Origin of the sequence: Bradyrhizobium vignae, assembly GCF_004114425.1 — a bacterium.
GTDB classification, from domain to species: Bacteria; Pseudomonadota; Alphaproteobacteria; order Rhizobiales; family Xanthobacteraceae; genus Bradyrhizobium; species Bradyrhizobium vignae.
Map to the genome: position 1 here is coordinate 1 of NZ_RDQF01000021.1, position 56,477 is coordinate 56,477.

A 56,477-nucleotide genomic window follows, 5' to 3' on the forward strand; every position below is an offset into this window, starting at 1 on the left:
TGATATCCGCGTCCTTGAGCGCATCGGCGCTGACGGTGGCACCGGCGGCGGTGAACTCGGAATCCGGCAGGCCCGACTTGATACCGGCACCCGGCTCGACAGCAACCTCGGCGCCCAGCGCCTTGAACTTCTTCACCGTATCGGGCGAAGCAGCGACCCGCGGCTCGAGCGGATCGATTTCCTTGGCAACGGCGATCTTCATAGCTCCTCCGGCGGCGCGGGACAGCGCACGCGCAAACTAAGCGTTACTCCCGCGGCGTTCGATACCGGTTCTGGGACCGGTTTGTATGCAAGTTTTCTGAGCAGCAGCTGCCGTTGGCGTGTGCAGCTGCCGAAGACGGGTCAGGTGAGGAAGATCGCCATCAGGATCACGATGAGCGCGACCGAAGCCGTGCCGTACTTCACCAGCTTGATGAAGCCCTCATAGGTCTGCTCGTGCGAAACGTAGTCGTTGCCGTCGGCGGTGCTGTACGCAACTTCGCTATGATCTGCCATGGATGTCCCCAGTCGAAAGTCGAATTCTTCGGCTGGGATACCTTAAACCGTCGGACAGGGCAACGGCACGGAGGGGCGGTTTTCCAGCAAATAGGCTCATTTGGAATCCCGATTATCGCGGATCCAAAGCGCTCGCTTGCCTTTGCTGAACCGCGGTTCAACGGATACCCGGCGCCGCCCCTGCCCTGAATTCGGGCACCCTCTCCTCAGCCCATTGCCTCCAGCTCGTCGATCATGCCGGCGATGACCGAGAGACCGCCATCCCAGAACTTGGGGTCCTTGGCGTCCAACCCGAACGGGCGCAGCAGCTCGGAATAGTGCTTGGTGCCGCCGGCGGCGAGCATGTCGAGATAGCGCTCCGCAAAGCCTTCGGCCGCGTTCTCGTAGACCGCATAAAGCGAGTTCACGAGACAGTCGCCGAAGGCGTAGGCGTAGACGTAGAATGGTGAGTGGATGAAGTGCGGGATGTACATCCAGTAGTTCTCGTAGCCCGCCTTGATCTCGATCGCCGGACCGAGGCTCTCCCCCTGCACCGACAGCCAGATCTCGCCGAGCCGGGTCGCGGTGAGCTCGCCGTTCTTGCGCTCGGTGTGGACCGCACGCTCGAAGGAATAGAACGCGATCTGCCGCACCACGGTGTTGATCATGTCCTCGACCTTGCCGGCGAGCAGCGCCTGTCGCTGCTTTGCGTTCCTGGTCTGGGCAAGGAGACGCTTGAAGGTGAGCATCTCGCCGAACACGCTCGCAGTTTCGGCCAGCGTCAGTGGCGTCGGCGCCATCAGCGCGCCGTTCTTTGCCGCCAGCACCTGATGGACGCCATGGCCGAGCTCGTGGGCGAGCGTCATCACGTCGCGCGGCTTGCCCTGGTAGTTCATCAGCACGTAGGGGTGTGCCGACGGCGTGGTGGGATGCGAGAACGCCCCCGGCACCTTGCCCGGCCGCACCGGCGCGTCAATCCAGCGGTCCGTGAAGAAGCGCTCGGCGATATCGGCCATCTCAGACGAGAAGCCGCGATAGGCCGTCAGCACCATGCTTCGCGCCTCCGGCCAGGCGATAACGTCGGTCGCCGCGAACGGCAGCGGCGCGTTGCGGTCCCAATAGGCCAGCCGCTTCTTGCCGAACCACTTCGCCTTGAGCGCGTAATAGCGATGCGACAGCTTTGGATAGGCTGCGCGCACCGAGGCGACCAGCGCGTCGACGACCTCGCGCTCGACGCGGTTGTTCAGATGGCGGGAATCCGCGACGTCCTTGAAACCGCGCCAGCGGTCGGAGATGTCCTTGTCCTTGGCAAGCGTGTTGGTGATCAGCGCAAAGGTGCGTTCATTGGCCTTGAAGGTTTTCGCCAGCGCCTCCGCCGCGCTCTTGCGCTTTAAGCCGTCGCGGTCCTGCAGCAGATTGAGCGTCGGCTCGATCGCGAGCTCCTTGGAGCCGACCTTGAAGCGCAGGCCCGAGATGGTCTGATCGAACAGCCGGTTGAAGGCGGAATAGCCGGTCTGTGCCTTCTCCAGGAAGAGCTGCTCGAGCTTGTCATCGAGCTGGTAGGGCTTTTCCTTGCGCAGATCCTCGATCCAGGGACGATAGTGCGCGAGCTCGGTGGCCTGCATCGCGCGATTCAAAATATCGTCATCGATCCGATTGAGCTCGAGCGCGAAGAACAACAGATGCGTGGACGCCGCCGTCAGGCGCTCGGACACGTCGCCGTAAAACTTTGAAATCGCAGGGTCCACGCTGTCGCCGGCATGCACGAGGCCGGCATAGGAACCGAGGCGGCCGGCGAGATCGTCGATCGCCTCATAGCGTCGCACCGCCTCGGCGAGCCATTTTCCGCCATTTTCGTTTGCTGTCCCTGTCGCCAGCTTGCCCTTGTAGTCCGTCTCGAAGGCAACGCAGTCGGCGTCCAACGTTTCGAGATCGCGCGCCACTTCCGGCGCATCGATCCCGGAATAGAGATCGGCCAGGTTCCACTCCGGAAGCTTGCCGGTCTTGCTCGCAGCCTTGGAGGGTTTTGTCTTGGCGGCAGATGTCTTGGCGACAGATGTCTTGGCGGCAGATGTCTTAGCGGCAGATGTCTTAGCGGCAGATGTCTTGGCGGCGGTGGTCTTGGTGGCGGGCTTGCGGAGGGCAGACTTTGTGAGACCGGTCTTCGTGAGAGCGGTCTTCGTGAGAGCGGTCTTGGAGCGCGAATTCATTGTGTGGGAAACCTGTGTTCAACAATCGCGGCGGCGGGCGGGGGCATCAAGGTTTAAGCGTGCGTTAATCGGCTTCGGCCAGAGTGCCCCGATTCGAGACAGATAGTAGTAGCGTGCGGGGAACACCATGGCTGCCAGTATTTTGATCGCCGACGACGACGCTGTAGCCCGCCGGCTGGTCGAGAACATGGTGCAGAAATGCGGCTATGAGACGGTCGTCGTGGACTCCGGCGACGCCGCAATCGCCGCCCTCACCGCGCCCGATGCACCGGCCATCGACGCCGTCATCCTCGATCTCGTGATGCCCGGCCTCGACGGCATGGGCGTATTGGCGAAGATCCGCGAAGCGGGCCTGAGCATCCCCGTCATCGTGCAGACCGCCCATGGCGGCATCGACAACGTGATCTCGGCGATGCGGGCGGGCGCGGCCGATTTCGTCGTCAAGCCGGTCGGCGTGGAGCGGCTCCAGGTGTCCTTGCGCAACGCGCTCAACACGTCGGCGCTCAAAGGCGAATTGCAGCGTATCCGTCACAGCCGCGAAGGCCGGCTGACCTTCTCGGACATCATCACGCGCTCGGAGGCCATGACGGGCGTGATGCGAGCCGCACAGAAGGCGGCAAACTCCGCGATCCCCGTGCTGATCGAGGGCGAGTCCGGCGTGGGCAAGGAGATGTTTGCGCGCGCTATCCATGGCAGCGGCGAGCGCAAGGCCAAGCCGTTCGTCGCGGTCAATTGCGGCGCGATTCCCGACAATCTCGTCGAGTCCATCCTGTTCGGCCACGAGAAGGGCGCCTTCACCGGCGCCACTGAGCGGCACATGGGCAAGTTTGTCGAGGCCCATGGCGGCACGCTGTTTCTGGATGAAGTCAGCGAGCTGCCGCTGACCGCGCAAGTGAAGCTGCTGCGCGCGCTCCAGGAAGGAGCCGTGGAGGCAGTCGGCGGCCGCAAGCCGGTCAAGGTCGACGTCCGCATCATCTCGGCCACCAATCGCAAGCTGCTGGAGCGGGTGAAGCAGGGACATTTCCGGGAAGACCTGTTCTATCGCCTGCACGTGCTGCCGCTGACGATCCCTTCGCTGCGCGCCCGCCGTGAGGATATCCCGCATCTGCTCAGACATTTCATCGCGCGCTTTGCCGCCGAGGAGAACCGCCCCATCACCGGCATCAGCGGCGAGGCCGTGGCTCAGCTTGCCCAGCTCGACTGGCCCGGCAACATCCGCCAGCTCGAGAACGCGGTCTACCGCGCGGTGGTGATGAGCGACGCCGACCAGCTCGGCCTCGGCGATTTCCCCCTGCTCGCCTCCCAGGCGCATCCCATCACGGATATTCCGACCGCGCCGCTGATGCTCGAGCCCCCAATGCCTTCTGTGGTCTCAGGTAGTGAAATACCAATCGCTCCGCTCCCCGCCGTAGGAACTCTCGCCCTGCTCACCGCGACGGGGGATGTCCGCTCGCTGGAAGACATGGAGAACGAGATCATCCGCTTCGCGATCTCGCACTATCGCGGCCAGATGTCCGAAGTGGCTCGCCGGCTCAAAATCGGCCGGTCAACGCTGTACCGCAAACTCGACGAGGCGGGGGTTCCCGGACATGGCGGCAAAAGCGGTGAGGAGACGCACTGAGCCCAGTGCGAACGGCGGTTCGCGCAACGGCGCGAGACGGCCGTAAGCCGTTCGCATGACGACAGAATTCGACTGCGATTTGAACCGTGACCTGGAAGTGACAGACAGAGGGAAAAGCGCGTGGCAGAAGCGCACAATCCGTTGCCAAGAGGCTCCGTTGAAGTCAGTTTGTCGTGAGTTGTTCCCGGTAGCGCTGGCTGCAAAATCGGGGCCTGTATATCGTCTGCGTAGGAATCGTTGCGTGCAGGCGTGCAACTTTCGAGAGGCCGGCGCGGTTTAGCCGAAACTCACCAATAGGCGATAACGAAGCTGTTCCACGAGGGGACAGCTCACCCGAGGGGTGCGACACAATGCGTGACTGTTTGAACCACCGTGCGGGCTTTGACCGTGTCTTGATGACGGTCGCGGCGACCTTCCTCACGGTGTCGGCCAGCTCGGCCCTGGCGCAGGATCAGGCGCGCAGCAGCGCAGCAGAGCTTGCGATCGAAGCTGCGATCCCGCGCCCCGAGCCGGCCAACGTCCCGCCTCCGACTGCGGCCGACATCAAGCTCGACAGCACCGCCACAGTGCAGGACTCCAGCAAGGAAACTGCGAGGGAGTCGATTAAGGCGGACGCCGCGCCGGCACCGGACAAGGTCGAGACCAAGCCGTCCGACGTCGCCACCACGCCCGCGCCCGAAGCGCCGAAGAGCGAGACGGCGAAGACCGAGCCCGCCAAGACCGAGCCTGCCAAGACCGAGCCCGCCAAAACCGAGCCCGCCAAGGCTGACACCGCCACCGTCACGCCGGCCGCTCCCACGGCACCTGCTGCCGCAGCGGCTCCCGCCGCTGAGCCCGTGAAGGCAGCGAGCAACGTGCCCGCCGCCGACCAGCCGGTCGCGGACAAGCTCAAGGACGTCATCGGCGCCAAGGCCTCGCGCTATTTCGACCACAAGAACGAGCGCGCGGCGGTCGAGAAGTTTTACGGCGCCCGCGATTTCGCGCCGGTCTGGACCCAAGGCGGCGCCCTGACCGCCGCGGCCAAGGGCGTGATCGCGCGGCTGAAGGACGCGGCGTCCGACGGCCTCAATCCCGCCGACTATCCGGTGCCGGATTTCGCCGCCGCCACCACCCCCGATGCGCTGGCGGATGCCGAGCTCAAGCTCACCGCCAGCATGTTCGACTATGCGCGCCATGCCCAGAGCGGCCGCATGCACTGGTCGCAAGTCAGCGCCGACATCCTCTATCCCGAGCATCCGGTCGATCCGAGCGAGGTGCTGACCAAGGTCACGACCGCGGCGGATGCCTCCGCGGCGCTCGACAGCTACAACCCGCCGCACAAGCTCTACAAGGCGCTGAAGGCCAAGCTCGCCGAGCTGCGCGGCCAGGGCAATGGCCCGGTGATCGAGATCGCCGAGGGCCCTTCGCTGAAATACACCCCGGCCGGCAAGAAGCAGGCTGAGGTGGTGGTGGAAGATCCGCGCGTGCCGCAGCTCCGCGCCAAGCTCGGTATCACCGAGAACGCCAGCGACACCCGCTATGACGCAGCGGTCGCAGACGCCGTGCGCAAATTCCAGAGCGGCGCCGAGATGAAGCCGACCGGCATTCTCGACGACAAGACGGTCAAGGCGCTCAACACCCCGAAGCGCGATAAGCAGATCGACACCGTGCTGGTGAACATGGAGCGCTGGCGCTGGCTGCCGCGCGATCTCGGCGCGCCTTCACTGGGCGATGCCTATGTCATCCTCAACATTCCCGACTACACGCTGAAAGTGATGCAGCACGGCCAGCAGGTCTGGACCACCCGCGTCGTCACCGGCAAGCCGGGGCAGCACGCCACCCCGCTGCTGACCGAGACGATGAAGTACATCACGGTCAACCCGACCTGGAACGTGCCGCCGTCGATCGTCTACAACGAATATCTGCCGGCGCTTCAGCAGGACCCGACCGTGCTCCAGCGCATGGGCCTCAAGCTCGAACAGAACCGCGACGGCTCGGTGCACATCTCGCAGCCGCCGGGTGAAGCCAACGCGCTCGGCCGCATCCGCTTCAACTTCCCGAACAAGTTCCTGGTCTATCAGCACGACACGCCGGACAAGAACCTGTTCGCCAAGGAAGACCGCGCCTTCAGCCATGGCTGCATGCGAGTGCAGAATCCGGATCAATACGCGTCCGTGCTGCTCAACATCACCATGCCGAGCGAGAAGTACACGCCCGAGCGCGTGCGCAGCATGTATGGCAAGAGCGAGATCGACCTGAAATTCCCGACGCCGATCCCGGTCAACATCACCTATCAGACCGCGTTCGTGGACGATGCCGGCAAGCTGCAATTCCGCAAGGACGTTTACGGCCGCGACGCGACCATGCTCAACATCCTGAAGAACAACCGCGGCAAGGACCTCGAGGCCGTCGTGGCCCATTCTCAGCCGAGCTATTCCCGCCCGGCGACGACGCTGCCATCAGGGGTCGCGGTGGCCAACAATGGCGGCGGCTTCGGCTCGTCTGGACCAAACTTCTTCGAGCGGCTGTTCGGAGCGCCGGCCTCGACCCAACCGCCAGCGCCAGTCGGCCGTCGTCCGCAGCGGGTGTTTACCCGCTGAGCCCGGCTCAGCGCCTGGTTCACAAGAATTCTGCAATGAAATCAGCGGCCCTGTCCTCTGGATGGGGCCGTTTAACGTTAACCATTCTCCAACCTGCGTTCGGGCAGCGGGCGTTTTTTTGCCACAGTCAACCGTTTAGGATCGTAGTCTGGCTTGGTTTGGGGGCGGGAAGGTCAACCTCGAATTAACCTTCTCGCTTTAAGAAAGCGTTCATCCTCTTTCGCGCTGCTAACGGGGTTGGCGGGAGAGTCCATTTGAACGCTCGTCGACTGGGTGGGCTCATACGTGCTGACTGGTTTCGCACGCCAATTCGCTGTGCTGTCGTTGTCCCATGCGGGCGTGAAGGCCGGATCCCGGATCGGCCTCGCGGCTGCATTGCTGCTTGCGGCCGCCGGTTCGGTTCATGATGCCGCCGCGCTGAACGAGACCAAGACGCTCTCCTTCCACCATACCCATTCCGGCGAAGATCTCACCGTCACCTTCAAGCGCGACGGGCGCTACGACGAAGCGGCGCTGAAGCAGCTCAACCACTTCCTGCGCGACTGGCGCACCCAGGAGGAGACGGTGATGGACCGTCGCCTCTTCGACATCCTCTGGGAAGTCTATCGCGACGTCGACGGCAAGCAGCCGATCCAGATCATCTCCTCCTATCGCTCTCCCGCCACCAACGCCATGCTCCGCCGCCGCTCATCCGGTGTGGCGCGCTTCAGCCAGCACATGCTGGGACATGCGATGGACTTCTACATCCCGGGCGTGCCGCTGGAGCAGATCCGCTTCGCCGGCCTGCGCCTGCAGCGCGGCGGCGTCGGCTTCTACCCGACCTCCGGCTCGCCTTTCGTGCACCTCGACACCGGCAGCATCCGGCACTGGCCGCGCATGACGCATGACCAGCTCGCGCGCGTGTTCCCGGACGGCAAGACGGTGCATCTGCCAACCGACGGCACGCCGCTCAAGGGCTATGAGCTCGCCAAGGCCGAGATCGAGCGGCGCGGCAGCGGCGACGATGCCGGCAGCAAACCGAATTTCTTCGCCGCCTTGTTCAAGGGCAAGTCGGCAGCTCCAGCCGCCAGCGACGAGGATGACGAGGGCGCGCCCGCCCCGGCCGCGAAGCCGGCGGTGCCGACCGTCGTCGCAGCCGCCGCTAAGCCCGCCGAGCCGGTGCCGACGCCGCGCGCCAAGCCGCAGATCGGCGCAACCCTCCAGCTTGCTTCGGCCGATGCGCAGATCGTTGCGCCGCCCAAGCCGAAGGCCGGGCCCGTGGCTGACAAGCCGCCGACTGGCAAGCCTGTTGACGGAAAGCCGGAGACCCCGGCCGACATCATCAATGCCCGCGGCTTCTGGGATGATGTCCCGGCTGCGCCGCAGCAGGCCACGCCAGCGCAGGTCGCAGCACTGAAGGCTCGCCAGGCACTCGCCGCCACCACCGATCCGCAACCAACCGCGAGCGTGTCCAACGCAGCCTTCCAGGCCCTGGCTTACGCGCCCGCGGCCTCCCCCGTCGATCGCGCCAATGTCGTCGTCGCCTCCGCGCCGATCCCGCGCACGGCCCGCCCCGCCGCGACGTCCCGCAGCGTGGCTCAGGCGACGGAGATCAACACGGTGGTCGGCAAGAGCATCGACGGCAGGATCGCAACCGCGACCCGCCTCTCCGCAGCCAAGGGCGAGAGCGTCTGGCTCAAGATCCTGATGCTATCGCCGAGCGCCAGCCGCGCCATGTCGGTGACGCTGATGGGCGAACTCGATTTGGCTGCGCTGCGCGGCTATTTCGTCAAGCCGAAGGCCGTGATCGCGATGGGCTTCTCCGACGACCCGATGCAGGGCCTGTCCTGCGACAATTTCTCCGGCAGCGCGACCGCAAAGCTCGAGACGACCTCGTTCGTCGTGCGCACCGCCGCGCTGCGCTGATCGCCCTTACTATTTTCAAGAAATCAATCTCGTAGCCCGGATGGAGCGAAGCGCAACCCGGGAAAGCGGCGCGTGCTGCGCGAGACCCCGGATTTCGCTGCGCTCCACCAGGGCTACAAGTCCGCCTTATCGCGCTTTTTTGCCCCGCCGATCCAGATGATAGGTCAGCGCCAGCGACAAGCAGACGGCGAGCTCCCGCTTCGGCAATTTGCCCGCAACCGGCAGCAGCAACGCCCTGGTCTGCCGGTACTCGAACTGATCTGGAAAGCGCTCGCGAAAGGTGTCGACCAGTGTCGTCTTGCAGTTGAACAGAATGGCGGCGTGATCGGAATCCTTCAGGCGGCCGAGCCTGATCGTTGAGCCGCTGCCTGTCTCTTCGGTCAGATAGGCGGGCTCGCCCCATTTCAGCGTTTCGCTGAGCCGGCCGACCTCCTCATGCGCCGCGGCGGTCGCAAAGATCAGATCGCGCACCTGAAGGAGCCGCCGGCGCATTGGCGCCGGAAAGGCGTCGAAGGCGCGGCTCACCTCGCGCCGCAATATCGGCTCGGTCACAGTCTCACTCTCGATGGATCGGCAATCGGTCTCCGCCGTGCGCCAGATCAAGGAGGCAGGCCTGCCCGGAGGAGGCCTGCCTCATAGCGCTGACGATCGACCTCCCGCTTATAATGCTGGGTGGAAAGATGATTGGCGACGGAAAATGCCGGCTCACGCTTGAGAACTTCGGCCGCGTGCGCGCCGGCAGCCACGGCATTGCCCATCTGCGCGAAGATCCCGGCGAGGAACGCATGATGGGTGTGATCGGGGCGTGAGATCCGCGAGAGGGCTTCGGCGGCTTCGGCGTATTTCTCGGCACAGTAATAGGCGCGCCCGAGATGGCTCCAGAATCGTTCCGGGTGATACGGGTTGAGCCGCATCGCCTTCTTGATCCAGTCGATCCCCTCCTCCGGTCTTCCCAGCCAGGTCAGCAGTTCGCCCTGCTGCACCACTACGAGGTCATAATTCGGGTTGAGCGCGAGCGCGCGTTCCTGATGGTAAGTGGCCTTATCATGGTCGTCGCGATTCAGATTGAGTGCCGCGAGGATGCGGTGGACGTCGGCGTCATTGTCGTCGAGAACCAGCGCGGTTTCCAGCTCTGAAGCCACCTGCTGGAAGGTGGCGTCGCGATCCGCGCACCAATTATAGACCCAGGTCTGGCCCAGAACGCACGCCTTCCACGCATGCGCGTGCGCATAGCTCGCGTCGAGTTCGAGCGCCCGGTCGAGCAGAAGTTGCGCCCGCGCATTGTCTTCGCGATTGGAGCGATGATGCAAGACCTTCGCGGCCAGCACGCATTCGTAGGCCGCCATGTTGTCCGTCGGCTTGCGGTTCGCGCGATCGTGCGTCGCCGCCTCGACGCGGCCGGGCAACGTGGCGGCGATCGCCCGGGTCATCTCGTCCTGGATGGCGAAGATGTCCTTGAGCTCGCCATCGTAACGCTCGGCCCAAATGTGCCGATCCGTCTCCGCATCGATCAGCTGCACGGTGACGCGGACGCGATCCCCGGCCTTTCGCACGCTTCCCTCGATGACGTAGTCGACACCGAATTCGCGGCCAACATCCTGTACCTTGACCGACTTTCCCTTGTACACGAAGGTCGAGTTGCGCGAGATCACCAGCAGATCGTGGAAGCGTGAAAGCTCGGTGATGATGTCCTCGGTGAGACCGTCGGCGAAGAACTCCTGCTCCGGATCGCCGCTCATATTGGCGAACGGCAGCACGGCGATCGACGGCTTCTTCGACTTGCCAGTCGGCTTTGCGGCGGCCGTCGCACCGACTGGCGTGCTTGCCGGCACATCCTCCAATCGGATCCGGTAGACGCGGATGGCGCGCGCGATGTTCTTGACGTTCTGCTCGCCGATGTCCTCGAATGCGACGCCATCGAGGCGCTCGCCGAGCTGGTCGCGAACCGCGCTGGAGATGCAGATGCCTCCGGGCTCGGCGAGCGTCTCCAGCCGCGCCGCGACGTTGACGCCATCGCCGAAAATGTCGTTCTGATCGACGATGACATCGCCGAGATTGATGCCGATGCGGAACTGTATCCACCGCGGCGGCGGCACATCCGCGTTGCGCCGCGCCATGCGATGCTGAACCTCAGCGGCACACAGCACGGCATCGACGACGCTGTGGAATTCGACCAGCAAGCCGTCGCCGGTCGTCTTGATGATACGACCGCGATTCTTGGTAATAGCGGGATCGATGAGTTCGACCCGATGGGTCTTGAGGCGCGCAAGTGTGCCGGCCTCGTCGACCTCCATCAGTCGGCTGAAGCCGACCATGTCTGCGGCGAGAACTGCGGCAAGCCTGCGCTCTGGTCCCGGCACATCCATCGCTCGGTCCCTTCACCGAGCACTCTAGCAGATGACGAGATTTCGCCCAAGCTTGGTGCGCTGCAACGCCTCTAGACAAAACGCCTCAGAGCATCCCCAGCGCCTGCATGTAGGTCTCGAGAATGGTCTCGGCCTCCGCGCGCTCGTTGGGGTCCTGCTTGCGCAGGCGCACGATGGTGCGCAGCGCCTTGACGTCGTAGCCGTTGCCCTTGCTCTCGGCATAGACGTCGCGGATGTCGTCGGAGATCGCCTTCTTCTCTTCCTCCAGCCGCTCGATGCGCTCGATGATGGATTTGAGCTGGTCCTTGGCAAATTTCGTCGCGGGCTCGTCGTCGCGGACGGCGGCGGAGGTGGCCATCTTGGTACTCCCAATGGAACTGGCAAAACGAGGTGACGCCGGCATCCCTCACCGCGCGTGCTGGGTAGACCCTTAGGGTCGGCGCTCCCAGCGTTCAAGCAAGCATCGCGCTCGTCCACAGCGCGCCCACACCTTCCTGCGCCGACGCGAAGAAAGCTGTTGTGTGGTGCGACTCAGAGCGGCGCGACGAGGCGTCAGTGCCCGTTGGGATGGACCTTCTTCATCGCCTCGAGCTGCTCGGGCGTGGCCGTGCCCTGGTACTTTGCCTTCCAGGTCTCGTAGGGCATGCCGTAGATGGCCTCCCGGCTCTCGTCCTTGCTCAGGGGCACGCCCTGGGCGTCCGCGGCATCCTTGAGCCAGTTGGAGAGGCAGTTGCGGCAGAAGCCGGCCAGATTCATCAGGTCGATGTTCTGGACGTCCGTCCGGCTCCGCAAATGCTCGACCAGGCGCCGGAAAGCGGCCGCCTCGAGCTCCGTTCTGGTTTTGTCGTCGATTGCCATGGCTGTCTTCCCTAAGGCCCGTCCCGATGGCGGTCACCCTTACGGGATCAGGTGGGTCCTGTCACAGATTTTGCCATATCGCGGCGCAAACGGGCCACAGCCCGGCTAAGGGGCAGTTCCCCGGCCCTACGCCAAATCGTCAATGATCTGGTATAGCTTCCGCGACAATGATTGCCGAATCTCCCCGCTTCCCGCTTCGCCTGCTCGCCCGGTTGGTCCCGGTGCTGATGGTTGCCCTGCTGTGCCTCTGGGCCAGACCGGCCTCCGCCGATTTCCGCCTCTGCAACAACACTTCGAGCCGGGTTGGCATTGCGCTCGGCTACAAGGACGCCGAGGGCTGGACCACCGAGGGCTGGTGGAACATCTCGTCGCGTTCCTGTGAGACGCTGCTGCGAGGCACGCTGGTCGCTCGCTACTACTACATCTACGCCGTCGATTATGACCGCGGCGGCGAGTGGTCCGGCCAGGCCTTCATGTGCTCGCGCGACAAGGAGTTCACCATCCGCGGCACCGAGGACTGCCTGGCGCGCGGCTATGACCGAACCGGCTATTTCGAGGTCGACACCGGTGAGCAGCGGGCCTGGACGGTGCAGCTGACCGACGCCAACGAACAGCCGGCGCAGCAACGCGTACCTGGCCTGCCCGGGCCGGTGGGCCCGGGCGGCGTTCCGGGTTTGCCCAATAGTCCGCCCGGTGGTACGCCCCCCGCCGCGCCCGGCCTTCCGCCGGCGCCCCCGCCCCCGTCTGGAAATAAGCCATGAGGCGTCTTCGCCGTATCAAGATTCTCGCGACCCTGGGCCCCGCCTCTTCAGACCTCGCGATGATCCGCCGCCTGTTCGAGGCCGGCGCCGACCTGTTCCGCATCAACATGAGCCACACCCCGCATGACAAGATGCGGGAGCTGGTGGCGACGATCCGCAACGTCGAGAGCAGCTATGGCCGGCCGATCGGCATCCTGGTCGATCTTCAGGGACCGAAGCTGAGACTGGGCGCCTTCGCCGACGGCGCGGTCCAGCTCCAGAACGGGCAGACCTTCACGCTGGATTCCGACAAGACGCCCGGCGATGCCACGCGCGTCCACCTCCCGCATCCGGAGATCCTGGCCGCACTGCGGCCGGGCCATGCGCTGCTGCTCGACGACGGCAAGGTGCGGCTGATCGCGGAGGAGACCTCGAAAGAGCATGCGGTGACCCGCGTCGTGGTCGGCGGCAAGATGAGCGACCGCAAGGGCGTCAGCCTGCCCGACACCGACCTGCCGGTCTCGGCGATGACGCCGAAGGACCGCGCCGACCTCGAGGCGGCCCTCGTCACCGGCGTCGACTGGATCGCGCTGTCCTTCGTGCAGCGCGCCGAGGACGTGCTCGAGGCCAAGAGGATGATCCGCGGCCGCGCCGCGGTCATGGCCAAGATCGAGAAGCCGCAGGCGATCGACCGCCTCGCCGACATCATCGAGGCATCGGATGCGCTGATGGTGGCGCGCGGCGACCTCGGCGTCGAGCTGCCGCTCGAGCGCGTGCCGAGCCTGCAGAAGCAGATGACGCGGATGGCGCGCCGCGCCGGCAAGCCGGTGGTGATCGCGACCCAGATGCTGGAATCGATGATTCAGTCGCCGGTGCCGACCCGCGCCGAGGTCTCGGACGTCGCCACCGCCGTCTATGAGGGCGCCGACGCCATCATGCTGTCGGCGGAATCGGCGGCCGGCAAATTCCCGGTCGAGGCGGTCTCGACCATGAACCGCATCGGCGAGGAGGTCGAGCGCGACCCGACCTACCGCTCGGTGATCATGGCCCAGCGGCCGGACCCCGAATCGACCGTCGGCGACGCCATCGCAGACGCCGCGCGCGTGATGGCGGAAACCCTGGACCTGCCCGCTTTGATCTGCTGGACCTCATCGGGCTCGACCGCCGTGCGGGTCGCACGCGAGCGGCCCAAGCCGCCGATCGTGGCGATCACGCCGAACATCACGGCGGGGCGCCGCCTCGCGGTGGTGTGGGGCGTGCATTGCGTCGTGGCGGAGGACGCGCGCGACCAGGACGACATGGTGGGCCGCGCCGGCCAGATTGCGTTCCGCGATGGCTTCGTCCGCGCGGGCCAGCGCGTGATCATCGTCGCCGGCGTGCCGCTCGGCATTCCCGGCACCACCAACATGGTGCGCATCGCCTCGGTCGGCCCCGGGGGCGACGCGGATATGTAAGCCCGCCAGCGCGGCCAAAACTAAAAAGTCGAAAAACAACCCCATGCACAGTACAGTAGCCTGGCCGGACTGGCGGGCTCGCTGGGATTTCACGAAAAGGCACGCTCAGGCAATGACCTGAGCGCGATCAGGGCGCCGCCTCGACCGCGGCGCGATTTTACGCCCCAACCAGCGCCTTCGTCGTCGGCAGTAGCGTCTGCTGCACCACCAGGCCGCGGGCGCGGGCGTCCATGACGCCGACGGCGCGCAGCGCCAGCAGCGTCACGGTCTGCACCGCATCGCGCATCTTGACGGGATCTCCGAGATTGTCGGGCGCAAGCGGCCCGACCAGAGCCTCATGCAGCGCCCCCAGCAGCGCGGTGGCGGCGAGCGCAGTGTCCTGCGCCGGCAGGTGACCGGCCCGCACGGCGGCGTCGATGCGGCTCGCGATCTCGCCGGCGATCTCGCGTCGGCTGGCCAGCCTGGAGGCGCTGACATCGACATCGACGGGCTCGGCCAGGATGCCCCAGGCCAGCCGCCGCTGCGACAGCGTATGGACCGCCACGGTGGTCACGGCGGCCGCCAGCGCCGAGGACGGTCCTGGAGCGGCATCGGCCGCCCGGCGGATCGCCGCGAGCTCGTCGCGAGAGACCTCGGCAATGAGTTCGGAGATCAGCTCGGCCTTGGAGGGAAAGTAACGGTACACCGTGCCGGCTGCGACATTGGCCCGGACCGCGACCGGCGCGATCTGCACCGCCGCCATTCCGCCTTCCGCCGCTGCTTCCCGCGCCGCCGCAAGAATCGCGCTGCGCCGCGCCGCAAGGCGCTTCACCACTTGATGCGTCCGCCGATAAACCATGGCGCGCTTCCTGTCCCACACGCCAGCCACACGCCCTGCGGCCGAACGCTTCGTCACGTCAAAAGATGCAAATCGCCCCGCAAGGACTGAACAACTATTCAGAGTGAATGACAAGATGGGAAATGCGTGGAGCGTCTCTCAAGGAGGCGGGACTTCACCCCAAAATAACGGCGACTTGGTTGGTGACGGCTAACCACGATTGTTACCGCGATCTTAAGACTGCGCCGCGACTGTACGGGATACTGCGATCTCACCTCGGTGCAGCATGGTCGACACGGACGCCCGGACCGCCTGGCAGCTTTTCCATCTGAACTGGCTTCCGATCGCGGCCATGGCCGGACTGCTGGCGATCGGCCTGCCTTGGGCAGACCTGAGCCTCGAGCCGGTTGCTTACGGCGTGACGTTGGCGATCGCCGCATTCCTGCTCGCGGTCGCCTATGGCCATCGGATCGTCAAAGCGGAGCTTGCGGATCCGAAGCTGGTGTTTTCGCTCGGTGCAATCGGGCAGGTCATTCTCACCTGCGCCATCGTCGGACCGCTCAGCTACGTCGCGGGCAAGCTGAACTGGCCGCTCCAGGACCAGGCGCTGCTTGCGATCGACCGCGCGCTCGGTCTCGATCCCGAAGCGATCGCGCGATACGTCAACGATCATCCCTGGCTCGCGACCATCTTCGCGCGCGGCTACGGGCTGATCAAGCTGCCGCTGCTCGGCGTTCCCGTCGTGCTGGCGTTGACGGGCCGCTATGTGCGCCTTCAATCGTTCATGCTTGCGACGAGCCTCGCGCTTGCGGTGACCATCGCAATCTCCGCCGTGGTGCCGGCGATCGGCACCTATTACGCGCTGCAACTGCCTGCCGCGCATCTGCCTGAAATCAACACCGCCGTTTACGCCGGGCAGTTGCGCGACATTCTCGCACTTCGTGACGGCAGCCTGCACGAGCTCCGCCTGTTCTTCCTCTCCGGCATCGTCTCGTTTCCAAGCTTTCACGCCGCCTCCGCGGTGCTCTATATGTGGGCGCTGTGGCCGGTGCGCGGCATCGGCATCATCGCAGCCGCCCTGAACCTCCTGATGATCGCGTCGACGCCGGTGATCGGCGCGCACTACGTCATTGACGTCGTCGGCGGCATCGCCGTCGCTGCAGCATCGATCTGGGCGGTGAAGCTCTTTGTTCGTTGGCTGCACGGCGCGTCACGGATTTCCGGCGCGCCTGCCGCGTCGGCGGTCTGGCAGGTCGGCCTCGCCGAATGACGCTGCACCAGCCGTCACCACAGTTTGCGTAGCGGCAGCGACTTTGAATCGTTCGCCAAAAAGAAAAGAGCCCCGTCCAGGACGGGGCTCTCGAAACTCGATGGTCCGCCAGCTTACTTCAGGCTGGACTGGATCGAGGTGAACTTGGTGTTCAGCGTGCCGCCGAGCTGGTTGACGACGGTGATGATCGCCAGCGCGATGCCGGCAGCGATCAGGCCGTATTCAATGGCGGTGGCGCCGGATTCATCCTTCACGAAACGCGCAACGAGGTTCTTCATAGAGTGCTCCAAATGAGTACACGAGGCTTACAACTGATCCGGTCTTTTCGGCTTCCCAGCGCCGCCCGACCATGGAACCGAACCTAGAGGCAAAGAATTGCGCCGCAGTTAATTCGACTGCGTAAACACCGAGCGGTTTGCGTGTATTCGCCGATGGTAAATCGAAATCCAAAACAGTCCATTAAATCGTCGAGACTTTGAATCTGCCTGGCGCAGCCGGTTTACCCGAAGTTATGAGCGCCCATGCTCCAATGTCGTCCGCTCGGTCAGCTCGACAAGAACAAGCAGGACAACGAGGCGGCATGTCCCTCTCCTTCGCCAACAGCATCGCCGTGCAGAGCCGCACGCGGGCCCTGGTGCCGCTGTGCGTCGGCGCCGTCGCCTATCTGTTCTTCCTTTTTCTCGGCGATAGCCTGCTTCAGGATTCCGACTCGTTCTGGCAGATCAAGATCGGGCAATGGATCCTCGATCACCGCGCCATGCCAACCACCGACTTCTATTCCTTCCCGCGAATGGGCGCGCCGTGGATATCGACGCCGTGGCTGTCGCAGGTCGCGTTCGCCTTCTCCCATGCGCAATGGGGCTGGGCAGGTCCCGTCATCCTCACCGCAGTCGCTCTCGCGCTCGCGGTCGCAATCTTCGTCCATCTGCTCGACGCGCAGATCGAGGCACCGCGCGCGGTACTGTTCGCGATGCTGGCGCTGCTGCTGTCGATCCATCACGTACTGGCACGTCCGCATATTCTGGCGCTGCCCGTCATGGTGGCGTGGGTCGGCTTGTTGATGGCAGCTGCCGACCGCAAGAGCGCGCCGTCCTGGACCTGGCTGCCGCTGATGGCGCTCTGGGCGAACCTGCATGGCGGCTTCGTGCTGGGCCTCGCGCTGATCGGTCCGATCTCGCTCGAAGCGGTCGAGCACGCCGAGAAGGGACGGCGTCTTTCGCTGTTCATGCGCTGGGTGCTGTTCGGAATCGGCGCGCTGATCGCGAGCTGCTGCACGCCGTACGGATGGCGGACGCTGCAGGGCGCGAGCAACGTCCTCAGACTCGGCGAGCTGCTGTCGCTGATCTGCGAATGGATGCCGGCGAACTTCGCCACGTTCACCCCGTTCGAGGGCGCCCTGCTCGCCCTGATCGCATTCGGCTATTATCGCGGCCTGGTGCTGTCGGCGCCCCGGATCTTCCTGATCCTGTTCCTGACCTGGAGCGCGCTGACCCATGTCAGGAGCATCGAGGCATTTGCGTTCCTGGTGCCGCTGGTGCTGGCAAGGCCGCTCGGCGAGATGTTCCCGCGCCGGACGCCTGACGCCACCGGTGCCGACCGCTGGCCGGCCCGCACCGTCACCGCGCTTGCCGCGCTGATGATCGTGGCGGCAGGCTGGACGTCGACGTCGCTCTATATGGGGCATCACCGCTTCACCTTCACGATGAGGCAGACGCCGGTTGCGGCGGTCGACCTGCTCGAGCGACGCAAGGTACAGCGCATCTTCAACGCCTACCAGTTCGGCGGCTATCTGATCTCGCGCGATATTCCCGTTTTCGTCGACGGCCGCGCCGAACTGTATGGCGAGAAGTTCGTCATGGACTTCTTCGAGGCGACGGAAGGCAGGAAGCCCGAGCTGCTGCCGCGCCTGCTGGACGAGTACAAGATCGACGCGACGCTATTGGTCGCCGACGCGCCGGGGCCGCAGATCCTCGACCAGCTCAAGGGCTGGAAGCGGATCTACGCGGACGACATCGCAGTGATCCACGTGCGCGACACCGCAGACGGCGCGGCGGCGGCGCCTTCGAAGTGAGGACCTGCTCCAGCGCCCGTCTCCGGCCTCAGCTGCTCCATCAGATGGTTCCCACCAGCCAGCCACCGAAAAATCCGGCGCGTCCCGACCCGGACCGAATCGTGGCGACCATCGTTCTTGCGCTGCTGGCGGCGGTCTCGTTTCTCCCGGTGCTGCTGACACCCATTCCCGCGATGGTCGATTATCCCAATCACCTCGCGCGCATGTACGTCCTGGGCCAGAACGGCACACCGGGTGCCAATCCGTATTACGAGGTGACGTGGCCTTCTATCCCAACCTCGGAATGGACCTGATGGTCCCGCAGCTGGCGCGGCTGATGAGCGTCGAGGACGCCACTCGGCTGTTTCTCCTGCTGAGCCAGGTCCTGATCGTCACCGGCGCGCTTCTGCTCGAATGGGTCCGGAAAAAGCGCATCCATCTCGCCGGCTTCGCCGCGCTCGCTTTCCTCTATTGCCTGCCGTTCAGCTGGGGTTTTGTGAATTTCGAGTTCGGGATCGGTCTCGCGCTCTGGGGCATGGCCGTCTACCTGATGCTGGCCGAAAGCGCCTGGCCGCTGCGCTTCGCCGCCCATTCGGCCTTCGTCGCCGCGCTCTATGTGGGGCATTTCTTTTCGCTCGGCGTCTACGGCGCAGTGCTGGGCCTTGTCGAGCTGTCGCGCATCCGCCAAGGGCAGACCACGCATCCCGTCGTGGCCGCGCGGCTCGGCGCGCTGGCCCTGCCGGCGCTTGCGCTGCTTTCGATCATGCATGTCACGGCAGGCGCGATCGGAAGCCAAGGCAACGATTGGTTCCTCGCATTCAAGCCGGTCTGGCCGCTCCGTATCATGAACGGCTACAATTTGACGGCCGCCGCGGTGACCGGGCTGACGATGATGACCGCGCTGCTGTTCGCCGCAAGGCGCGGCGTTCTCAGGCTCGGGCCGCCCGGGATCTGGATCGCGCTCGGTCTTGCGCTCCTGTACGTGGCCATTCCCTCCAGGCTGTTCGGGACCTCGTTTGCCGACCTCCGCGTGATTCCTGCTGCGGGGCTGATCCTGCCGGCGTTCTGCTCGCTGTCGTTACCGAGCCGGGCGTGGAGAATGGGCGCGCTCGCTGCGATCGGCGGCATCACACTGATCAATCTCGCCGTTGTCTTCACAGTGTGGCTGCCCTACCGCGCTGACTACGCAGCCACCATCGAGTCGTTCCGCAAGATCGAACGCGGCTCGCGCGTTCTCGTCAGCAATGCGGACGAAGCTGGCGATCCGCCCTTCGCCGACCTCACCGCGTATCCGATGTATTATGCGCCAACGCTGGCGGTGCACTATGCCAACGCCTTCGTGCCCAATCTCTTCACGGAAGCGGGCAAGCAACCTGTTCGGGCCGTCGAGGCCGTGCGCCAGCTCGCCACTCCGGATGGCGGACTGGTGTCCTCAGGCCTGCTCACCGCGATTGCAACGGGCCGCCCGCCGGCGGACTCGCCGCGCTTTGTCCTCACCTGGTACCGGGATTTCGACTACCTCTATGTGCTGGGACCGCGGGCCGCAAATCCGCTGCCGGATCTGCTGGAGATACTGGAGACCTCGGATCGGTTTGTCCTCTACAGGATTCGCCGCAAGTCCTGAGAAAGGCGACCTTAACCACCTGCTCATAGACTTGCGCCCCTCCAACCCAGCGGGACTCCTTCGCATGGCGGCCAATTCCAGATCGATCCGCTACAGCCTCGTCATTCCCGTATTCAACGAGGAAGCGGTGCTGCCGGTCCTGCTGCGCCGGCTCGACCAGGTCATGTCCAAGCTCGACGGGCCGGCGGAAGCGATCTTCGTCGACGACGGCAGCAGCGATTCCAGCTCGATCGTGCTGCGAGCGCTCGCCGTGCGCGACACGCGCTTTCGCTACCTCGGCCTGTCGCGCAACTTCGGCCATCAGATCGCCATCACAGCCGGCATGGACGCCGCGCAAGGCGACGCCATCATCGTCATGGACGCCGATCTGCAGGACCCGCCTGAGGTGATCGAGCAGTTGATCGCAAAGTGGAAGGAGGGCAACGACATCGTCCACGCCCGCCGCCTCTCGCGCGAGGGCGAAAGCCGCTTCAAGCGCGCGACCGCGCATCTGTTCTACCGGCTGCTCGGCAGGATGTCCTCCGTCGGCATCCCTGCGGATGTCGGCGACTTCCGCTTGATCGACCGCAAGGTGCTCGACGCGCTCAGGCAGATGCCGGAGCAGGATCGCTTCGTGCGCGGCATGATCGCCTGGCTCGGCTTCCGGCAGGCCGAGGTCGCCTTCCACCGCCTCGAGCGCGCCGGGGGCGAAACCAAATACCCGCTGTTCAAGATGATCCGCCTGGCGGTGAACGCCGCGCTCGGCTTTTCCGATCTGCCGCTGCGGCTGGCGATCTGGTGCGGCTTGACGGTCTCGGCCCTTGCGCTGCTCTACGGCGGCTGGGTGATTCTGTTGTGGCTCAGCAAGGACAGCCATCTCGTGACCGGCTGGTCTTCGACGATCGTCCTCATGTCGCTGCTGTGCGGCATCAACATGCTGATGACGGGCATCGTTGGGCTCTATGTCGGCCGCATCCATGCCGAGGTGAAACGCCGCCCGCTCTACGTGGTGCAGGCACGAATCGGCTTCGATCGCGAAGCGACGGCGTCGACACAGGCGATCCACACCATCAACGAGTGACCCGGCGCACGAGCGAGCTCTTCCCGCCGCTCACTTCGAACCTGAATTGGCACGCGTCCCTCGAAGAGGTCTTCGGCAGCGGGTCGATCGAGGGCCGATGTGTCGCCTTGGCGCCCGACTTATTGTCGCGGCGTATCTCGCCGCTTGTGAACGACCGCCACATCGTCGCTGTAGACGCGCTGCCACTGGGGCAGTCGGTCGAGCATCGCTATCGCGGGCGTTTGCGGTGCGAGCAGTGTCGCGTCGATGTTGTATTCGTCGAGCAATCTGAGGAAATCTCCGAGGTCGATCAGCGCCAGGGCGCGATTGTAGCGGTCGATGAACGGCCCGCCGTACAGTTCGGAGCGGCCATCGATAAAGGTGGGAATGCCGGCAAAGATCAAATAGCCGCCGAAGGCGTAATCGTTGAGCACGCGTCCCGTCCCGGCCAGGTCGGCATGAGCGATGGCAGCCTGCGGGGTGATGGCCGGAGCCGGCCGGATGTCCCGCGCCAGCGCCGCCCCGCTCATCGCGACCAAGACACCGAGCGCGACCAGATTGAGGCCGCGCGAGCGGCCGGCCGCATCGATCCCGGTCGGTCCGCCGAACGTCCGCCCCAGCGGGGCCGCCAGATAAAGCGGCGCCAGCATGCCCAGCAAATCCGCATTGCGGATTTGCGCCAGCGCGAAGTGGAGCAAGCCGATCACCACCAGGACCCGAACGACCGGCAGTGTCACGCCGCGCGAGAGCGCAAAGATGCCAGCCAGCAGCAGCAATTCGAAGCCACCGCTATGGCTGAAATCCTGCGGCCGCCATTCCGAGATCCAGGCGAGCGCGGGACCTGCGGCCAGCGTCGTCAGCGGCATCAACAATGGTTCCGGCCCCTTCGGCGTCAGGCAGGACGCTACGACCGCCAGTGCCGTGAATGGCAGCCACCGCAGCAACACGTGCAGCCATTCGCTTCGCTTCTCACGCAGCAGCGCCTCGAGCACCGCCGGGCCAATCAGCCCAAGCGCCAGCACGCCGCTGCCGTGCAGATTGGCCCACAGCACCAGCAGCGGCAGAGCCCAATATGGCGGAGGCGAGCTGCGATCCATGCAGCGCACCAGGGCAGCCGCCCAGATCACCATCACCGGCAACACGAGGACGTGCGGCCGCGCCAGCATGTGCGGCGCCAGCAGGACGATGGCCGCGATCACCATCAGCACAGTCAGGGCCGGGGAAAGCTCCCGCAGCAGGAAGAACGTGAGCAGGCCAAAGGCGAGCGCGATCGCCGCAGCCGCGATCGCGACGACGGCCGGCCAGCCGGCCAGCGCGTAGACAGCGGCATAGATGACCTCGGACAGCCATTCGAAGGTGATCCAGGGCGCGCCGTGCTTCGAAAAGGAAAACAGGTCGCTCGTCGGCAAGGTGCCGTGCGCGATGATCCAGCGTCCGAGCTCGATGTGGGAATAGCTGTCGGGATCGCCGAGCAATCGCGGGCCGAGCGCCAGCAACACGGTGTAGAGGCTGAGCCCCACGCCCCAGGGGAGCACGGCACGTGCCGAAAACGGTTGAACCGCGCTGTAGACGGCTTGATCAGTCATAGCGGGCCAAAATAGGCCGCAAGCGTTAAGTTCTTCTTTAGTGTTTGGCGCATTTGCCCCGAGCACGGTGCGCTTCTGCCCCCCGCTTCAGGCCTCACACGCTGGCTTGCTGCGCCCAGCGGGCTACCCAAAAAAAAACGCGGCGTTTCCGCCGCGTTCTTCATTCTCGATCTGCCGCTTCTCGATCAGGCCTGCGGCTGTGGCTCGAGGCCAGGATCCGGATCCGGACGCGGGCGCGGCTTGCCGGCCGGGGGCACGGCGGAGGCGCGCGGCGTGGTCGGCTCGAGCACGGACTCGCGGTTCGGCTTCTTGCCCCTGAGCAAGTCGACGATCTCCTCGCCGGTCAGCGTCTCGAACTCGAGCAGGCCCTTGGCCAGCGTCTCGAGATCGGCGCGCTTCTCGGTGAGGATGCGGGTCGCTTCCTTGTAGCCTTCCTCGACCAGGCGTTTGATCTCGGAATCGATCTTCTGAACGGTGGCTTCGGATGCGTTCTGCGTGCGCGACACCGACATGCCGAGGAAGACCTCGTCCTGGTTCTCGCCATAGGAGACGGTGCCGAGTTCCTCCGACAGGCCCCAGCGCGTCACCATCATGCGGGCAAGGCGCGTGGCCTGCTCGATGTCGGAGGCGGCGCCCGAGGTCACCTTCTCGCGGCCGAAGATCAGCTCTTCGGCGACGCGGCCGCCCATCATGATGGCAAGGCGCGAGGTCATCTGCTCCAGCGACATCGACAGCTTGTCGCGCTCGGGCAGCTGCATGACCATACCGAGCGCACGGCCGCGCGGAATGATGGTCGCCTTGTGGATCGGATCGGTCGCGGGCACGTTGAGACCGACGATGGCGTGGCCGCCCTCGTGATAGGCCGTCAAGAGCTTCTCTTCTTCGGTCATGACGAGCGACTTGCGCTCGGCGCCCATCATCACCTTGTCCTTGGCCTCCTCGAACTCGGCCTGCGTCACCATCCGTTTGTTGCGGCGGGCGGCGGTGAGCGCAGCCTCGTTGACGAGGTTCATCAGGTCGGCGCCGGAGAAGCCCGGCGTGCCGCGCGCGATGGTCTTGAGGTTGATATCGGGGGCCAGCGGCACCTTGCGGACGTGAACCTTGAGGATCTGCTCGCGGCCGACGACATCGGGATTGGGCACAACGACCTGGCGGTCGAAGCGGCCTGGCCGCAGCAGCGCGGGATCGAGCACGTCAGGACGGTTGGTCGCGGCGATCAGGATCACGCCCTCGTTGGCCTCGAAGCCGTCCATCTCGACCAGCAGCTGGTTCAGCGTCTGCTCGCGCTCGTCGTTGCCGCCGCCGAGGCCGGCGCCGCGGTGACGACCGACAGCGTCGATCTCGTCGATGAAGATGATGCAGGGCGCGTTCTTCTTGGCCTGCTCGAACATGTCGCGGACGCGGCTCGCGCCGACGCCGACGAACATCTCGACGAAATCCGAACCGGAAATGGTGAAGAACGGCACGTTGGCTTCACCCGCGACCGCACGCGCGATCAGGGTCTTACCGGTGCCGGGCGGGCCGACCAGCAGCACGCCGCGCGGGATGCGGCCGCCGAGGCGCTGGAATTTGCCGGGGTCGCGCAGGAATTCGACGATCTCCTGCAGATCCTGCTTGGCCTCATCCACGCCGGCGACGTCCTCGAAGGTGACGCGGCCATGCGCTTCGGTCAGCATCTTCGCGCGCGACTTGCCGAAGCCCATCGCCTTGCCGGCGCCGCCCTGCATCTGCCGCGACAGGAAGATCCAGACGCCGATCAGCGCGATGAAGGGCAGCCAGGAGACCAGCAGCGAGACGAACCAGGGCACGTTGTCGCCCGGCGGCTTCGCGGTGATCTGCACCTTGCTGTCGTAGAGCCGCTTCACCAGCGTTGGATCGTTCGGCGCATAGGTCTGGAAGCTCGAGCCGTTGGTGAAGGTGCCGTGGATGTCCGGGCCCTGGATCACGACGTCGCGGACATTGCCGCGATCAACTTCGCTCAGCAGCTGGGAGAAGGCGATGTCCTGCGAGGACGCCCGCTGACCCGGATTCTGGAAGAGCGTGAACAACGCCAACAGCAGCAAAACAATGATGACCCAGAGGGCGAAATTGCGCAGATTGGCGTTCATCGATCTTCCTTCGTGGTCGCGCGGATCGCGGCCTGGTCCTTCAGGAGCTACTTGGGCAAGCTAGAGAAAATCCCCAAGGAATCCTCTCGGTTAGACGCATACAATTTAGGTGCCGTCCGGGTCGCTGCCAAGGGAATGAGATGGGACTATTTAGCCCATCTTAGAGCGATTCCCGCTGAAATAATGGCACCCGGAGCGGGGTTTTTCCTGCCTGGTTAAGGTGTTCTGATGGCGCGGGGCCGAAATGGCTGGTGTCATGATCCGCCCCAGTCCCGAGCTCATCCACTCCCACGGCGCCTTGCCGGCGCCGGTGCGATTTGGATACGCCCGCCGGCGAGGCTGATCAAGGCTCCCGCGAGGGTTTGCTTCAGGACCGGCCGGCCAGTGGCGCGGGCATCGAGACTTGCGGCAATGGCCTCGTCCAATGCGGACAGCAGGGTTTCGACCTTGCCGAGTTCCGCCGGTCCTTCATGTCCGAGCGCATTGATGGCCCGCAGCAGGAGCCGCAGCCGGACCTCCTCCGGCAGGGCGGCAAAGGCCGAGGCCTCGAAGCTTCGGACGTCCGCCTGCGGCGCACCGCCGCGATCCCGCAGACGGAGGAAGCGCTCGGCGCCGTCGACCAGCACCTCGACCGCCGCATTTGCCCGCGCCAGCCTTGCCGCGAGCCGCGCCAGATTGCGGGCATCGCCGCCCTCGGCCGCGAGAAGCGGCAGCAGCGCGCGCAGCCGCGGCCGGGTGAAGGCAGTGTCCCGGTTGGTGGGGTCCTCGACAAAGCCGACCTTCGCCCGCCTCAAGGTCGCGATCAGCTGCGATTTCGGAACATCGAGCAGCGGACGCGCCAGCACGATTCCGTCGCGCTCGCTGAGGGGCGCCATGGCCGACAGCCCGGCCAGCCCGCTGCCGCGGAAGAGGCGCATCAACAGGGTCTCGGCCTGGTCGTCGCGGGTGTGGGCCGTCAGCACATGGCTCGCACCGGCGGCACGTGCGGCCTCTGCGAGCAGGCGGTAACGGGCCTCGCGCGCAGCGGCAGGCAGGCCCGTCTTCGGCTTTGCGCCACGCCAGCGCAGGGTCCGATGCGGCAATCCGAGCTGGTTCGCGAGCCGCTTGACCTCGCGTGCCTCGCGGGCTGCCTCGGGGCGTAGGCCGTGGTCGACGGTGACGACGGTGAGTTGCGGGCCGCGCGCGAGGCTGCGCTGCCAGCGGGCGGCAAGCCACATCAGCGCGACCGAGTCGGGCCCGCCGGAGACCGCGAGCACCAGCGCCGGCGCAGCCTTCAGGCCGGCGAAGAGCCGCATCGCCTCGCGCGCCGAGATGGGAGAATTGTCGTCGTCTGACATGACGCGGCCCTGACAGTCGCCGGCAGATGGTTCCGATGTTTAGCGCAGCACCATCCGCGTTGTCAGGACCCCGGACGTCAGCACTTCACCCGCTTCTGTTCGCGGTCGACCGCGGCTTTGACGCCGGCGGAGGCACGCGGATATTTGCGGCCGATCTCGCCGAAGGCGGCGCAAGCGGCCTCCTTCTCCTTCAGCGCGGCGAGCGACTGGCCGAGCCGCAGCAGCGCATCCGGCGCCTTGGCCGATTTTTCGTATTTGGTGGTCACGGCGAGGAAGGCCTCCGCGGAGTCGCGATATTGCTGGCGCTGGAAGTAGCTCTCGCCGAGCCAGTATTGCGCGTCTCCGACGAGCGGGTCGCTCGGAAATTTCTGCGCAAAGTTCTTCATGGTCTGCTCGGCAAGCGCATAGTCCTTGCGCTGCATGTAGCCGATGCCGAGGTCGAACTCGTCGCGCGCCGTCGCCGAGGGCGGTAGCGTCGTCAGGCCAGTGCCGCCCGATGGCGCGGGATAGCCGGGTTGGGCCGGCGGATAGCCGGGCTGCGCGGCTGGCGGCACACCTTGCTGGTAGCGGGGGCTGGTATTGGCGAGATCGAGCGGCTCGCCGGCGCCACGGCCGCCGGGTGCCCCGCTCGGAGTTCCTGCCGGCATCGGCTGCTGGCCGCCGCCGAGCGCGCGCGGTGCGCCCGGCGCATTCGGGTTCTGGCTCGGGTCGAAGGCATCGCCGCGGCGACGCGTGCCGGGTGCGCCGGGCGCCGGCTGCTCCTGAACGATCGGCGCGGGCGCGGCGATCTGCGGCTGCTCGTAGGTCGGCTGCACGGCCGGCTGTTGCGGCGGCTGGCGATAGCCGGGCGCGATCTGACTTGGTGCCACCTGCGCGGGCGGCATCGCCGCGACGTTGGGCGCCTGTCCGGGCGCGCCTTGCGCGCCGCCCTCGAGCGCCCGCAGCCGCTCTTCGAGCTGCCGGTTGCGGTATTGCAGCTCCTCGTTCTGGCCGGTGAGCTGGCGCAGCTGGTTCTCCAGCCGCTCGATCCGCATCTCCGGGTCGGCATCATCCGACTGCGCGAAGACCGATTGCGCAAGTGCGGGCGAACCCAAAGAAAGCAGCGCGGCGGTCGCCACGGTGCCGGTAAAGACCTTAAATCTGGATGACATCTTGCCCTGACGACAAAAGCGAAATGGCCTGCGGCGGAACATTCGACGCGCCACACATTGAAGTGGAGTACGCCAAAAATGTGACTGGTACCAAGGGGTTTTAAGTCACAGAATGCTGAAACGAAACCGGCGCCCGAAAGGGCGCCGGCATCATCCAATTCCGAAGCTGAACGGCACCTGACCGGACGTCAGGAGCTCGCGTTCAAGACAGTGACGGCGCGGCGGTTCTGCGACCAGCAGGAGATGTCGTTACAAACGGCCACCGGCCGCTCCTTGCCGTAGGAGATCGTGCGCATGCGATTCGGATCGATGCCGCGCGAGGCGAGGAACGAGCGCACCGACTGGGCACGGCGGGCGCCGAGCGCGATGTTGTATTCGCGGGTGCCGCGCTCGTCGGCATGACCTTCGATGGTGAAGCTGTAGCGCGGATAGGTCTGGAGCCACTGCGCCTGCTTCTCCAGGGTCACGATCGCCTGCGGGGTCAGATCAGTCTGGTCGCTTTCGAAGAACACGCGGTCGCCCACGTTGACGACGAAATCCTGCTGGCTGCCGGGCGTCGCCGCATTGGCCATCGCATCCGTCGCAGCATTCTTGTTGGCGCAGGCGCCCATCGACAGCGCGACGGCGAGCACCGCGGCCAGCTTCAATCCCTGGAGGATACGCATAGGATGTTTCATTCCGGAGCCTCCACGCTCACGTTAGTCCACTGCTGTCCGGTCTACAGGGGGTTGGTTAAGCGAACGTTCCGTCAACCTTGACGGAACCTTGCCACAGCCGGTCAAATGCCCCCAACCAGCGAAAAGCAACCGGCATGGTTAATGAGTTGTAAATGTGGCGCGAGGGTGAAGGCAAGCCGCGTCGGTCGGCAAACCCGCCGGCTTTTGCTGTAAATTTGGGCCGAATCGAAGGTGTGGATGGTCCTAAAGCATGATCCGGAAAAGTGCGAAGCGGTTTTCCGGAAAGATCATGCGTAAACAACAAGCTAAAGCGCGATGACGATTCATCCAAATCTCATCGCGCTTTAGCAGGCGGAGCCGAATGCTGGGGCCGTCACATCCAGGTTCCGCGGCGAGGTCAGCAGCACCGGCCGCGTGGCAGCCGGCCGCGAGGTGCTGCGCTCAAACAGCATGCGCCGCTCAAACGCACTGGAGCGCATGATCGGAAAGCGTGCCAGCACCTTATCCCGCTGCCGCCGGACGTCGGTGGCCATCAGGACCGCCTTTTTGGTGGGCCAGCCCGGAAAGCCCCGCGGCTCCGGTGAAATGGTCTCATGCAGGAAAATGCGACGGTAAAATGCCTGATGATCGGTCCGGATCATGGCAAGCCCGGTGTCGGCATTGAAATGATCGCACGCGACAAAGGCCAGGCGGACCGTCAGGTAGGGCAACTCGGGGAAGCGATGGTGCTTGTCGGGATCTGCAACCAGCCGGCACGGATCGACAAAGACCTCGCCGCGATCGAGGCGGGGATGCAGGATGTCGCCGAACACCTCGGTGGTATAGGACATCCGCCATTCCGACGTCAGAAGATGGATACGGACGGAGCTGCAAAGCTCTCCATCAACATAAATCCCGAAATTCCAGGTGTTGGGTGTTTCGTCGAAGCGATCGCTGACGCGCAGTGAAGCCGACGGCTCGATCAGACCGGCCTGCAGATAGGCGCGGTAGCGCATCAAATACAGGTTGTCCTTGTCCTCGGGAGTCTCGATCAGTCGGTAATCGATACGGTCAAACAACGCGGCCCCTCGGGGAAGGAGCGCCGGGGTCGGTTCGGCTCCGGACTTCATCTGCTACCTCAAAACTCCAAGCAACTTCCGCGAGTAGCAGCAGATTAATGGTTCCTTAACGAAATTGCAAAGCTTTAGAACTGTTAGGGTTAACCTTTGCGGGTCCGCAAGATTACGGAGCAAGCGCGAGCCGATTGCGATGAAGGAGCCGCCGGAAAAGGATCAAGCCGATCGCGACGACACGAGGGCGAGCTGGTCGTCAGGCATACGACGGCCATGCGAGGCGTTGAGCAATTGGCGGATTCGCACCGCCGGAACGGGCCGGCTGAACAGGTAACCCTGCCCTTCGGTCACGGTGCCGTCGGCGCTGATCAGCTCGAGCTGCTCGTTGGTCTCGATACCCTCGACCACGACGGACATCCCGAGGTCGGCGGACAGCCGCGCGACGCCGCGCAGCAGCGTCAACGGCCGGTCGGCATCGATGCCTTCGAGGAAGGAGCGGTCGATCTTCACTTTCTGCATCGGGAAATTGTGCAGGTAGCTGAGGCTGGAGTAGCCGGTGCCAAAATCATCGAGCGAGATGCGCACGCCGAGCGCGTGCAGTTGCGACAGGATGTCGTGCGTGAGCTGGGTGTTGCGCAGCAGCGAGGACTCGGTGATCTCGATCTCCAGTCGATGCGCCGGCAAGCCCGACACTTCGAGCGCGTAGCGGATTTCGCTCAAGACATCGCGCTGGTGGAATTGTTGCGGCGAGAAGTTGACGGCGACGCTGACGCTCTCCGGCCACTTCATGCATTCCATGCAGGCGCGGCGCAGGATCCAGCGGCCGAGATCGACGATCAGGCCCATGTCCTCGGCGACCGGGATGATATCGACCGGCGAAACCGTGCCGCGCACCGGATGATTCCAGCGCAGCAGCGCCTCACAGGTGGTGATCTTGCCGGACTTCAGATTGACCAGCGGCTGGAAGAACAGCTCGAATTCCTCGTTGGCGAGCGCCTTGCGCAGGTCGAGCTCGAGGATGCGGCGCGCCTCGACGGTCGCCGCCATCTCGTCGCGGAAGAAACAGAATGTGCCGCGGCCGTCGGCCTTGGCGCGATACAGCGCCATGTCGGCGTTCTTGAGCAGCGTATCGGCGCTGGTGCCGTCCGGCGAGGTCAGTGCGATGCCGACGCTGGCGCCGATCTCGACCAGGTGATTGTCGATGCGATACCGCTCGCTCAACCGCTCGACGATGCGGCGGGCGAGCGCTGCGGCGTCCTCGGGCGTGTTGAGGTTCTGCTGGAACACGACGAACTCGTCGCCGCCGAACCGGGCGACGAAATCCTCGGGGCGCAGCATCTCGCGCAGGCGGTTGGCGACGGCGCACAGGAGCTGGTCGCCGCAGGGATGGCCCAGCGTGTCGTTGACCTGCTTGAACTGGTCGAGGTCGATGAACAGCAGCGCGGAGAGCTGCCCCGCGTCGTGCGAGACAGCCAGCAGGTGCTCGATTTCGTCGCGAAAATTGACCCTGTTCGGCAGGGCCGTGAGGTCATCATAGCGCGCGAGGTGACTGATCTTGGCTTCGGCATTGCGCCGCTCCGTAATATCCTCGAGCAGCAGCACCGCTCCTCCGTCCGCCATCGGCTGAACGGTCCAGGACAGCGACCGATTTCGCTCGATGTTCGTATCGACGGTGATGATCTCATTCTCCCGCGAACTCTCGAGGCCAGCGATGATCTGCTCGCCGTTCGCAGCCGAGATGGCCCCGGCTTTGACACAGGCGGCGATGATGTCGCGTGCGCTGGCGCCGCTCTGCGGCAGATTATCGGGCAGGCTCATCATCGCGGCGAAACGGTGATTCATCACCGCGAGCTGCCCGTCGAGGTGGAACATGCAAAGCCCGTGCGGCATGTTGTTCAGGGCAGTATCGAACTGACCCGCGAGCGCCGACTCGCGCTCACGCGCCACCACGGCTCCCATGAATATCCTGTGGAGGTTGGCCGAGAGCTGCATGATCGCGAGCAGGAAGGCAGCACTCACAACGGCCATTGCGATATAGTAGGGCGTGCCGCGCCACGCCAATGCCAAGACCGCCGGGGTGAAGATGAGCACCGCCTGAAAATGGAAGATCGACGGTCGTCCGTACGCCCTTCCCGCTCCCCCTGCGGCAATGCCTGTAGTGACCGACAGAGCAATCATATGTGAGACCGCGTCGTCGGTAGCGAGCAGGGTCGTGCCGCACCAGGTGCCAATCGCAGCGGCCTGGATCATCGCCCCGATTTGATAGCGCGTCTGCCAGCGTTTGGCCGCCTCGGCGGTCACGTTCGACTTGCGCGCCTGATAGCGGCGCAAATCGATCGCCCGCACCGATCCGGCCAAGACGAGAAACGCCACACACGCCCAAACGAGGGGCTCGCCCGTCTTCAGTGCCGTCAGTGCAGCACCGATCGATACGAAGATGAGCCCGGCCAGCAGTGGTCCCGGCGCTTCAAAGAGCGAATCGATCTGCGCTGCCGGGTTGACCGGCGGCGGCTGCCCCTGCTCTCCGCTCTGGCTTGCGAACTGCATTTGGTTTGTACGCGCGTCCTGTTCGGCGCGTAGTCTTACCGAGCCGAGATGAAGCTTTCCTGAGGGAACATCGTTAAAGCCGAGTTGTTTTTCGGCAATAGCGAAGCGATTTCTTCTTACATATCAAGCAGCTAGGCAAGCCTTGCCGGGCACAAGGTGAAGGAAGTCTTGCCCTTCGCAACGAACGCGGAAAAATCGGCGCGCTTTTTCGAAAACATCGCGCGTCTGAACACGCGATGCTTCAACTGCGATGTTGTCAGCCCGACGTGGAGGACAGCAGCGGCGACCATGCCGGGTCGGAGGCGAAGCCCGGTGTCGGCACCTTCAGCTCGTTGCGGCCGGAGATGTCGACGCTGTAGAGCGAAGGCCCGCTGTTGCCGCCGGGATCGCGGAAGAACATCAGCACGCGGCCGTTCGGCGAGAAGGTCGGACCTTCATTGTGGAAGCCGGAGGTGAGCAGCCGCTCGCCGGAGCCGTCCGGCTTCATGACGCCGATCGAGAACTGCCCGCCGCCTTGCCTGGTGAAGGCGATGTAATCGCCCTTCGGCGACCACACCGGTGTCGAATAGCTGGCGTTGGTGTCATCCTTGGAGAAGGAGATGCGCTGCGCCTGTCCTCCGCCTGCCGCCATCACATAGATCTGCGACCTGCCGCCACGATCGGACTCGAAGCAGATACGGCTGCCGTCCGGTGAGTAAGACGGAGACGTGTCGATCGCCGGCGTGTCGGTGAGACGCGTGGTCGAGCGCGAGCGCAGATCCATCACGAACAGGTTGGAATTGCCGCCCTGTTGCAGGCTCATGATGACGCGCTGGCCGTCCGGCGAGAAGCGCGGCGCAAAGGTCATGCCGGGGAAGTTGCCGACGATCTCGCGCTGGCCAGTCTCGATGTTGAAGAGATAGACCTTCGGATCGCCCTGGCCGAACTCCATGTAGGTGATCTCTTGCGAATTCGGCGAGAAGCGCGGCGTCAGCACGAGGTCGGAGCCGCGGGTCAGGTAGCGCACATTGGCGCCGTCCTGGTCCATCATGGCAAGCCGCTTGACGCGGCGCTCCTTCGATCCGGTCTCGTCAACGAACACGACGCGGCTGTCGAAATACCCCTTCTCGCCGGTCATGCGCTCGTAGATCTGGTCGGAGATGATGTGGGCGATGCGGCGCCAATATTCCGGCGACGTGAAATATTGCTGTCCCGCGAGCTGCTGGCCGGTGACCACGTCCCACAGGCGGAATTCGGCCTTGAGGCGGCCGTCCGGCTGCCGCGTCATGCGGCCGGTGACGAGGGCCTGCGCGTTGATGGTCTTCCAGTTCTGGAATTGCGGTGCGACGTCGATGTTGCTGATGCGCTCGATGAACGCAGCCTGGTCAATCGGCGCGAACAGGCCCGAGCGCTTCAGGTTGTTGGTGATGACCTGTGTGACGCCGTTGCCGACGTCGCCGTCGGACGGGGAGCCTGGCACGAAGCCGGAGATCGCGATCGGGATCGGCTGGAATTCAGTGGGATCGATGCGAAGCCGCGGCTGACTCTGGGCGAAGGCGTGGCCGCCCCCGAGCATGGCAAGCGCCGATCCGGTGACGGTCATAAAGCGGCGGCGGGTGATCGATCGGGCGTCATTCATTGCAAAATTCTTTTGTTCGGATGTCACAACATATCTTTCAGACCGAAGGTCATCGGAATGAGCTTCCAGCTCTCATACTGCTGCTTCGGCATGAACGAATAGACCTGGCACTGCACGATGGCGCGCTTGGCGCTCTCGGCAACCGCCTGAGCGATCGACCGCGACGGTCCCCTCACCGCGATGACGATGGGCTCGGACGCCAGCGATCCGTCGATCTTCATGGGAATGTCGATGTCGGCCTCGTATTGATCGGCGTCCTGGCCGTTGTAGGTGGGCGTGAAGCAGCGCTTGACCGCGCCCTGGAATGCACCGCGCCAGGTCGCGACATTGTTGGCGGCCGTCCCGGTCGCCGCCCCCAGAGAGGCCGACGCATTCAGCGCCGTGCCGGCAAGTTCGTGCCGGGTCGCGGCGCGCTTGTCGAGATCGCGCTGGATCTGCGCGGGATCGAAGGTGCGCTCCTTCGGCTTCGGCTGCTGCTGCGGCTGCACTGCCGCGACCTTCTGCTCCACGGGCTTGGGCGGCGGCTTCTTGGTCTCCAGCTTCTTCTGGAGCTCGGCGATCGGATCTTCCTTGGCCGGATCAGGCTTCTTTTCCTGCGGCTTCGGCTCTTCCTTCGGCTTGGCCTCGGCGACGGGCTTCGGCGGCTCGGGCTTCTTCTCCACCGGCTTCTCGACCGGCTTCGGCGGCGGCTCCGGCTGCGAATTGGTCTTGATCAGCTCTTTCTTCTCGGTGACCTTGCCGACCGCGTCTTCCTCCGGCTTGGCTTCCGCGATCTTCTCGACCTTGGGCTTCGGCTCTTCTTTCTTGCCGGTCTTCTGTCCCGCCATCATCTTGGCGAGCTGATCGGTGGAGATGATGTCGACCGGAAGCGACTCCTCCGGCGCGATGTAGGCCTTGCTGCTAAAGGTAAGGAGGCCCCATCCCAGCACCAGGACATGGAGGGCAATCGACGCAACGAGTGTCTTGTCGACGTTCACCTTCACGGCTTCAAGATCCCTGATCCGCTTCCGTGACGAGGGCCAGCTTCTTGAATCCGGCGCCGGACAACAGGCCCATCACCTTGGCCACCGTGCCGTAATCCGCCTTCTTGTCGGCGCGCAGATAGATGCGCTCCTCGAGCCCGCCGCGCGCGTCCGTGATCGCCTTCAGCTTGGGTATCAGCTCGTTGATCGCGATCTCGGCATCGTTGATGAACACCTTGCCCTTGATGTCGACCGACATCTGGATCGGCTTCTGGTCGTTGTTTTCGAGGCTCTTGGCCTGGGTCTGGGGCAGGTCGAGCGGCACGCCGACCGTCAACATCGGCGCGGACACCATGAAGATGATGAGCAGCACCAGCATCACGTCGACCATCGGCGTGACGTTGATCTCGGCCACGACCGGCTTGCGCCGGCCGCGGCGTCCACCGCCGCCGGACGAACTCGCAACGTTCATGGCCATGATCGCGTGCCCAAATTGCCCTTCACACTATACATGCCGTCCGTCAGCCCCGCTCGTCGATCTGACGGGACAAGATGGCTGAAAATTCATCAGCGAAGCCCTCCAGCCGCTGAGCCTGACGGTTCACCTCGGACGTGAACTTATTGTAGAAAATAGTGGCAGGAATGGCGGCGATAAGGCCGACTGCGGTCGCAAACAGCGCCTCGGCGATACCGGGGGCGACGACTGCCAGGGAGGTATTTTTCGACGCCGCGATCGACTGGAAGCTCGACATGATGCCCCAGACCGTGCCGAACAGGCCGACGAAAGGGCCGGCAGAGCCGACGGTCGCCAGCACCAGCAGGCGCCGTTCCAGGCGCTCGACTTCGCGCGCGATCGAGACGTTCATCACCTTGTCGATGCGCATCTGGAGCCCCGCGACCGAGCGGGCATGGCTCTCGAAGGAACGCTTCCACTCGCGCATCGCCGCCACGAAGCAGGCCGCCATGGAATGCGTCGGCTTGGCCGACAGCGTGCGATAGAGCTCCTCGATCGACTCGCCGGACCAGAACGCCTGCTCGAACCGGTCCATCGACCGCCGGGTGCGCGCGTAAAGAAAGACCTTGTCGATGGCGATCGCCCAGACCCAGACCGAGCAGGACAGAAGTCCCAGCATCACCGCTTTCACGATCCAGTGAGCCTGCCAGAACAGCGCAATCAGCGACACGTCGGCGGAGGCAGCAACCGGAAGGGCTGACTGAGCCACGTCGGCCGGATTCATAAGCAGTATCCTCTCAAGGCGATCGTTACCTAACGTCATTCGGCCAGCAAATCGCTGCCTGTATTCCCGAACAGCCGCGCTAGTACCGGCGCGCGGGCCAGCAAGCCCGCTCAAAGCCTTGTCATTCTGAGGTGCAGGGCTGGTCCAAAGGCTCGTCCAAAGCCGGCCGCCTGCATTCCCCGCCAAGATGTCAAAACTAAGGGCCTCGACACGGCTTCGGGCGCGACTGTCCGCTCTTACCAGAGCCCGGCGATAGTTAATGCGGGGTTACCGGCCACGAATTTGGCTGCCGGAAAGGCAGGCAGCGCAGGGGGATGGCGGCGGGCGGCCATGGCTCGTGTCCGGACGCACCGCATCGTCGAAGCGACGCTGCGCTGCGTCCGCGGCATAAGTTCCACGCGCACGTGCAACCGAGGGAACCTCCCTCGCCCCGGAATTATTGTCCGGAAAATGACTTTCGGCGAGCCCCTGCCATGACCATCAACCCAAAGACGACCGCCGCCATCGGCGATCACCCGCTCCACCCCATGCTCATCCCGTTCCCCGTCGCGTTCCTGGTTGGCGCGCCCATTGCCGATCTGGCCTTCATCGGAACCGGCGACGCTTTCTGGGCGCGCGCCGCGATGTGGCTGATCGGCGCCGGCATCGTCATGGCGCTGGTTGCCGCCGTAGCCGGATTTGCGGACTTCCTGAGCGAGCCGCGCATCCGCAGTCTCAATGACGCCTGGTACCACATGGCCGGCAATCTCACGGCCGTCGTGCTGGCACTGGTCAATTTCTATCTTCGCTACGCGCAAGGTGCTGCGGAGGCTGCGATCAAGCCGTGGGGCGTGGTGCTTTCGCTGATCGTGGTCGGCATCCTGCTGTTCACGGGATGGAAGGGGTGGGAGATGGTCTACCGGCATCACGTCGCCGTGCTGGATGCACCGGGCCAGACCAGCTCGGAGCCGGCCACGCCGCCTCATGGCGGCGAAAGCCACCGCCGCGCCGCCTAAAGCGCGATGAGATTTGGATGAATCGTCATCGCGCTTTAGCTTGTTGTTTACGCATGATCTTTCCGGAAAACCGCTTCGCACTTTTCCGGATCATGCTTTAAGCGAAGGACGTCTCAGGCGGCCGAGGCGGACTCGGGGCAGTTGGTCAGTCGCGCAGGATTGCCGACCGCCGTGCAGCCAGCGGGGACGTCGCTCGTCACGACAGTGCCGGCGCCGATCTTTGCGAGATCGCCGATGCTGATGTCGCCGAGGATGCTTGCGCCCGCGCCGATGTAGACGCCGCAGCCGATGCGCGGCGAGCGCGCCGGCAGTTCGCTGCTGCGGCCGATGCTGACGTTCTGAAGGATGGTGACGTCGTCGCCGACGACGACGTCGGCGCCGATCACGATGCCGGTGGCGTGATCGAGATACACGGCGGACCCGATGCTGGCCGTCGGATGAATACTGACCTGGAGCAGGTTCGACGCCTCGTTCTGAAACAGCAGCGCGGCATCGCGATGATCATGGCGCCAGAGCCAGTTCGAAACGCGCCAGGCCTGCAGCGCGATGTACCCCTTGTAATGCAGCAGTGGCGGCAGCAGGTCGGCGACGGCGGGGTCGCGGCGCGCGATGGCCAAGAGGTCTCGGCCGGCCGCTTCGATCAAGTCCGGCTCGCCCCCAAAGGCGGCGCGGCAAAAAGCCATGAAGCGCACGCGCTCCGTGGCGTTGCTCGCAAGCCGCCTCCCGATGAGATCGGCCAGGGCCGCGGCGAAATCATCATGAGCGAGAATGGCACCGGCGACGGCTTTGCCGAAAACAGGATCGGCATTGGCCGAGCGCTGCGCCTCGTCGCGAACCTTTTGCCAAAGGCTGTCGCTACCCGCCATAGCAGCTTCCGCCATCGTCGCTCCGCTCGCCTGTGCCGTGACGGCGAATATAGGCGGTCCACATCGAGGCGCCAGTCTCGCCTTCGCGACGTGCTTGCTGTCGGCCGCGGGGCCTGACGATCGAGGCGCTGTACAAGCCAAACCGCCCGCCTGCGGGTCACGCAGACGGGCGGCTCGGGGCCATCAGGACTTTGGGGGCATGCGCCTGAAGGCTTTGAGAGGTGCGAACCTTCAGATCAGCCTTGCTGCTGGTCGGTCGGCGGCGGGGTCGGACGTGTCCGGTGCTGCGCCATGAACTGGTCGAACTCTTCCTTGTCCTTGGCGTGGCGCAGACGGGTCAGGAAATCCTTGAACTCGCGCTGCTCTTCCTCGAGGCGCTGCAGCGTCTCGGCGCGATATTCGTCGAAGGCGCGGTTGCCGGAGGACGGCGGGCCGAAGCCAAAGCCGAAGCCGCGGCGCTCCATGCGGTCACGCATGCGATCCATCTTGTACTGCATCCGCTCCATCTTGTTCTGCCAGCGATCCTGATGGCTCCAGCACGACATTCTTCTGCTCCCGAGTGTGAAAAAGAGAAGGGCAAGTCCGATCGGCCACCAAATGATGAAGCCGAGAATGGTCACGGCGATCCAGCCGGGATGCCAGGGCGTATCGAGCATGCCGGGACGCTCGTACTGTTGGTATTGGTCCGAAGGGCCGCGCCATCGATTGACATCAGCGGTGTAGGCCATTTCCCATCTCCATCACGGCATGCGCGCCGTTGTGAATGTAAATAACATTTACATAGCTAGACCATCCCGCGATTTTGTCAAGCTGGCCGCGAGACACGCCCGCGTGATTATTTGCGCAATCTTATTTCGGCTTGCCCCAGGGGCCGCCGGGCGGGACTCCCGAACCGGAGGGAGCCTCCGGCGGCACCGGCGGCGGCTCGGCACTCTTGCCGGCCGGACGGCGGTCAATCGGGAAGCCGAGCCCGCGCAGATAGATCAGCACCTCGGCCTCCAGCAGCTCGTCCGGCGACATCGGCAGCTTCCGCCGCGCTGCATCGCCACGCGAGAACAGCGAGGCGACGCCATGCGACATCGACCAGATGTGCAGCGCCATCATCATCGCCGGCGGACGGGGAGTGCCGGGCGGCGTCAGCGCGGCGAGGCGCTCGGCGGCGGCACGGATGATGTTGAAGGCCCGTTCACTGGCCGCCTGGAGTGCCGGATTGGCATCGACCGGCACGCCGGATTCGAACATGGCATTGTAGAAGGCGGGCTCCTCGCGGGCGAAGGCGAGATAGGCCTTGCCGACACGTTCGAACGCGGTGACCGTGTCGGGCCGCCCGTCATCCCAAGCCGCGGACAGGCGCGCCTCGAACTGCTCGAATCCACGCTGGGCGATCGAGGACAACAGCTCGTCACGGTCGCGGAAATGCCGATAGGGCGCCGCTGCGCTGACGCCGGCCATGCGCGCGGCATCGGCAAAGGTGAAGCCCGCCGCGCCCTTCTCGGCGATGAGGCCGAGAGCGGCCTGCAACAGGGCCTCCTTCAGATTGCCGTGGTGATAGCCGCGCTCGGCGCGGCGCTGCTCCTTGCGCCAGCTCATGTGAACGACCTTTACATGAGCCGGGCGTGAAGGTCACTAGCGGCGATGAGGCAGAATTAACTCCGTATTCTCCGCAGTCATTCCGGGACGGCTCGAAGAGCCGGACCCGGAATCTCGAGATTCCGGATCCGATGCTTCGCATCGCCCGGAATGACTGCAGGACCCCAACGGCCCCGCAAAGACCTCACCCGAAGCTACATCTGCGGAATGGGCAGCACCGGCATCACTTCGATCGCCTCGCCCGGAAAGATCGCGAAATGCGGATGGTTCTCGAACAGCTTGGCAGCTTCCTCTTGCGATGCGGCGCGCACTACGGTGAAACCGGTGAGCGCGTTGCTGATCTCGGTGATGCCATTCGCGTCGATCCTGCGGGTCTTGCCGAGCGGGCCGCCCAGATCGACGATGACCGACTTGTGCTTCTCGACCCAGCCGTGCCAGGCAGCCATGCCCTCCTGCTCCTTCGCCTTTCGCTCGGCCTCGGGCAGCGCGCGCCAGGCCGCCATTTTCGACCCGGTCATGCTGCCGAGATAGACGGCGAGGAATTTGTGTTCGGTGCTCATCGGCCTCTCCTCTGTTGATCGATTGATCTGTTGATCGGTTGACGACAGCCGCGATCTCATCGCGGCCGCGGTGGTTACTTCTTCAGTTCCTCCAAACCGGCGGCGGCCTGCTGCACGTCGGGCGGAAAATCGCTCATCTCCTGTACCTGCCGGATCTCGATGATTTCGTTCGGCGAAGCCGGGCACTTCTTCGCCCAGGCGATCGCCTCCTCGCGCGAGGCGACCTCGATCATCCAATAGCCGCCCAGGACTTCCTTGGCTTCCACGAAGGGCCCGTCGGTCACGACAGGCACGCCGGTCGCGAACGAGACGCGCGCGCCCATCGAGGGCGGATGCAGGCCGTCGAGCGTGATCAGCACGCCGGCATCCTTCAGCGCCTCGTTGTAGCGCATCATCGCGGCAACCCGCTCGGGATCGAGCTGCACGTCCGGCGGCGCGTTCTCGTAGCCAAGCGGAATCATCAGCATCATGAATCGCATGAGGTTTCCTTGCTTTCACTGTCGGGGCGAGCAGCGGCGGGGCCACGCCCTCACTTTCCAAGACGAATGAACTGTCAGGGAACCGACATGGATGACGAAAATTATCTGGCAGCTCGGCGCGCGGCGCCAGCTCGCCGTGCAAGGCGCGGCGAGCCTCCAAGGATGAAGCGGCCCGACGCAGCCGGGCCTTTGCCCTTGCCGCTGAAGAAGCGGCGGCCCCAGGCTGACGGAGATGGACTGGCGCTCTTCTTACCGCAACAGAAGCGAAGTAAAAGGCGCTGGCCGCCCGTGCGGCTTCCGTTTCCGCCAGAAGGACAGATCAGCCAATGCCGCAAGCCGCGCAAAAAGTCGCCCTCGTCACCGGAGCCGCACGCGGCATCGGGCTTGCGACCGCGAAGAAGTTCCTTTCCGAGGGCTGGCGCGTGGCGCTGCTCGATATCGAGGGCGACCTGCTCGGCCCCGCGATCGCCGACATCGGCCAAAACGAGGCGACGCTGGCGCTGACCTGCGATGTCTCCGACGCAGCCGCAGTCAGCGCTGCAATGACGACGATGGAGCGGCGGTTCGGCCGGTTGGATGCGCTGGTCAACAACGCCGGCATCGCGGTGTTCGCGCCGCTGATGGAGACGTCGGAGGCTGACTGGCGCCGCGTGCTCGAGGTCAACCTCACCGGACCGTTCCTCTGCACCAAGGCGGCGGTGCCGCTGATGCGTGACGGCAATGGCGGCGCCATCGTCAACATCACCTCGATCTCGGCCGTGCGTGCTTCGACGCTGCGTTCGGCCTACGGCACCAGCAAGGCGGGCCTTGCGCACCTCACCAAGCAGCTCGCGGTCGAGCTCGCTTCCCTCAACATCCGCGTCAACGCGGTTGCGCCGGGACCGGTCGACACAGCGATGGCGAAGCAGGTGCACACCAAGGAGATCCGCGCCGATTACCACGATGCCATCCCGCTCAACCGCTACGGCCTGGAGGAGGAACTCGCGGAAGCGATCTACTTTCTGTGCTCGGAACGCGCCAGCTACATCACCGGCCAAATTTTGGCCGTCGATGGCGGTTTCGATGCGGCAGGTATCGGCCTGCCGACGCTGCGCGGCCAGCGCCGCAACGGGTAGGAGTGCTCATGCAACGCGCCGCGTTCGTCACCATCACGATGCTCGCGGCCGTGTTGATCGCGGCGACACCGGCGCGAGCCGAGATCCGCATCATCCAGTCCCCAGGCGGACAGGTCGGGCCCTTCCTCGATCTGTTCGAGAAAGTGCGCGAGAGCGGCGAGCGCGTGGTGATCGATGGTCCCTGCCTGTCCGCCTGCACGCTGGTGCTCAGCATCGTCCCAGGCGAGCGCATCTGCGTCACCAAGCGCGCGGTGCTCGGGTTCCACGCCGCGCGCTCGGTGGACCGGCGCGGACATTTCTATGCCGAGCCGGAGGCATCGGTCGCGGTGCTTGCCGCCTATCCCGGCCCGGTGCGCGACTGGATCAGCCGCCGTGGCGGCCTCACCTCGCGGTTGCTCCTGTTGAAGGGACGTGATCTCGCCGCGATCTATCCGCGTTGTCGCTGATGAAAGCCGGCAGCCGCCAGGCGCGTGACGTGAATGAGCGCTGGGAACCGCATCACATCGAAGGCGATTTGCCTGGCTGGTTCGAGGCCATACGCCATGTTACCTGCGCTCGCATCCAGCGTGCGCACGGGTGATCTGCGCCATCAGGCGCTGGCTACGTTCAGAAAAGAGTCTGTATCACCGGCACCAGCTTTGCGCTGGCGCAGATGAGCATTCCCCAAAGAGCAAAATTGATCTGTAGCGCCGCCGCCATCGGTCGCTCCCTTGCAAGTGACGTCCATCCCAGTTTGTAGCTTTTATGAATCACCAATAGCGATTCTGGCGTGCAGATCACAGCCCAATATTGCGCCAATTGTTGTGCGATGCAGTTGGTTTCACGAAGCGGCCTCACTGCGCCCGCAAAGTGATGCGAAAGCAGGAGTCACATTCGTCCATGCCGGCAGATTTGTTTTTGCTTTGAGTTCCATCGAACTGACGTGGTGCGTGTGTCTCACCCGCATTCTGCGCGTCCCATACGTAGCGAAGGCCTGGCATGATTCGATACGGCTTCATCTTGCTCACTTTTTGCACAGCGCTGCTCGGAGGCGCAGGCGCTCCAGCGCAGGAACGTCGCCCCATCGCATGGGATGGTCTTGGCAAGGATCCGAACCGTCCTCACGTCGCGAAGCGGGGCGTCACGGACCACGCACTCACGGTAAGTGATCCCAATCAGGAGCGGGAAAGGGTACTCGGTACTTTGCGTCCATATTCCGAGGCATGGTGGGCGGTCCATGACGAAATACAGGCGGAGAACGACAGGCAGCTCGGCAGCAAGCTCGTGATCTGTCCTCGTTGCCTGGAGCCTTCGCCGCGCGAGGACGTCACCGGGTCGATCCGGTGAGAGGACAGACGGCCGATCGGCGCCGTAACGAGTCCATGCATATCCCTCTCCCGCAGCATCGAGAGAGGGGACCGCAACTCAACGGATCGCGCGCGCGGTCGCGCCCGTCACATTCCCTCCGCCGGGCAGTTCACCATCCAGGGAATGCCGAACTTGTCGACGCACATGCCAAAGCCCTTGGCCCAGAAGGTCTTGCTGAAGGGCATGGTGAGGCTGCCCCCGTCGGCCAGCGCGTTGAACTTGCGCTCGGCATCCGCGAGATCCGTGACCGTGAGGGAAATCGAGAAGCCCTGCGGCTTCTGAAAATGCTCGGGCGGCGCGTCGGAGGCCATCAATACGCTGCCGTCGGGCAGCGACATGCGCGCATGCATGATCATCTTCTCGCGGCCGGGTGCCGCGGGCATGTCCGGCGGCACCTCCGAGGCCCGCATCATTGCATCGATCTTGCCGCCGAGAACCTTTGCGTAGTAGTTGAACGCCGCTTCGCAGGTGTCCTGATAGAACAGATACGGATTGAGCATCGTTTCTCTCCTCTTCTTCGTTCGCAGTGAGACCTATTGCTTCTCGGTGAGCTTCTTCAGGCCGGCGAGGCCCGCTTCGAAATCCTTGCCGATCATGCTGTCCATGTTGATGAAGACCTGCATCAGCTTGGACAGGAACGGGGCCGGACCGTACATCGCCCATGTGACGAGTGTGGCATCGCCTTGCGGCACAAAGGTGAACTCGGCGACATTGTGCCCTTCAAATGGCCGCTCGAAATCCAGCTTGATGCGGAGCTTCGAGGGCCCGTTCGCCTCCAGGATCTCCATGTGGCCGGCACCGACATTGTTGTTGCCGTCCCAGGCATAGGTCGCCCCCTTCCCCGCCGCGGTTCCGCCGAACGTCCGCTTCATGGCGGGATCGCGTCCCTCATAGGGCGACCAGGCGGTCCAACGGCGGAAATCGGCAACCAGTGGATAAATCGCATCGGCCCGCGCCTTCACGGCGAGGCTGCGCTCGACGCGGAATGTGTCAGGCTTGGTGAGGGCGAAGACGAGAATGCCTGCGATTCCGATCGCGAGCACGACGGCAATGATGGCAACGGCTCTCAGCATGAATGGCTCCTTGGATACCGGATTAAGACGAAAGGGCGCGGCAGGGGCCGACAGGAGCCGATGAGATTTTTCTTGCCCGTCATTCCGGGATGGTCCGAAGGACCAAATCTCGAGATTCCGGGTTCGCCCTCCGGGCGCCCCGGAATGACCGTGAGACATCATTTCGCCTTGGCGCTCTCCTTCGGCTTCGGCTGGCTGTCCCGGATCAGGCGATCGAGATGCATGCGGATGTGGGCGGCTTCGGCCGATGTATTGGCGAGCGCGATGGCGCGGTCGAAGGCGATGCGGGCTTCGTCGTTGCGGCCGAGCTGCATCAGGAAGGCGCCGCGCACGCCGTAGAAATGGAAGTAGTTGGCGAGCTTCGGCGCCAGCGGCTCGATCAGGTCGAGCGCAGCCTGGGGCCCGCGCACCTTCGAGACCGCGACCGCGCGGTTGAGTGTCACCACCGGCGAGGGCTGCACCACTTCGAGCGCCCCATAGAGCAGATCGATCTGGGTCCAGTCGGTCTCCCCCGGCGTCGCTGCGCGCGCATGCAGCGCGGCGATGGCGGCCTGGATCTGGTAGGGTCCGCTGCGGCGGTGGCGCATCGCCTTGTCGATCAGCGCGAGGCCTTCTGCAATCATGGTGCCGTTCCACAAGGAACGATCCTGATCGTCCAGCAGGATCAGCGATCCGTCCTCGGCAAAGCGCGCGGCGCTGCGCGCATGTTGCAAGAGAATCAGCGCCGTCAGGCCCATGATCTCCGGCTCGCTCGGAAACAGCCGCAGCAGCAACCGCGCCAGCCGGATCGCCTCCTCGCACAGCGGCTTCCTGATTTCGGCGGTGTCGCCACTCGCCGAATAGCCTTCGTTGAAGATCAGGTAGATCATCGCCGCAACTCCGGCGAGCCGTTCGGAGCGCTCGACCGCGCCGGGCGCCTCGAACGGCGTCCCGGCCTCGGCGACCTTCGCCTTGGCGCGCGTGATGCGCTGCTCCATCGCGGCTTCCGAGACCAGGAACGCGCGCGCGATCTGCTTCACCGTGAGGCCGGAGACGATGCGCAACGCCAGCGCGATCTGCTGCGTCGCCGGCAGCCCTGGATGGCAGCAGATGAACATCAGCCGCAAAATGTCGTCGCGATAGTGTGAGCCGTCGAGCCGCTCGGCGAGCGCGCCCTCGGCGTCGTCGAGATCGGAGATCGCCTGGTCGTCCTCGGGCAGCGGCTGTTGCTTGCGCGCGCGCCGCACCTCGTCGATTGCGACGTTGCGGCCGACCATGATCAGCCAGGCCGCGGGATCGCGCGGCGGCCCGTTCTGCGGCCAGGTTTTCAGCGCGCGCAGGCAGGCGTTCTGAAACGCCTCCTCTGCGGTATCAAGATCGCGGAAATAGCGCAGCAGCGCGCCCACCGCCTGGGGTCGCGCCGAGGTCAGCGCAGTCTCGATCCAAGCGGTGTCGGCATCGCTCACGTCAGGTTTCCTCCGGGCCGGAAGACGCCGACGGGACGCACCTCGTAGGCGCCGCCGGGATTGGCGGCTCCAAGCTCACGCGCGACGTCGAGCGCGTCGTCGAGATTCTTGCAGTCGACGATGTAGAAGCCGAGCAGCTGCTCCTTGGTCTCGGCATAGGGACCGTCGAGCACCAGTGGCGGATCCTCCTTGCGCAGCGTCGCCGCCGCGGTCGTCGGCAACAGCCGCGCCACCGGCCCGAGCCGGCCCTGTTTGGTGAGCTTCTCCTGAACCACGGCGAGCTTCTTCATCACGGCCTCGTCCTGGTCCTTGCTCCAGGAGCCGACGAAGTCCTCATCGTGATAGCAAAGAATGGCGTAAAGCATGGCCGGCACTTTCCTCGTCTGTTCTGAAGACGCGCCAATATGCCCCGCCCCGACAGGGCTGCGGAAAAAATTTGCAAGAAAAATCCGGCAGATCGTGCCAAGGAGGGTCCTTCATCAAGCGGAACCGACGAGGCACTTCGAATGACCCTGGGCACACTGGCCGTCCTCATCAACAGCACACAGCAGAACTGGCTGCCGGAGCGCTGGAAGGCCCGGTTCGAAGCGGTCTGCGGCGACCGCCGCGTGGTGCTGCTGCCGGACGCCGGGCTCGATCCGGCGGAGGTGCACTATGCGGCGGTGTGGAAGCCGGTGCCGGGCGATCTCGGTGCGTTCCCCAATCTTCGGGCCATCTTCAATCTCGGCGCGGGCGTTGATGCGCTGATGGCGGACAGGAGCCTGCCCGATGTGCCGCTGGTGCGCGTCGCCGTGCCCGATCTCACCAATCGCATGACCGAATATGTCGTCCTGCACGTGCTGATGCATCACCGCCAGGAGCTTTACCTCAGGCAATCGCAGCGCGAGAAACGCTGGGAACCAAAATATCAGTGGCCGGCAAGCGCGATCACGGTCGGCGTCATGGGATTGGGCACACTGGGGGCCGATGCGGCCGACGTGCTGCGGCGGCTCGGCTTCCGTGTCGCCGGCTGGAGCCGCAGCCCGCGGACGATCGACGGCGTGGTGTGCTTCCACGGCGCTGCGCAGATCGACGCGTTTCTGCGCACGACCGACATTCTGGTCTGCCTGCTCCCGCTGACGCCTGACACAAACGGCATCCTCAAGCGCGACCTCTTCACAAGGCTCCACCGCAACAGCCCGCTCGGCGCGCCCGTGCTGATCAATGCCGGCCGCGGCGGCCTGCAGAACGAAGCGGACATTCTCGCCTGTCTCGACGATGGCACGCTGGGCGCCGCCTCGCTCGACGTCTTCGTGCAGGAGCCGCAGCCGAAGGACAGCCGGTTCTGGACCCATCCCAAGGTGGTGTTGACGCCCCACAACGCTGCCGACACCGATGCGGACGCGATCTCGGCCTATGTCGCCGAGCAGATCGCGCGGTTCGAGGCCGGCGGCGCACTGGAGAACGTGGTGGACCGGGTCAGGGGGTATTGAGGCCGGCGGAGAGGCGCACGACCGTCTCTTAGTCGCGGTCGATCAGGGACTTTTCCGGCAAGCCGCTCGGCGCCGTCGAGCTCGTGATGGACAATGCCGATTACGAGACCTCGGCCGACCGTGCCTGGTGGCTTTCAATCGGCATCGCCGCGCTGGGCTCGTGCTCGCGACAGAAGAGATCGGCGCGCAGGTCATTGCCGTGCAAGGCGAGACATCAGGCGCCGACGGCATCGCAGCCACGGATGCGGCCGCGGAGGAAGTGCTGGGCTCGACCATCGAGCTGTCGAAGCAGTCGCAGCGGCTGCGCGACGAGGTCGATCTTTTTCTTGCGCAGATCCGCGCGGCGTAGCTGGCAATTGCGCGCAGGGGCCGGGACGACAGCTAGGACTTGGCTCCCACCATCACATCGATCGCGCCCTTCACGATCGCCTCGAGCTCCTTGCGCGGGACGCGCGCGCGCGAGCGGATGGCGATGGTGTGGATGGTGGCGGAGGCGATCTGTGCCAGCGCGACTGGATCGGCGCTCTCTCGCAACTCGCCTTTCTCCTTGGCGCGGCGGAAGCAACTGGCAAAAGCCTTGTCGAGTCCGGTGAGACCGTCGAGCACCATGGCGCGGATCTCGGGATCGCCAACGGCCTCGGACGCCGCGGTCACGACCGTGAAGCAGCCGCGCGGGCCGGTGTCACCGGACAGATAGATGTCCAGCGCGGACGCGTAGATGCGCTCCAGCCGCTGCCGCAGCGGCATCTCCTGGCGAAAAATCTCGACCATGGAAGCGCCGGCCTCCTCGCGATAGCGCTGGTAGCTCTTGATGTAGAGCTCGCGCTTGTCGCCGAAGGCGCCGTAAAGGCTCGGCCGGTTCATGCCGGTCGCTTCGCTGAGATCGTCGAGCGAGGTGGCCGCGAAACCTTGCTTGCGGAACAGATCGAGCGCCTTGCCGAGCGCGACATCGGGCTCGTAGGCGCGGGGACGGCCACGGCGCTTGGGTTCGCCGCGGCGCTCGGGCTCATTGGCAGCAGCTGGCGGCTTCGATTTTTGTACCATTTCGCAAAATAATCCTTGACCACGCCCATATTATGCAAGATGGTACAAAAATCAATCTGGCCAGGTTGAGCGACACCCAAAGAGGAATTGCCCAAGGAGGCTACAGATGGATCTCTATTTCTCGCCGCTCGCCTGCTCGATGGCGACACGCGTCGCGCTGTATGAAGCCGGCGCCGAGGCGAACTATCTCGAAGTCGATCCACCCACCAAGAAGGTGCTGAACGACGGCTCCGACTTCCGTACCATCAATCCGATCGGGCTCGTGCCGACGCTGCGCACCGACGAAGGCGTGGTGCTGACCGAGAACGCCGCGATCCTGCAATATGTCGCGGACCGTTTTCCGCAGTCCGGCCTCGGCACCGCAACGGGCATCGAGCGCACGCGGCTGCATCAATGGCTCTGCTTCATCGGCACCGAGCTGCACAAGGGCCTCTTCATTCCCGTGCTCGACCGCAAAGCACCGCAGGAGACAAAGGCCTATGCGCTCGAGAAGTACCTGTCGCGGCTCGATTATCTCGACAATCACCTGAAGGGGCGCGACTTCCTGCTCGACCATTTCAGCGTGGCCGATGCCTATCTCGTCACGGTCATCAACTGGACCATGGCGACGCCGCCGATCGAGCTCGCGAAATGGCCGAACGTGAAGGCGTACTACGAGCGGCTGCGCCAGCGACCTTCGATTGCTAGGGCGATCGCGGAGGAGTTCGAGTTGTACAAGGCCGAGCAGGCGCGGAAGAAGGCGGCGGCGTAAGGCTCGGAAATGGAAACGCCGTCCCGGCCGTGCAGGCCGGGGCGGCGCAAAACATTATCCGTACAGCACCCGCGGCAGGAATTGCTCCCCTCCTTTCGCTAGCCAGACGCCGAATGGCGTCACCGCGCGTATCCATAAACTGAAGCCGCATTGTCGGCAGACACGAGCCCGCTTTCGATGTCGTCCTCGATGGCCGCCCGATCGCGCTCGGTTGGCGCACCGATGCCGGCGCCGCCGGGCGTCAGCACCAGGAGGCGATCATCCGGAGGCACCTGCTGAAAGCCCTTGCCGCGCAGCTTCTTCCCGGATTTCAGGCCGACATAACCAGCCTCGCCGTCCCGGCCGCCATCGCGCCCGCGCGGCGGATGATCGATGCGGTCGAACGCAGCGAGAATGTCGAACGGCGCATCGACGCCGCTGCCGACCTCGATGATCTGGCCGAGGCCGCCGCGGGTGCGCCCTGCCCCGCCGGAATCCGGGCGCAGCTCCTTGCGCCAGAAGATCAGCGGCGTCTGCGTTTCCGCGATCTCGACCGGCGTGCCGCGCACGCCGCTTGGGTAAGCGGTTGCCGACAAACCATCTTTGCCGAAGCGCGCACCGGTGCCGCCATTGGAGGTGACCGCCATGGAGAACCCGTAATTGCCGCCGACGCCGCTTCGCGTCTGCCCGCGCACGTTGAGATTCCACAGGCACGACGTACCCTCCGCCGGCACGCGCTCGGGAATGATCTGGCGCAGGCAGCCGAACACGACGTCTGGCAGCATCTGGCCGATGACGTGGCGCGAGGCGACCGGCGCCGGCTTCGGCGCATTGAGGATCGCGCCCGCCGGCGCCGACACCGTCAGCGGCGAGAGCGAGCCGGCATTGTTGGGGATTTGTGAGGCGACGACGCAGCCGAGGCCGAACACGGTGTAGGCGGTGGTGTAGGACAAGGGCACGTTGATGCCGAACTTCGAGGCCGCGGAGGTACCGTCGAAATCGACGTGAATGCCGTCGTCCGAGATCGTCAGCGTCGCGGCCAGCGTCACCGGCTCATCATAGCCGTCAACCACCATGGCGTTGTGCCAGCTGCCCTTCGGCAGCTTGGCGATCTCGGCCAGCACGGCCTCGCGCGAGCGATCGCATATGTAGTCGCCGAGCTCGTCGAGCGTGTCGATGTCAAACTCGTTCATCATCTCGACCAGACGCTCGCAGCCGACGTCGTTGCAGCCGGCGAGCGAATAGGTATCGCCCTCGGTGTCGATCGGCAGCCGCGTGTTGGTGCGGATCATCGCCATCAGCGTCTCGTTGACGACGCCCTGGTCGATCAGCTTCAGCATGGGGATGTAGAGCCCCTCCATGAACACGTCGGTGGCGTCAGGTCCGAATCCGATGCCGCCGATGTCCATGAGATGGCTGGTGCAGGAGAACAGCGCGACGACCTTGCCGTCCTTGAAGCAGGGCGTCGTCACCACGAAGTCGTTGAGATGGCCGGTGCCCATCCAGGGATCGTTGGTGATGTAGGCATCGCCCTGCTTCATCGTCGCGATCGGAAAGTGAGCAATGAAATGCTTGACCGATTCCGCCATCGAGTTGACGTGGCCGGGCGTACCGGTCACCGCCTGCGCCAGCATCCGCCCGCTGAGGTCGAACACGCCGGCCGAGAGGTCGCCGCATTCGCGCACAATCGGGCTGAACGCGGTGCGGAGCAGCACCTGCGCCTGCTCCTCGACCACGGCGATCAGCCGGTGCCACATGATCTGGAGATCGATCAGGCTCGCGCCATTTGCCTTGCTCATGGTCAGGCCGCCTTTCGTTCCATGACGATGCTGCCGGCACCGTCGATATGCGCGTCGAAACTGGTGGAGACGAAGGTCGAGGTTTCGTCCTCCGCGATCACCGCGGGACCGGCAATGGTCGCGCCCGGCGCCATGTCCTCGCGGCGATAGAGCGGGATCTCGATCACTGCGCCCGCCCGGCCGTCGAAGAACTTTCGGCTGCCGGATGCCTTGGCCGCGGGCTTGCGCGCGACGGAAGCGGCGGCGGGCGGGTTGCGCGCCTCGGTGGTGGCGAGCACCGACCAACTCAACACCTCGATCGCAGCGCCCGGGATCGGCCGCTCGAACATTGCGGAATAATCCGTCTCGAACTTCTGCCGCAGGCCGGCGAGATCGGCCGTCATCAGCCGCCGGTTCGGCAGCTCGACCGTGATCTCGTGGCCCTGGCCGACATAGCGCATGAAGGCCGCGCGGCGCTCGCGCACCGGCGCACCGGCGGCGCCGGGCTCGACCAGCGCACGCGCCTCATTCGCCATTTCCTGCAAGAGATTGGAGACCGCCTCGGTGTCGAAATCATCGAGGCGGACATGCCGGCTGCGTACCAACTCATAGGCGATGGGCGCGGCGAGGAAACCGACGGCCGAGCCGACGCCGGCATTCGAGGGCACGATCACGCGGGAGACGCCGATCTTCTCGGCGACCCGCGCCGCATGCAGCGGCGCGGCCCCGCCGAACGCGATCAGCGTGTGCTGGCCGACCACGGCGCCGCGCTCGACCGCATGCACGCGCGCCGCGCTCGCCATGTTCTCGCAGACGACCTCGTGCACGGCATAGGCGGCCGTCTCCGCCGACAGGCCGAGCGGCGCACCGACATCGCGCAGCAACGCCTGCTTCGAAAGCTCCGGATCGAGCTTGATCGTGCCGGCCGCAAACGCATCAGGATCGATCATGCCGAGCGCGACGTCCGCATCCGTCACCGCCGGGCGCTGGCCGCCGCGGCCGTAGCAGGCAGGCCCCGGCTCCGAGGAAGCGCTCTCCGGACCCACGGTGACGCGCTTCATCGCGTCGACATGCGCGATCGAGCCGCCGCCGGCGCCGATCTCGACCATCTCGATCACGGGAATCCTTACCGGCAGGCCGGAGCCTTTGAGGAAGCGCGCGGCGCGATCGACCTCGAACACGCGCGAGGTCTCCGGCTGGTATTTTTCGATCAGGCAGATCTTTGCCGTGGTGCCGCCCATGTCGAAGGACAGCACCTTGCTCTCCCCGAGCCGCGCCGCGATCTGTGCCGCGAAGATCGCGCCGCCGGCCGGACCGGATTCGACGAGACGAACGGGAAAGCGCCGCGCCGTCTCGATCGAGGTCACGCCGCCGCCCGACGTGACGAGATAGATCGCGCCGCGAAACTGCTCGACCTGCAGGGCATCGGTCATGCGGGCGAGATAGCCGTCGATCAACGGTTGCACATAGGCGTTGGCGACCGCGGTGGAGGTGCGTTCATATTCGCGGATCTCCGGACACACGGCCGATGACACCGTCACCGAAATGCCGGGCATCTCCTCCCCGATGATCGCGGCCGCGCGCCGCTCGTGCTCGGGGTTGGCATAGGAGTGCAGAAAGGCGATCGCGACGCTCTCGACGCCCAGCTCACGCAATTTCGGCGCGAGCGCGCGCACGGCAGTCTCGTCCAGCGGGAGTCGGACGGCGCCATGGGCGTCGATGCGCTCTGGCACGGTGAAGCGCAGGGAACGGGGCGCCAGCGGCTTCGGCTTGTCGATGCTGAGATCATATTGGTCGTAGCGGCTTTCGGTGCCGATATCGAGCACGTCACGGAAGCCCTCGGTCGCGATCAGCGCCGTCTTGGCCCCGCGGCGCTCGATGATGGCATTGGTCGCGAGCGTGGTGCCGTGAATGAAGACGTCGATGTCGCTGATATGCGCACGCGCATCAGTGAGGATGAGGCGGATGCCGTCCAGCACCGCCTGCTCGGGGCGCTGCGGCGTCGTCAGCACCTTGCGCGTCTTGCGGTCCTGTCCCACGTCCAGCACGATGTCCGTGAACGTGCCACCGATATCCACGGCAAGCCGCACCTCGGCTCCCTCAAGCATTCCAAATTCTCCGTGCTGATCGTCAAGACCGGGTTTCGAAAACGCAGCAATTTCCGTGCCGTGAGGCAGCCGGCAACGCTGTGCCCGGCCATTCTGCGCGGCACCTATACAATAGGCAAGGCGTGTGCGCCGCTGGCGCGATCAGAGCAGGAATGCAAGCGCTGACTCGCAGCGCTCCTCGACCTTCAGCGTCAGGAGATCGTCGGCGCGGGTGCGGCCGAGATTGACCGCGGCGATCGGGATATTACCGCGCGCGGCGGCCTGGACGAAGCGGAAGCCGGAATAGACCATTAGCGAGGAGCCGACGACGAGCATGGCGTCGGCCTCTGCCAGATGATCCTGCGCGGTGGCAACGACGTCGCGGGGGACGTTCTCGCCGAAGAACACGACGTCGGGCTTGAGGATGCCGCCGCAGGCTTCGCAGGCAGGCACCTGGAACGACGAGAAATCCTCGTGCTCCAGATCGGCATCGCCATCAGGTGCATCGGCGGCATCGAGCGTCAGCCACGCCGCGTTCGCGCGACCAAGCGCATGTTGAAACTCGTCGCGCGGTGTCTTGCGGCCGCAGGCCATGCAGCGGACAAGATCGAGCCGACCGTGCAGGTCGATGACCTGCCGATGGCCGGCCGATTGATGCAGCCGGTCGACATTCTGGGTCAGCAGCATCCCACACCGGCCTTTCGCCTCGAGCCGGGCCAACGCACGGTGCGCATCGTTCGGCTTCGCCTGACCGAACCGCCGCCAGCCGACCAGGCTGCGCGCCCAATAACGCCGGCGCGTATGCTCGTCCGACATGAAGGCCTGGAAGTTGACCGGCTGGGTCCGCTTCCAGTTGCCTTGGCCGTCGCGATAATCGGGAATGCCTGAATTGGTGCTGCAGCCGGCGCCGGTCAGCACGAACAGACGTTCGTGCCGGCCGATGAAATCCTGGAGTGGGGAATCTGCCATGGCGCAGATGTAGTCTGTGCCGGCGGATTCTGCCAGATGCCGCGCGGCTCCCCGCCTGCCGGGCCCGACTTAGCTCGCCCAGTTCTCGCGAAACTCCGGAAACAGCGTGACACCCCCGCAGGCGTAGATGGTCTGCCCGGTGATGTAGCTGGCATCATCGGAAGCGAGGAAGGCAAACACGGCGGCGATCTCTTCTGGTGTCCCCACGCGGCCCAATGGAATGTGGCTGGTCACGACGCCGCGCTTTTCCGGATCGCCAGTCCAGGCCGCGTTGATCGGTGTGTCGATCGCCCCTGGACCAACGGCATTGACCCGAATGCCCCGGCCGGCGAATTCCAGCGCCAGCGTGCGCGTCAGATTGGCCATGCCGCCCTTGCTGATGGAATAAGCGAGATAGCCGGGCTTTGGGATGATCTGGTGGACGCTGGAGCAGTTGATGATGCTGCCGCCTCCGCCGCGCGCGACGAAATGCGCCAGCGCCTTCTGCGCGCAGAGCACGGCGCCGTTGAGGTTGACGTCGATGATGCGGCGATAGGTTTCGACGTCGAGCGCCTCGCTCGGCGACTCTCGCTGGAAGCCGGCATTGTTGACGAGACAGTCGAGGCGCTTCCAGCGCGCGAGGACCGTTTCGAACATCGCAGCGATATCCTCTTCCTTACCGACATCGGCCTTGACGATGATGTGATCGAGCCTGCCGTGACCGCGGTCGCTCGATGCCGTTCGCGCAAGGGCGAGCGTCTCCTCGGCCCTCCCGGGGTGATCGAAATAGTTGATGGCGACGGTCGCGCCTTCCTGCGCCAGGCGGATGGCCACGGCGCGGCCGATGCCTTGCGAGGCGCCGGTCACCAGGGCGTTTTGGCCGACGAGGCGCGATGGAAAGGAAGTTGAGCGTTCGGTTTGCGGCATGTGTTCTCTCCGGAATGAATCATCATGGATGGAACCGGCGTTTTGTTCCATCCCATATCGCCGGGATTCACGCGGCGCGCTGCGCCGGCGGCGAAGTCAGGATCTGATAAAGGATGATGGCCCCGAAGGTCGCGGTGCCGATCCCGCCGATCGTGAACGCGCCGAATTTCAGCGTGAGATCACCGGCACCCGCGGTCAGCGCCACGGCAACGGTGATCAGGTTTGCAGGATTGGCGAAGTCGACCTTGTTCTCGATCCAGATTCGGCCCGCCATCGCCGCGATCAACCCGAACAGCACGATCGAGACGCCGCCGATGACTGCGCCGGGGATCGACAGGATCAACGCACCGAATTTCGGCGAGAAGCCGAGCAGGATCGACACAATGGCTGCGAAGGCAAACAGCAAGGTCGAATAGACCTTCGTCGCCGCCATGACGCCGATGTTCTCGGCATAGGTGGTGACCCCGGTGCCGCCGCCGCAGGCTGCAACGATGGTCGCGAGGCTGTCGGCGAACAGGGCGCGGCCGAGATAGGCGTCGAGGCTCCGGCCCGTCATGGCGCCGACGGCCTTGATATGCCCGAGATTCTCGGCGACGAGAATGACGGCAACCGGCGCGATGAGGAAGATTGCATCGGCATGGAAGCTCGGCGCAGTGAAGTTCGGCATCCCCAGCCACGGCGCGGCCGAGAGTTGCGCGAAGTCGATCGGCTTGCCGAAGCCGAGGCCGTTCGCGAACAGCAAGTACAGGAGATATCCACCGATTGCACCGACGATGATCGGCAGGCGGCGCCACAGGCCTGGCGCGGCAACGGCAACCACGCCGATGATCAGGACGGTCGCGAGCCCGATCCAGGTGTCGAACGCATTGGCGCTCACCGCCTTGACCGCCACGGGCGCGAGGTTGAGGCCGATCGCGGCGACCACGGCGCCGGTGACGGCGGGCGGCAGCAGCCTCTCGATCCAACCGACGCCGGACCACATCACGATCAGCGAAATCAGACCGTACAGGACCCCGGCGCCGACGATGCCGCCGAGTGCAACCGGCAGGTTCGGGTTCGGCCCCTGCCCGGCATAGCCGGTGGCCGCGATGACGACGGCGATGAACGCGAAGCTCGAGCCGAGATAGCTCGGCACCCGCCCCGCGACGATGACGAAGAAGATCAGTGTGCCGACGCCGGAGAACAGCACCGCAACGTTGGGATCGAACCCCATCAGCAACGGCGCGATGATCGTCGATCCCGACATCGCGACGCAATGCTGCAAACCGGAAACGATGGTCTGGCCCCAGGACAACCGCTCCTCCGGCATGATCACGCCAGAGGTCTTGAGTCTCCAGCGCGGAAAATAGCCCTGTGCCTGCTCGTCCGAGTCTGTTGCGATCGTCATGTTCCCCCCGTTGCGGTCCAGCGATCGATGTTCGTGCGATCCGACAAAAATGTGATTGTCGCTTCTGCGGCGCCCATCACATGATGAAATCATGCAAGATCAATACGTTCCCGGGCCTACATTATGACACAAGTCGCGATCCAGCCAGCCATCCGCCGCCGGCACCAGCCCTGGTACAAGATCCTTTACGTCCAGGTGCTGATCGCGATCGTGCTCGGCGTGCTGATCGGCTACTTCTATCCCGATCTCGGCAAAGCCTTGAAGCCGCTTGGCGACGGCTTCATCGCGCTGATCAAGATGATGATCGCGCCTGTCATCTTCTGCACCGTGGTGCACGGCATCTCCTCGATGGGCGACCTCAAGCGTGTCGGCCGGGTCGGATTGAAGTCGCTGATCTATTTCGAGACGGTCTCGACCGTCGCGCTCGCGGTTGGCCTGCTGGTCGGCGAGATCCTCCAGCCCGGACACGGCTTCAACATCGATCCCGCCACCATCGACCCGGGATCAGTGGCGACCTACGTCACCAAGGCCAAGGAGGAGGGCATCGTCGCCCATCTGATGGCGATCATTCCCGACAGCTATCTGGGCGCCATCGCACGCGGCGACCTCTTGCAGGTGCTGCTGATCTCGATTCTCTCCGGCTTCGCCATCGCCTTCCTCGGCAAGGCCGGCGAGCCCATTGCGGACGCGATCGACAAGGCCGCAAAAATGTTCTTCGGCATCATTCGCATCATCGTGCGCGTCGCGCCGATCGGCGCCTTCGGCGCGATGGCGTTCACCGTGGGGGCCTACGGACTCGGCTCGCTGCTCAATCTCGCCGCGCTGATCGGCACGTTCTATCTCACCAGCATCCTGTTCGTCCTGATCGTGCTGGGTGCGATCGCGCGGCTGGCAGGCTTCTCGATCCTGCGCTTCATCGCCTATATCAAGGACGAGCTCTTGATCGTGCTGGGCACCTCGTCCTCCGAGACGGTGCTGCCACAGATGATCCAGAAGATGGAGCATCTCGGCGCCTCGCGCTCGGTGGTCGGCCTCGTGATCCCGACCGGCTACAGCTTCAACCTCGACGGCACCAACATCTACATGACACTGGCGACGCTGTTCCTGGCGCAGGCCACCAACACGCATCTGACCATCTGGCAGGAGCTCGGCATCCTCGGCATCGCCATGATCACCTCGAAGGGCGCCTCGGGCGTCACCGGCGCAGGCTTCATCACGCTCGCCGCGACGCTCTCGATCGTGCCTGATATTCCCATCCAGTCGATCGCGATCCTGGTCGGCATCGACAAGTTCATGAGCGAATGCCGCGCGCTGACCAATCTGATCGGCAACGGCGTCGCCTGCGTCGTCA

The 56,477-nt window shown here is 64.8% G+C and carries 53 protein-coding genes and 1 pseudogene (1 of these 54 running past the window's edge); 18 read left to right on the plus strand and 36 right to left on the minus strand.

The genetic code is table 11. The features are described 5' to 3' along the window. The 3 genes and pseudogenes from EAV90_RS19265 to EAV90_RS19275 all read right to left on the minus strand — a co-directional run. Positions 1-202 (minus strand): annotated as a pseudogene (locus EAV90_RS19265) (NAD(P)(+) transhydrogenase (Re/Si-specific) subunit alpha); the annotation flags it as partial. A gap of 140 nt (positions 203-342) precedes the next feature. Next, complete coding sequence (locus tag EAV90_RS19270; protein WP_122405609.1) at positions 343-495, minus strand: aa3-type cytochrome c oxidase subunit IV; 153 nt, start codon at positions 493-495, stop codon at positions 343-345. A 206-nt stretch (positions 496-701) separates the two neighbouring features. Next, positions 702-2,684, minus strand: a complete 1,983-nt coding sequence (locus tag EAV90_RS19275) for a M3 family oligoendopeptidase (protein ID WP_129144371.1) — start codon at positions 2,682-2,684, stop codon at positions 702-704. Between the two features lie 127 nt (positions 2,685-2,811). Here EAV90_RS19275 and EAV90_RS19280 point away from each other — a divergent pair, with 127 nt between their 5' ends. The 3 genes from EAV90_RS19280 (at position 2,812) to EAV90_RS19290 (ending at position 8,789) form a co-directional block, all read left to right on the plus strand. Beyond that, entirely contained in the window at positions 2,812-4,305 is a 1,494-nt protein-coding gene (locus EAV90_RS19280) for a sigma-54-dependent transcriptional regulator (RefSeq protein ID WP_122405611.1), read from the plus strand. A gap of 350 nt (positions 4,306-4,655) precedes the next feature. Beyond that, positions 4,656-6,884 (plus strand): L,D-transpeptidase family protein, encoded by a 2,229-nt coding sequence (locus EAV90_RS19285; RefSeq protein ID WP_129144372.1) that lies wholly within the window; start codon positions 4,656-4,658, stop codon positions 6,882-6,884. A 285-nt stretch (positions 6,885-7,169) separates the two neighbouring features. Then, on the plus strand, positions 7,170-8,789 hold the full coding sequence (locus EAV90_RS19290; RefSeq protein ID WP_245509562.1) for a peptidoglycan L,D-endopeptidase MepK: 1,620 nt from the start codon (positions 7,170-7,172) through the stop codon (positions 8,787-8,789). 126 nt (positions 8,790-8,915) lie between these two features. Here EAV90_RS19290 and EAV90_RS19295 read toward each other — a convergent pair whose 3' ends face one another. The 4 genes from EAV90_RS19295 to EAV90_RS19310 form a co-directional block, all read right to left on the minus strand. Beyond that, positions 8,916-9,341 carry a DUF1801 domain-containing protein gene (locus tag EAV90_RS19295; protein WP_122405614.1) on the minus strand — a complete coding sequence of 142 codons (426 nt, stop codon included), beginning with the start codon at positions 9,339-9,341 and terminating at the stop codon, positions 8,916-8,918. Between the two features lie 47 nt (positions 9,342-9,388). Beyond that, complete coding sequence (locus EAV90_RS19300) at positions 9,389-11,155, minus strand: adenylate/guanylate cyclase domain-containing protein (RefSeq protein ID WP_129144374.1); 1,767 nt, start codon at positions 11,153-11,155, stop codon at positions 9,389-9,391. A gap of 85 nt (positions 11,156-11,240) precedes the next feature. Next, positions 11,241-11,513, minus strand: coding sequence for a DUF2312 domain-containing protein (locus EAV90_RS19305; protein ID WP_018641571.1), 273 nt, complete (start codon positions 11,511-11,513; stop codon positions 11,241-11,243). A 194-nt stretch (positions 11,514-11,707) separates the two neighbouring features. Next, positions 11,708-12,013 (minus strand): DUF1244 domain-containing protein, encoded by a 306-nt coding sequence (locus tag EAV90_RS19310; RefSeq protein WP_122405616.1) that lies wholly within the window; start codon positions 12,011-12,013, stop codon positions 11,708-11,710. A gap of 167 nt (positions 12,014-12,180) precedes the next feature. On the opposite strand from EAV90_RS19310, the gene EAV90_RS19315 reads away from it, so the two are divergent. Both EAV90_RS19315 and pyk read left to right on the plus strand, forming a co-directional pair. Then, positions 12,181-12,774, plus strand: a complete 594-nt coding sequence (locus EAV90_RS19315) for a DUF1036 domain-containing protein (RefSeq protein WP_122405617.1) — start codon at positions 12,181-12,183, stop codon at positions 12,772-12,774. Further along, positions 12,771-14,207: a pyruvate kinase gene (pyk, locus tag EAV90_RS19320; protein ID WP_122405618.1), complete on the plus strand. Its 1,437-nt coding sequence runs from the start codon at positions 12,771-12,773 to the stop codon at positions 14,205-14,207. The genes EAV90_RS19315 and pyk overlap by 4 nt, the downstream gene beginning before the upstream one ends. Before the next feature lie 157 nt (positions 14,208-14,364). Here the strand turns inward: pyk and EAV90_RS19325 are convergent, their stop codons facing one another. Continuing rightward, a complete protein-coding gene (locus EAV90_RS19325; protein ID WP_122405619.1) occupies positions 14,365-15,045 on the minus strand; it encodes a TetR/AcrR family transcriptional regulator in 681 nt (226 codons plus the stop codon). Between the two features lie 265 nt (positions 15,046-15,310). Here EAV90_RS19325 and EAV90_RS19330 point away from each other — a divergent pair, with 265 nt between their 5' ends. Continuing rightward, the gene (locus tag EAV90_RS19330) at positions 15,311-16,294 is read left to right on the plus strand and encodes a phosphatase PAP2 family protein (RefSeq protein ID WP_129144375.1); all 984 of its coding nucleotides are present in this window, start codon (positions 15,311-15,313) and stop codon (positions 16,292-16,294) included. A 113-nt stretch (positions 16,295-16,407) separates the two neighbouring features. Here EAV90_RS19330 and EAV90_RS19335 read toward each other — a convergent pair whose 3' ends face one another. Next, entirely contained in the window at positions 16,408-16,572 is a 165-nt protein-coding gene (locus EAV90_RS19335) for a Flp family type IVb pilin (RefSeq protein WP_122405621.1), read from the minus strand. Between the two features lie 302 nt (positions 16,573-16,874). Between EAV90_RS19335 and EAV90_RS19340 the strand changes: the two genes are divergently transcribed. The 4 genes from EAV90_RS19340 to EAV90_RS19350 all read left to right on the plus strand — a co-directional run bounded on the left by EAV90_RS19340 (position 16,875) and on the right by EAV90_RS19350 (position 21,028). Continuing rightward, positions 16,875-18,365: a hypothetical protein gene (locus EAV90_RS19340; protein ID WP_129144376.1), complete on the plus strand. Its 1,491-nt coding sequence runs from the start codon at positions 16,875-16,877 to the stop codon at positions 18,363-18,365. A gap of 101 nt (positions 18,366-18,466) precedes the next feature. Beyond that, positions 18,467-18,658, plus strand: a complete 192-nt coding sequence (locus tag EAV90_RS41470) for a hypothetical protein (protein ID WP_347338810.1) — start codon at positions 18,467-18,469, stop codon at positions 18,656-18,658. Further along, positions 18,625-19,968 (plus strand): hypothetical protein, encoded by a 1,344-nt coding sequence (locus tag EAV90_RS19345; RefSeq protein ID WP_347338811.1) that lies wholly within the window; start codon positions 18,625-18,627, stop codon positions 19,966-19,968. The genes EAV90_RS41470 and EAV90_RS19345 overlap by 34 nt, the downstream gene beginning before the upstream one ends. A 64-nt stretch (positions 19,969-20,032) precedes the next feature. Further along, on the plus strand, positions 20,033-21,028 hold the full coding sequence (locus EAV90_RS19350) for a glycosyltransferase family 2 protein (RefSeq protein ID WP_129144377.1): 996 nt from the start codon (positions 20,033-20,035) through the stop codon (positions 21,026-21,028). Between the two features lie 119 nt (positions 21,029-21,147). Here the strand turns inward: EAV90_RS19350 and EAV90_RS19355 are convergent, their stop codons facing one another. From EAV90_RS19355 to tolQ, 11 genes are all read right to left on the minus strand, one after another. Next, on the minus strand, positions 21,148-22,593 hold the full coding sequence (locus EAV90_RS19355; RefSeq protein WP_129144378.1) for a hypothetical protein: 1,446 nt from the start codon (positions 22,591-22,593) through the stop codon (positions 21,148-21,150). Between the two features lie 185 nt (positions 22,594-22,778). Next, the gene (ftsH, locus tag EAV90_RS19360) at positions 22,779-24,701 is read right to left on the minus strand and encodes an ATP-dependent zinc metalloprotease FtsH (RefSeq protein ID WP_027573106.1); all 1,923 of its coding nucleotides are present in this window, start codon (positions 24,699-24,701) and stop codon (positions 22,779-22,781) included. A gap of 278 nt (positions 24,702-24,979) precedes the next feature. After that, on the minus strand, positions 24,980-26,038 hold the full coding sequence (gene tilS, locus EAV90_RS19365; protein ID WP_129144379.1) for a tRNA lysidine(34) synthetase TilS: 1,059 nt from the start codon (positions 26,036-26,038) through the stop codon (positions 24,980-24,982). A gap of 77 nt (positions 26,039-26,115) precedes the next feature. Next, positions 26,116-27,189, minus strand: a complete 1,074-nt coding sequence (ybgF, locus tag EAV90_RS19370; protein ID WP_129144380.1) for a tol-pal system protein YbgF — start codon at positions 27,187-27,189, stop codon at positions 26,116-26,118. A 188-nt stretch (positions 27,190-27,377) separates the two neighbouring features. After that, positions 27,378-27,866 (minus strand): peptidoglycan-associated lipoprotein Pal, encoded by a 489-nt coding sequence (gene pal, locus EAV90_RS19375; protein ID WP_018641585.1) that lies wholly within the window; start codon positions 27,864-27,866, stop codon positions 27,378-27,380. A gap of 344 nt (positions 27,867-28,210) precedes the next feature. Continuing rightward, the gene (locus EAV90_RS19380) at positions 28,211-28,975 is read right to left on the minus strand and encodes an N-acyl amino acid synthase FeeM domain-containing protein (protein WP_122405628.1); all 765 of its coding nucleotides are present in this window, start codon (positions 28,973-28,975) and stop codon (positions 28,211-28,213) included. A gap of 162 nt (positions 28,976-29,137) precedes the next feature. Beyond that, on the minus strand, positions 29,138-31,465 hold the full coding sequence (locus tag EAV90_RS19385; protein WP_122405629.1) for a putative bifunctional diguanylate cyclase/phosphodiesterase: 2,328 nt from the start codon (positions 31,463-31,465) through the stop codon (positions 29,138-29,140). A gap of 256 nt (positions 31,466-31,721) precedes the next feature. After that, complete coding sequence (tolB, locus tag EAV90_RS19390) at positions 31,722-33,083, minus strand: Tol-Pal system beta propeller repeat protein TolB (protein ID WP_208738518.1); 1,362 nt, start codon at positions 33,081-33,083, stop codon at positions 31,722-31,724. A 23-nt stretch (positions 33,084-33,106) separates the two neighbouring features. Further along, positions 33,107-34,066, minus strand: coding sequence for a protein TolA (locus EAV90_RS19395; RefSeq protein WP_129144381.1), 960 nt, complete (start codon positions 34,064-34,066; stop codon positions 33,107-33,109). A gap of 4 nt (positions 34,067-34,070) precedes the next feature. Beyond that, on the minus strand, positions 34,071-34,523 hold the full coding sequence (gene tolR, locus EAV90_RS19400) for a protein TolR (RefSeq protein WP_122405631.1): 453 nt from the start codon (positions 34,521-34,523) through the stop codon (positions 34,071-34,073). Positions 34,524-34,566: 43 nt separating this feature from the next. Then, a complete protein-coding gene (tolQ, locus tag EAV90_RS19405; RefSeq protein ID WP_122405632.1) occupies positions 34,567-35,283 on the minus strand; it encodes a protein TolQ in 717 nt (238 codons plus the stop codon). 473 nt (positions 35,284-35,756) lie between these two features. Between tolQ and EAV90_RS19410 the strand changes: the two genes are divergently transcribed. Beyond that, positions 35,757-36,278, plus strand: a complete 522-nt coding sequence (locus EAV90_RS19410; protein ID WP_129144382.1) for a DUF2231 domain-containing protein — start codon at positions 35,757-35,759, stop codon at positions 36,276-36,278. A 113-nt stretch (positions 36,279-36,391) separates the two neighbouring features. Here EAV90_RS19410 and EAV90_RS19415 read toward each other — a convergent pair whose 3' ends face one another. The 5 genes from EAV90_RS19415 to EAV90_RS19435 all read right to left on the minus strand — a co-directional run bounded on the left by EAV90_RS19415 (position 36,392) and on the right by EAV90_RS19435 (position 39,773). Further along, complete coding sequence (locus tag EAV90_RS19415) at positions 36,392-37,159, minus strand: serine acetyltransferase domain-containing protein (protein WP_129144383.1); 768 nt, start codon at positions 37,157-37,159, stop codon at positions 36,392-36,394. 221 nt (positions 37,160-37,380) lie between these two features. Next, positions 37,381-37,872, minus strand: a complete 492-nt coding sequence (locus tag EAV90_RS19420; protein ID WP_129144384.1) for a DUF2852 domain-containing protein — start codon at positions 37,870-37,872, stop codon at positions 37,381-37,383. A gap of 121 nt (positions 37,873-37,993) precedes the next feature. After that, positions 37,994-38,734, minus strand: a complete 741-nt coding sequence (locus EAV90_RS19425) for a TetR/AcrR family transcriptional regulator (RefSeq protein WP_122405636.1) — start codon at positions 38,732-38,734, stop codon at positions 37,994-37,996. A 194-nt stretch (positions 38,735-38,928) separates the two neighbouring features. Further along, positions 38,929-39,294 carry a YciI family protein gene (locus tag EAV90_RS19430; RefSeq protein WP_122405637.1) on the minus strand — a complete coding sequence of 122 codons (366 nt, stop codon included), beginning with the start codon at positions 39,292-39,294 and terminating at the stop codon, positions 38,929-38,931. Between the two features lie 74 nt (positions 39,295-39,368). After that, the gene (locus EAV90_RS19435) at positions 39,369-39,773 is read right to left on the minus strand and encodes a YciI family protein (protein ID WP_122405638.1); all 405 of its coding nucleotides are present in this window, start codon (positions 39,771-39,773) and stop codon (positions 39,369-39,371) included. 326 nt (positions 39,774-40,099) lie between these two features. On the opposite strand from EAV90_RS19435, the gene EAV90_RS19440 reads away from it, so the two are divergent. Both EAV90_RS19440 and EAV90_RS19445 read left to right on the plus strand, forming a co-directional pair. Beyond that, a complete protein-coding gene (locus tag EAV90_RS19440) occupies positions 40,100-40,888 on the plus strand; it encodes an SDR family NAD(P)-dependent oxidoreductase (RefSeq protein WP_122405639.1) in 789 nt (262 codons plus the stop codon). An 8-nt stretch (positions 40,889-40,896) separates the two neighbouring features. Beyond that, on the plus strand, positions 40,897-41,334 hold the full coding sequence (locus EAV90_RS19445; RefSeq protein ID WP_122405640.1) for a hypothetical protein: 438 nt from the start codon (positions 40,897-40,899) through the stop codon (positions 41,332-41,334). Between the two features lie 160 nt (positions 41,335-41,494). Here EAV90_RS19445 and EAV90_RS19450 read toward each other — a convergent pair whose 3' ends face one another. Further along, positions 41,495-41,725 carry a hypothetical protein gene (locus tag EAV90_RS19450; RefSeq protein WP_129144385.1) on the minus strand — a complete coding sequence of 77 codons (231 nt, stop codon included), beginning with the start codon at positions 41,723-41,725 and terminating at the stop codon, positions 41,495-41,497. Positions 41,726-41,866: 141 nt separating this feature from the next. Between EAV90_RS19450 and EAV90_RS19455 the strand changes: the two genes are divergently transcribed. Further along, positions 41,867-42,214 carry a hypothetical protein gene (locus EAV90_RS19455; RefSeq protein ID WP_129144386.1) on the plus strand — a complete coding sequence of 116 codons (348 nt, stop codon included), beginning with the start codon at positions 41,867-41,869 and terminating at the stop codon, positions 42,212-42,214. Between the two features lie 107 nt (positions 42,215-42,321). Here the strand turns inward: EAV90_RS19455 and EAV90_RS19460 are convergent, their stop codons facing one another. From EAV90_RS19460 to EAV90_RS19475, 4 genes are all read right to left on the minus strand, one after another. Next, the gene (locus EAV90_RS19460) at positions 42,322-42,735 is read right to left on the minus strand and encodes a VOC family protein (RefSeq protein WP_129144387.1); all 414 of its coding nucleotides are present in this window, start codon (positions 42,733-42,735) and stop codon (positions 42,322-42,324) included. Between the two features lie 33 nt (positions 42,736-42,768). Then, on the minus strand, positions 42,769-43,308 hold the full coding sequence (locus EAV90_RS19465; RefSeq protein ID WP_129144388.1) for an SRPBCC family protein: 540 nt from the start codon (positions 43,306-43,308) through the stop codon (positions 42,769-42,771). A 158-nt stretch (positions 43,309-43,466) separates the two neighbouring features. Further along, positions 43,467-44,753, minus strand: coding sequence for an RNA polymerase sigma factor (locus EAV90_RS19470; RefSeq protein WP_122405644.1), 1,287 nt, complete (start codon positions 44,751-44,753; stop codon positions 43,467-43,469). Next, positions 44,750-45,118, minus strand: coding sequence for a YciI family protein (locus tag EAV90_RS19475; protein ID WP_024337611.1), 369 nt, complete (start codon positions 45,116-45,118; stop codon positions 44,750-44,752). The genes EAV90_RS19470 and EAV90_RS19475 overlap by 4 nt, the downstream gene beginning before the upstream one ends. A gap of 141 nt (positions 45,119-45,259) precedes the next feature. Between EAV90_RS19475 and EAV90_RS19480 the strand changes: the two genes are divergently transcribed. Further along, positions 45,260-46,225 (plus strand): 2-hydroxyacid dehydrogenase, encoded by a 966-nt coding sequence (locus EAV90_RS19480; RefSeq protein ID WP_122405645.1) that lies wholly within the window; start codon positions 45,260-45,262, stop codon positions 46,223-46,225. A 127-nt stretch (positions 46,226-46,352) separates the two neighbouring features. Then, complete coding sequence (locus EAV90_RS19485; RefSeq protein ID WP_407120762.1) at positions 46,353-46,574, plus strand: hypothetical protein; 222 nt, start codon at positions 46,353-46,355, stop codon at positions 46,572-46,574. A gap of 32 nt (positions 46,575-46,606) precedes the next feature. Here the strand turns inward: EAV90_RS19485 and EAV90_RS19490 are convergent, their stop codons facing one another. Further along, positions 46,607-47,269, minus strand: a complete 663-nt coding sequence (locus tag EAV90_RS19490) for a TetR/AcrR family transcriptional regulator (protein ID WP_129144389.1) — start codon at positions 47,267-47,269, stop codon at positions 46,607-46,609. A 106-nt stretch (positions 47,270-47,375) separates the two neighbouring features. Here EAV90_RS19490 and EAV90_RS19495 point away from each other — a divergent pair, with 106 nt between their 5' ends. After that, a complete protein-coding gene (locus EAV90_RS19495) occupies positions 47,376-48,020 on the plus strand; it encodes a glutathione binding-like protein (RefSeq protein WP_129144390.1) in 645 nt (214 codons plus the stop codon). 119 nt (positions 48,021-48,139) lie between these two features. On the opposite strand, the gene EAV90_RS19500 is transcribed toward EAV90_RS19495, so the two are convergent. From EAV90_RS19500 to EAV90_RS19520, 5 genes are all read right to left on the minus strand, one after another. Continuing rightward, entirely contained in the window at positions 48,140-49,798 is a 1,659-nt protein-coding gene (locus EAV90_RS19500) for a hydantoinase B/oxoprolinase family protein (protein ID WP_129144391.1), read from the minus strand. Between the two features lie 2 nt (positions 49,799-49,800). Continuing rightward, positions 49,801-51,885: a hydantoinase/oxoprolinase family protein gene (locus tag EAV90_RS19505; RefSeq protein ID WP_129144392.1), complete on the minus strand. Its 2,085-nt coding sequence runs from the start codon at positions 51,883-51,885 to the stop codon at positions 49,801-49,803. Between the two features lie 141 nt (positions 51,886-52,026). After that, positions 52,027-52,833, minus strand: a complete 807-nt coding sequence (locus tag EAV90_RS19510; protein WP_122405650.1) for an NAD-dependent protein deacetylase — start codon at positions 52,831-52,833, stop codon at positions 52,027-52,029. 69 nt (positions 52,834-52,902) lie between these two features. Further along, entirely contained in the window at positions 52,903-53,739 is an 837-nt protein-coding gene (locus EAV90_RS19515) for an SDR family oxidoreductase (protein ID WP_129144393.1), read from the minus strand. Between the two features lie 67 nt (positions 53,740-53,806). Beyond that, the gene (locus EAV90_RS19520) at positions 53,807-55,126 is read right to left on the minus strand and encodes a solute carrier family 23 protein (RefSeq protein WP_129144394.1); all 1,320 of its coding nucleotides are present in this window, start codon (positions 55,124-55,126) and stop codon (positions 53,807-53,809) included. Between the two features lie 123 nt (positions 55,127-55,249). Here EAV90_RS19520 and EAV90_RS19525 point away from each other — a divergent pair, with 123 nt between their 5' ends. Further along, a protein-coding gene (locus EAV90_RS19525) for a dicarboxylate/amino acid:cation symporter (RefSeq protein WP_122405653.1) crosses the window boundary here: on the plus strand, positions 55,250-56,477 show its 5' portion. Its footprint extends 101 nt past the window's final position; only the first 1,228 of its 1,329 coding nucleotides appear in the window; it begins with the start codon at positions 55,250-55,252; the stop codon falls past the right edge of the window.

Coding starts and splice junctions, on each gene's coding strand:
- EAV90_RS19270 (WP_122405609.1), bottom strand. CDS start 495: ATGGCAGATCATAGCGAAGTTGCGTACAGCACCGCCGACGGCAACGAC.
- EAV90_RS19275 (WP_129144371.1), bottom strand. CDS start 2,684: ATGAATTCGCGCTCCAAGACCGCTCTCACGAAGACCGCTCTCACGAAG.
- EAV90_RS19280 (WP_122405611.1), top strand. CDS start 2,812: ATGGCTGCCAGTATTTTGATCGCCGACGACGACGCTGTAGCCCGCCGG.
- EAV90_RS19285 (WP_129144372.1), top strand. CDS start 4,656: ATGCGTGACTGTTTGAACCACCGTGCGGGCTTTGACCGTGTCTTGATG.
- EAV90_RS19300 (WP_129144374.1), bottom strand. CDS start 11,155: ATGGATGTGCCGGGACCAGAGCGCAGGCTTGCCGCAGTTCTCGCCGCA.
- EAV90_RS19305 (WP_018641571.1), bottom strand. CDS start 11,513: ATGGCCACCTCCGCCGCCGTCCGCGACGACGAGCCCGCGACGAAATTT.
- EAV90_RS19310 (WP_122405616.1), bottom strand. CDS start 12,013: ATGGCAATCGACGACAAAACCAGAACGGAGCTCGAGGCGGCCGCTTTC.
- EAV90_RS19315 (WP_122405617.1), top strand. CDS start 12,181: ATGATTGCCGAATCTCCCCGCTTCCCGCTTCGCCTGCTCGCCCGGTTG.
- pyk (WP_122405618.1), top strand. CDS start 12,771: ATGAGGCGTCTTCGCCGTATCAAGATTCTCGCGACCCTGGGCCCCGCC.
- EAV90_RS19325 (WP_122405619.1), bottom strand. CDS start 15,045: ATGGTTTATCGGCGGACGCATCAAGTGGTGAAGCGCCTTGCGGCGCGG.
- EAV90_RS19330 (WP_129144375.1), top strand. CDS start 15,311: ATGGTCGACACGGACGCCCGGACCGCCTGGCAGCTTTTCCATCTGAAC.
- EAV90_RS19335 (WP_122405621.1), bottom strand. CDS start 16,572: ATGAAGAACCTCGTTGCGCGTTTCGTGAAGGATGAATCCGGCGCCACC.
- EAV90_RS19340 (WP_129144376.1), top strand. CDS start 16,875: ATGTCCCTCTCCTTCGCCAACAGCATCGCCGTGCAGAGCCGCACGCGG.
- EAV90_RS19350 (WP_129144377.1), top strand. CDS start 20,033: ATGGCGGCCAATTCCAGATCGATCCGCTACAGCCTCGTCATTCCCGTA.
- EAV90_RS19355 (WP_129144378.1), bottom strand. CDS start 22,593: ATGACTGATCAAGCCGTCTACAGCGCGGTTCAACCGTTTTCGGCACGT.
- ftsH (WP_027573106.1), bottom strand. CDS start 24,701: ATGAACGCCAATCTGCGCAATTTCGCCCTCTGGGTCATCATTGTTTTG.
- tilS (WP_129144379.1), bottom strand. CDS start 26,038: ATGTCAGACGACGACAATTCTCCCATCTCGGCGCGCGAGGCGATGCGG.
- ybgF (WP_129144380.1), bottom strand. CDS start 27,189: ATGTCATCCAGATTTAAGGTCTTTACCGGCACCGTGGCGACCGCCGCG.
- pal (WP_018641585.1), bottom strand. CDS start 27,866: ATGAAACATCCTATGCGTATCCTCCAGGGATTGAAGCTGGCCGCGGTG.
- EAV90_RS19380 (WP_122405628.1), bottom strand. CDS start 28,975: ATGAAGTCCGGAGCCGAACCGACCCCGGCGCTCCTTCCCCGAGGGGCC.
- EAV90_RS19385 (WP_122405629.1), bottom strand. CDS start 31,465: ATGCAGTTCGCAAGCCAGAGCGGAGAGCAGGGGCAGCCGCCGCCGGTC.
- tolB (WP_208738518.1), bottom strand. CDS start 33,083: ATGAATGACGCCCGATCGATCACCCGCCGCCGCTTTATGACCGTCACC.
- tolR (WP_122405631.1), bottom strand. CDS start 34,523: ATGGCCATGAACGTTGCGAGTTCGTCCGGCGGCGGTGGACGCCGCGGC.
- tolQ (WP_122405632.1), bottom strand. CDS start 35,283: ATGAATCCGGCCGACGTGGCTCAGTCAGCCCTTCCGGTTGCTGCCTCC.
- EAV90_RS19410 (WP_129144382.1), top strand. CDS start 35,757: ATGACCATCAACCCAAAGACGACCGCCGCCATCGGCGATCACCCGCTC.
- EAV90_RS19415 (WP_129144383.1), bottom strand. CDS start 37,159: ATGGCGGAAGCTGCTATGGCGGGTAGCGACAGCCTTTGGCAAAAGGTT.
- EAV90_RS19420 (WP_129144384.1), bottom strand. CDS start 37,872: ATGGCCTACACCGCTGATGTCAATCGATGGCGCGGCCCTTCGGACCAA.
- EAV90_RS19425 (WP_122405636.1), bottom strand. CDS start 38,734: ATGAGCTGGCGCAAGGAGCAGCGCCGCGCCGAGCGCGGCTATCACCAC.
- EAV90_RS19430 (WP_122405637.1), bottom strand. CDS start 39,294: ATGAGCACCGAACACAAATTCCTCGCCGTCTATCTCGGCAGCATGACC.
- EAV90_RS19435 (WP_122405638.1), bottom strand. CDS start 39,773: ATGCGATTCATGATGCTGATGATTCCGCTTGGCTACGAGAACGCGCCG.
- EAV90_RS19440 (WP_122405639.1), top strand. CDS start 40,100: ATGCCGCAAGCCGCGCAAAAAGTCGCCCTCGTCACCGGAGCCGCACGC.
- EAV90_RS19445 (WP_122405640.1), top strand. CDS start 40,897: ATGCAACGCGCCGCGTTCGTCACCATCACGATGCTCGCGGCCGTGTTG.
- EAV90_RS19455 (WP_129144386.1), top strand. CDS start 41,867: ATGATTCGATACGGCTTCATCTTGCTCACTTTTTGCACAGCGCTGCTC.
- EAV90_RS19460 (WP_129144387.1), bottom strand. CDS start 42,735: ATGCTCAATCCGTATCTGTTCTATCAGGACACCTGCGAAGCGGCGTTC.
- EAV90_RS19465 (WP_129144388.1), bottom strand. CDS start 43,308: ATGCTGAGAGCCGTTGCCATCATTGCCGTCGTGCTCGCGATCGGAATC.
- EAV90_RS19475 (WP_024337611.1), bottom strand. CDS start 45,118: ATGCTTTACGCCATTCTTTGCTATCACGATGAGGACTTCGTCGGCTCC.
- EAV90_RS19480 (WP_122405645.1), top strand. CDS start 45,260: ATGACCCTGGGCACACTGGCCGTCCTCATCAACAGCACACAGCAGAAC.
- EAV90_RS19490 (WP_129144389.1), bottom strand. CDS start 47,269: ATGGTACAAAAATCGAAGCCGCCAGCTGCTGCCAATGAGCCCGAGCGC.
- EAV90_RS19495 (WP_129144390.1), top strand. CDS start 47,376: ATGGATCTCTATTTCTCGCCGCTCGCCTGCTCGATGGCGACACGCGTC.
- EAV90_RS19500 (WP_129144391.1), bottom strand. CDS start 49,798: ATGAGCAAGGCAAATGGCGCGAGCCTGATCGATCTCCAGATCATGTGG.
- EAV90_RS19505 (WP_129144392.1), bottom strand. CDS start 51,885: ATGCTTGAGGGAGCCGAGGTGCGGCTTGCCGTGGATATCGGTGGCACG.
- EAV90_RS19510 (WP_122405650.1), bottom strand. CDS start 52,833: ATGGCAGATTCCCCACTCCAGGATTTCATCGGCCGGCACGAACGTCTG.
- EAV90_RS19515 (WP_129144393.1), bottom strand. CDS start 53,739: ATGCCGCAAACCGAACGCTCAACTTCCTTTCCATCGCGCCTCGTCGGC.
- EAV90_RS19520 (WP_129144394.1), bottom strand. CDS start 55,126: ATGACGATCGCAACAGACTCGGACGAGCAGGCACAGGGCTATTTTCCG.